The following is a 57,671-nucleotide window of genomic DNA, read 5'->3' on the forward strand; positions in this document are numbered from 1 at the left end:
CGCGGCATGTCTGGGTGCAGATCCGCCCCAAGGACATGATGTCGTCGTGCGGTCCGCCGCTCAGCTTTCTGAGCGAGACGATGGGGCCATTTGAAGTGTTCCGTACCGTGCTGACCGGCACTGGTGACTGCGGCAACATCGATTGGCGTTTTCTGGGCCTGAGCATGCCGATGTGGAGCATGGTCTGGTTTGTCTCGCTTGCGCTGTGGGCGCTGTACGCCGGCTTCAAGGCACGACGCAGCTCGGTTCACCACTGACGCGTGGTGTGCGGTTGAATGTATGGCGACGGCGGCCGGAGCCTCGCGGCGGAGGCCTGCTGCCGACCTGAGGACGCGGTAGCCCGTGGTTGCACCGCGCTTTCGCACAGACGGTATCCAGCTCGGTGATCTGCGGGGCGGTAGCCTCGGCGGCCGAGACGGAGGACAGCAGGATGGAGGCGATGGCAGCGGAGACAGGCCGGGGGCATGGCGGTCGCACGATTGGCTAGTGAGAGGATATGTAACCCCTCAACATTCTGCTCGCGAGCGACGCTGGCGTAGATCGGAGGTCGTATCCGCTGTGGGCGCTTTGCTTGCCGTTCAGTCGCGTTCGCCGTAGCAGTGCAGGTTCTGTCGGCGACGGCGCCCAATGCTGGCAGTAGACTTCGCATCGCTGCTTTGCCTGACGCGCCCGGCTCTGCCACCATCACGGGCTGTCCAGGAGCCTCGTCATGAATCTTTCCGCCCCAACTTCCGTTTCCGATGCCGCTGCCTCGTCGTGGGCGCCCGGCAGCTGGCGCGGCAAACCTGCGCTGCAGCTGCCGGTGTATCCGGACCAGGGCGCGTTGCAGGCGGCCATGGACGAGTTGGGACAGCTGCCGCCGCTGGTGACCTCATGGGAGATCTTCGCGCTCAAGCGCCAGCTGGCCGAAGCCCAGGAAGGCAAGCGCTTCCTGCTGCAGGGCGGCGACTGTGCGGAAAATTTCAGCGATTGCGAATCGGGCACCATTTCCAATCGTCTCAAGGTGCTGCTGCAGATGAGCCTGGTGCTGGTGCACGGCCTGCGCCTGCCGGTGGTAAGGGTGGGCCGCTTTGCCGGGCAATACGCCAAGCCGCGCTCGGCCGATACCGAAACCCGTGATGGTGTGACCTTGCCGAGCTATCGCGGCGATGTGATCAATGCGCCTGCCTTCACCGAGGCGGCACGTGTGCCCGATCCGCGCCGCATGATCACCGCGCATTCGCGCTCGGCGATGACGATGAATTTCGTGCGCGCCTTGATCGACGGCGGCTTCGCCGACCTGCACCATCCCGAGTACTGGAATCTGGACTGGGTGGGCTATTCGCCGCTGGCCGCGGACTACCAGAAGATGGTGGCTTCGATCGGCGATGCGGTGCGCTTCATGGAGGCCTTGTCCGGCTCGGAGGTGTACAACCTCAATCGCATCGATTTCTACACCTCGCACGAAGCACTGCTGCTGCCGTACGAAGAAGGCCTGACCCGGCAGGTGCCGCGCCAGTGGGGCTGGTTCAACCTCAGCACGCACTACCCATGGATCGGCATGCGCACCGCGGCGCTGGATGGCGCGCACGTGGAGTACCTGCGCGGTGTGCGCAATCCGATCGCGATCAAGGTGGGGCCGTCGGTGCAGCCGGACCAACTGCTGCGCCTGATCGATGTGCTCAACCCCGAAGACGAGCCGGGACGTCTGAGCTTCATCCATCGCATGGGTGCTGCACAGATTGCCGAAAAACTGCCGCCGCTGCTGGACGCGGTCAAGCGTGACGGGCGCCGCGTGCTGTGGGTGTGCGATGCGATGCACGGCAATACCGAGAGCACCGGAAATGGCTACAAGACCCGGCGTTTCGACAATATCCGCAGCGAGGTGGAGACCTCGTTCGACCTGCATGCGGCAGCCGGCACGCGGCTGGGTGGCGTGCATCTGGAACTCACCGGCGAAGATGTCACCGAGTGCACCGGTGGCGCGCGCGAGTTGACCGAGCGCGATCTGGAGCGCGCGTACCGCTCCAGCGTGGATCCGCGGCTGAACTACGAACAGTCGCTGGAAATTGCGATGGCAATCGTGCGCAAGCAGCAACAGGTGGCGTCGCAACCGCTGGGCGCATGAGCGGCGTGTGCGCATGACGTGACGCTCATGCCGCTTGCGGCATGCTCTGGCAGCCATCCCTCTCTCCCCCCACAGGAGGAACGGTTTGACTGCCGATTGGAACGTCATCCGCGAATACGCAATCCCGCTTGGCGCCGCGCTGCTGGCCGGTGCTGGCACCTGGGCGCTGATGCTGTGGCTGTTTCGCCGCATGCAGGGCCGCGACTACCGCCGTGCGCGCATCATCCGCGTGATCACGCTGCCGGCGGCGTTCATCCTGCCGCTGTTGTTCCTGGGTGTTGCCACCGAGGCCACGCCGCTGACCGGCAAGGCGCTGGCGGCAGTGCAGCATCTGTTGCATGTCGGCATCGTCGGCTGCGTAACCTGGTTGCTGGTACGCGCGGTGGCGGCCGGCGAAGCGGCGATCCTGCGCAGCAATCCGATCGAAGTCTCCGATAACCTCACCGCCCGACGCATCCAGACCCAGACGCGGGTGCTGAGCCGCGTCGTGATGGGCACGGTGATCCTGCTCGGCATTTCGGTGGTGCTGCTGGGCTTTGAGCAAGTACGCCAGATCGGCAAGACCTTGCTGGCCTCGGCCGGCATCATCGGGCTGGTGGCCGGTATTGCGGCCAAGCCGGTGTTCGGCAACCTGATCGCCGGATTGCAGATTGCGTTGACCCAGCCGATCCGTCTGGACGATGTGGTGATCGTCGAAGGCGAGTGGGGCCGTATCGAAGAGATCGGCAGTTCGTATGTGGTGGTGCGGATCTGGGATGAGCGGCGCATGGTGGTGCCGCTGACCTGGTTCATCGAAAACCCGTTCCAGAACTGGACGCGCGCCAGTGCGGACCTGCTCGGCACCGCGTTCCTGTGGCTGGATTACCGCACGCCGATCGCGGCGGTGCGCGCGGAACTGGAACGCATCTGTCAGAGCGAGCCGCTGTGGGATGGCCGCGTCTGCGTCACCCAGATCACCGATACCAGCGACAACACCATCCAGGTGCGATTGCTGGTAAGCGCGCGCAATTCCGGCGATGCGTTCGATCTGCGCTGCCTGGTGCGCGAACGCATGATCGACTTCCTGACCCGCGAGCACGCCTATGCGCTGCCCAGGATCCGCGCCGAGATTGCGGCACAGGAAAAGCCGGTGTCGCGTGCCGCAGAACCGATCTCGCCAGAGAGCGTGCGTTCGCCGGGTGCGGAAGACGGCGAGCCTGCAGCATCGATCTAGCGTTGCCGGCAGCATGCCTGGTCGCGTCGGTGTGCGTCGGGGGCCAAGCGGTTCGCCAGGCTGCGCATCGGACGGACGACGATGCGCAGCTGCCTGGACGGCGAGCAGCGCGACAGCCGGCTAATGCCGCCTCACTGCGTCGATGTCCGTACCGCCGCCGCGTTGCCTTGCGGTGTAGTCAGTCGGCCGTCTTCGGTTGCGATGCGCCCGGTGCCGCCGGCGGTGCGCTCGGCGCGTAGCCGGGCGCGAACCGCGCGTGGCTGCGTTGCTCGTAGGCATAGGCCAGTTCGATCAGGCGAGGCTCGCTCCAGGCAGTGCCCATGAATAGCAGTCCGAGCGGCAAGCCTTGGGTCTGCCCCATCGGCACGCTCAGGCTTGGATACCCGGCCACTGCCGCGGCGCCGTAGCCGGCACCGGGAAAGGTGTCGCCCTTGCCGAGCGTGGTGACCCAGGCGGCGCCGGTGGTCGGCACGATCAGCGCGTCCAGGCGGTCGGCCTTCAAGGCCGCGTCGATGCCTTGTTCGCCAGCGAGCCGTCTGGCGCTGGCACGCGCGCGCAGATAGCCCGGGTCCTCCAGGCCCGGCGCAGCCTGCGCCTGCTCGAACAACTCCTGGCCGAAGTAAAGCATTTCGCGCTGCGCATTGGCGCGATTGAAGGCAATCAGGGCCTCCAGATCCTTGACCGGCGCGGCATGGCTGCGCAGGTAGGCATTCAAGCCGGCCTTGAATTCGACCAGTAAGACCATCTGCTCAGCAGCATCCCACTTGCCATCCGTGACCAGGGCAGCCTCAACCACCGTGGCACCTGCCGCGCGCAAGGTCTGTACGGCGCGATCCAATGCGGCGGCGATCGCGGGATCCTCGCGCAGTGGATTGCGCAGCAGGCCCAGGCGCGCGCCGCGCAGGCCGTCGGGTTTGAGGTGGGCGAGATAGTCTGGAGTGGACAACGGCGCAGTGCGCGTGGCCAGGTCCTGCGGGTCGGGTGCGACGATGGCCTGAAGCAGCGCGGCCGCGTCGGCCACGCTGCGCGTCATCGGCCCGGCGGTGTCCTGGCTGGCCGAGATTGGAATGATGCCGTCGCGGCTGACCAGGCCAACGGTCGGCTTGAGTCCGACCAGGCCATTGACCGCGGCCGGGCAGGTGATGCTGCCATCGGTTTCGGTGCCGATGCCGAGCGTGGCCAGGCTGGCGGCGATCGCCGCGCCGGTGCCGGCGCTGGAGCCGCACGGGTTACGGTCCAGCGCATACGGATTGCGGGTCAGCCCGCCGCGGGCGCTCCAGCCGGAGCTGGACTGGGTGGAGCGGAAGTTGGCCCACTCGCTCAGGTTGGTCTTGCCCAGGATCACGGCGCCGGCCGCCCGCAGGCGCTGCACCAGGAAGGCGTCGCGTGTCGGGCGGGATCCGGCCAGGGCCAGCGAGCCGGCACTGTTGACCATGGGCAGCGCGTCGATGTTGTCCTTGAGCAGCACCGGAATGCCATGCAGCGGCCCGCGCACGCGGCCGGCGCGGCGCTCTGCATCCAGCGTGCGCGCATCGGCTTCGGCCTGTGGATTGAGTTCGATCACGGCGTTGAGCTGCGGGCCGGCGTGGTCGATGCTGGCGATCCGCTGCAGATAGCCGCGCGTCAGCGCCAGGCTGGTGGTGCTGCCATCACGCATGCGGGCCTGCAGGCCGGCGACATCGGCATCGACCAGATCGAGCGTAGCGGTAGACGGAGCGGCTGCGGTTGCCGGGCGTGCCGGGTCATCGGCATGCGCGCAGCTGCACAAGGCCAGCGACAGCGCAAAGGACAGGACGGTGGATCGCATGGATGATCTTCCCCGGGAACTGTCCGCAGGCTAACGCCGCTGCGTCGGGGTGACAACGGATAAGACGTGCCCGCAGACGGGCAGGGCGGGTCAGCGGCGCCGACGCCGGACCAGATCGCGCGCCAATACGCCGACCACGATCAGATTGATCGCCAGCACGGCCCAGGCGGTCCAGCCGGGATGGCGGACGATGGCGTAGATATCGAAAGGCAGATAGATGGCCGCCGACAGGCAGCCCAGCACCGAGGCCCAGGCCCGGGCACGCCACAGGCCCCACGCTTCGACCACATGCAGCAGGCCATAGGCCAGCATGGCCGCGGCAGCCAGGTGTACGGCATCGGGGTTGATGGTCTTGAGCAACGACGGCAGTGCGCCGTGGTCGGGGTCCAGATTGAAACGGCGGATCAGCGTACTGACCGCATGCTGCAACGGAAGCGGGCCCAGAATTTCCAGGCCCGTCGCCGCCAGCAACGCAAGCGTGCCCTTGACCGCCTCCAGCAAGGCGATCGCGTGGAGGCCCGGATGCGCGCGCGCATCCGGGCTGTAGGGCGTGTTGCTCACGACAGTGGTCGTCAGTGCTTAGCCGGAACGGCCAGCGCGCTTACGGTCGCTTTCAGTCAGGAACTTCTTGCGCAGGCGGATTTCCTTCGGGGTGACTTCCACCAGCTCGTCGTCCTCGATGAAGTCCAGCGCCTGTTCCAGCGTGTACTTGATTGCCGGGGTCAGCTTGATCGCATCGTCCTTGCCCGAAGCGCGCATGTTGGTCAGCGGCTTGGTCTTGATGGCGTTGACGGTCAGATCGTTGTCCTTGGAGTGGATGCCGATCAGCTGGCCTTCGTACACGTTGTCGCCTTCAGCGGCGAACAGGCGGCCACGCTCTTCCAACGGCCCCAGTGCATAGGCCGGCGTTGCGCCCGGTGCATTGGCAATCATCACGCCGTTCTGGCGCTTGGCGATGGCGCCCTGTTCCTTCGGACCGTAATGGTCGAACACGTGGAACAGCAGGCCCGAGCCCTGGGTCAGGGTGCGGAATTCGTTCTGGAAGCCGATCAGGCCGCGCGCCGGGATCATGTAATCCAGACGCACGCGGCCCTTGCCGTCCGGCTCCATGTTCTTCAGCTGGCCCTTGCGGGTGCCCAGCTTTTCCATCACGCCGCCCTGGTGCTGTTCTTCGATGTCCACCACCAGCTGTTCGATCGGCTCCATCAGCTTGCCGTCGATTTCCTTGATGATGACTTCCGGGCGCGACACGGCCAGCTCGTAGCCTTCACGGCGCATGTTTTCGATCAGCACCGACAGGTGCAGTTCGCCACGGCCGGAGACCAGGAACTTGTCGGCGTCGGAACCTTCCTCGACCTTCAGTGCCACGTTGTGCACCTTCTCGCGGTCCAGACGGTCGCGCAGCTGGCGGCTGGTCAGGAACTTGCCGCCGGACAAGTCCTTGTTGCCGGCGAACGGCGAGTTGTTGACCTGGAAGGTCATCGAGATGGTGGGCTCGTCCACGGTCAGCGCCGGCAGCGCTTCGGGGTGATCGAGCGCACACACGGTGTCGGAGATGGTCAGTTCCTGGATGCCGGAGATGGCCACGATGTCGCCAGCCTCGGCGGTGTCCTGCTCGATGCGTTCCAGGCCGAGGAAGCCCAGCACCTGCAGCACCTTGCCTTGACGCTTCTTGCCTTCGCGGTCGATCACGCTGACCGGCATGTTCTTCTTCAGCACGCCGCGCTGGATGCGGCCGATGCCGATCACGCCGACGAAGTTGTTGTAGTCCAGCTGGCTGATGCGCATCTGGAACGGGCCGTCCGGGTCAACGTCCGGGGCCGACACGTGCTGCATGATCGCTTCGTACAGCGGAGTCATGTCGCCGTCGCGCACGTCCGAATCCAGGCTGGCGTAGCCGTTCAGTGCGGAGGTGTAGACGATCGGGAAGTCCAGCTGTTCGTCGGTGGCACCGAGCTTGTCGAACAGGTCGAACACCTGGTCGATCACCCAGTCCGGGCGTGCGCCGGGACGGTCGATCTTGTTGACCACCACGATCGGCTTGAAGCCCATCGCGAAGGCCTTCTGGGTCACGAAGCGGGTCTGCGGCATCGGGCCGTCCATCGCGTCGACCAGGATCAGCACCGAGTCCACCATCGACAGCACGCGCTCGACTTCGCCACCGAAGTCGGCGTGTCCCGGGGTGTCGACGATGTTGATGCGGTTGCCCTGCCAGGTGATGGCGGTGTTCTTGGCCAGGATCGTGATGCCACGTTCCTTTTCCTGGTCGTTGCTGTCCATCACGCGCTCAGCCAAGACGGTGCGTTCGGACAGGGTGCCGGACTGCTTCAGCAGGCAGTCGACGAGGGTGGTCTTGCCATGGTCGACGTGCGCGACGATGGCGATATTGCGGAGTTTTTCAATGGACATGCGGAAAGGGCCCCTGTCTGGCGCCAGTCTTGAGATGAGGTAAGCCCGACATTATAGCGGTTTCGTTGCGCTGCCGTTGCCAATTGACCAAAGTCGATTCAGATCGCCCATTCAGCCAGCGTGACGGACCGGGCGCGGTGGCAGGCAGGAGCGTTGGACCATGGTCGTATCCGCGCGGTCGTCCACGCGCCCGGGTGTATCCTAATGGGCTGTTGATCACCCCAGAACCTGCAAGGATTTCCATGTCCCTGATCGCCACTTTCGACACGTCCCGCGGCCCGATCGTCGTCGAGCTGTACCCGGAGAAGGCGCCGCTGACCGTTGCCAACTTCGTCAACCTGGCCAAGCGCGGCTTCTACAACGGCCTGAGCTTCCACCGCGTCATCGCCGACTTCATGATCCAGGGCGGCTGCCCGGAAGGGTCCGGCCGCGGCGGCCCGGGTTACCGGTTCGAAGACGAGACCAATAACGGCGTCGGCCACGAGCGCGGCGTGCTGTCCATGGCCAATGCCGGCCCCAACACCAACGGCAGCCAGTTCTTCATCACCCACACCGCCACGCCGTGGCTGGACGGCAAGCACACCGTGTTCGGTAAGGTCACCCAGGGCCTGGACGTGGTCGATAGCGTTGCCCAGGGCGACACCATCAACACCCTCACCATCGAAGGCGATACCGACGCCGTGCTGGCCGCCAAGGCCGACCGCGTTGCGGAGTGGAACAAGATCCTCGCCGCCTGATCGCATCCTGTCGAACGGCCGCCCTGTGCGGCCGTTCGCTTGTCAACGCGCGCCGCCAGGCCCTGGGCCCCGCCAGCGCGCCACCCCCACCAACGCTTTTTAGCAGAGGAAACACCCCATGAAAGCACCTGTTCGTGTTGCTGTGACCGGCGCCGCCGGCCAGATCGGCTATGCCCTGCTGTTCCGTATCGCCTCGGGCGAAATGCTGGGCAAGGATCAGCCGGTCATCCTGCAGTTGCTTGAACTGCCGCTCGAGAAGGCGCAGGCCGCCCTCAAGGGCGTGATGATGGAACTGGAAGATTGCGCGTTCCCGCTGCTGGCCGGCATGGTCGGTACCGACGACGCCGAAGTGGCATTCAAGGACGTCGATGTCGCCTTGCTGGTGGGTTCGCGTCCGCGCGGCCCTGGCATGGAGCGCAAGGACCTGCTGCTGGCCAATGCGGAGATCTTCACCGCGCAGGGCGCGGCGTTGAACAAGGTCGCCAAGCGCGACGTCAAGGTGCTGGTGGTCGGCAACCCGGCCAACACCAATGCCTATATCGCGATGAAGTCGGCGCCTGACCTGGACCCGAAGAATTTCACCGCCATGCTGCGCCTGGACCACAACCGCGCGCTGAGCCAGCTCTCGGCCAAGCTCGGCAAGCCGGTCGGCGGCATCGAAAAGCTGGTGGTGTGGGGCAACCACAGCCCGACCATGTACCCGGACTACCGTTTCGCCACCGCTGACGGCGCCTCCATCGGCGATGCGATCAACGACCAGGAATGGAATGCGTCCACCTTCATCCCGACCGTGGGCAAGCGCGGCGCGGCCATCATCGAAGCCCGTGGCCTGTCCTCGGCTGCGTCGGCTGCCAATGCGGCCATCGATCACGTGCGCGACTGGGTGCTGGGCAGCAACGGCAAGTGGGTCACCATGGGCGTGCCGTCGGACGGTTCCTACGGCATTCCGGAGGGCGTGATGTTCGGCTTCCCGGTCACCACCGAAAACGGCAAGTACACCATCGTCAAGGATCTGCCGATCGACGACTTCAGCCAGAAGTACATCGACAAGACCCTGGCCGAGCTGGAAGAAGAGCGCAGCGGCGTGTCGCACCTGCTGGGCTGAGTCATACGTGTGTCGCAAGTAAAAAACGCCGGGCACTGCCCGGCGTTTTTTTGTGGCTGCATGCCGCTGGTTTCGCCAAGCGATGCGATGCACGGCGATGGTGCGCCTGAGGCGGGGTGCCTTGCGACGTGCATCTTCAGCGATGCACATCGCTGGCAGCCACGTCGCGTCACCAGGCAGCGGTGGCGTTTACGCCAGGCCTTCGGCCGACAGCGCAGCCTGCACATCGGCGTCGGCCTGCATGCGCTGGAAGAAGGCATCCAGTGCGCTCAGCCCGCTCAGATCCACGCCTGCCTTGTTGGCCCAACGCACCGTCACGAACAGATAGGCATCGGCTCCGGTATGGCTGTCGCCGGCCAGCCACTGGCGGTCTTGCAGATGTGCATCGACGCGGGTGTAGAGCGTGCGCAACTTGCTGCGTGCGTCGTCTTGGCTGCGCGCAATCAAGGCCTCGTCCTGCAGATAGGCGGTGCTGCCGAAGATGGGCTTGAAGGCCGGATGCACATCGGCATTCGAAAAGGCGATCCAGCGATTGATCTCGGCGCGGCTGCGCGCGCTGCCATCGCCGCCCAGGCCGGTAAGCGGGGCGATGTCGGCGATGTAGTTGAGGATGGCGGCATTCTGGGTCAAGGCCCAGTCGTCGACGACCAGCAGTGGCACCGCACCGGCCGGGTTCAGGCGCAGATACTCGGGCGACTTCATGGTGGCTGCATCGACCACGACCAGGTCGAAGGGCAGCCCGGACCAACGCAACACGATGTGATCTGCCAGCGAACAGGCGCCCGGCTTGGTGTAAAGCTTCATGGTCAATCCAATGAGGAACAGGTGCGCAAGCTTAGAGCAGCCAACAGAACGTAGCGAGCAGTCGTCAGCTAGCTGTGGACAGCGCGCTCGGAACCGGAGTACGCGTGGTACATGCCGATTCCGGGCGCCGACCGCGCCCGCCTGGCGGCTGCACAGTGGTGTTGTCAGCCGCTTCTAGGCGGGTGTATGCCGCTGCCGTGCGGTCGTCCGGCCGGTCGCGCGCGGGGGGCGGGCGGCTGCGTGTGGCCATCGAATGCGCATGCAAGGCGAGCCAGGTGGCGCATGTAGGGCGCCGCCGGCTCGATGCGACGAGAGAAAGAGCTAGACGTCTTTGTTGCGGTGTCCTGCCTGGCGCGTGGGAGGTCGCGTGCGCGATTGAACGACATGCCTCGCCGATGCGGTGCGCGCGCCGATTTAAGTTCCAGCCAGCTACTACGAGGTGATCGGCGTAGCCTTTGCCGCGTCGCATTTTCTGGCGTTTCCCCCTTGAACGACTCTGCTCCCACCACGCAATCACGCGCGGCGATTCCGCTTGTCCCATCGTTGGGCACCGCGCAGGTGCAGGCCCACTTGCCGCAACAATCTCCACCGTTGGAACGTCGCGTAATCTGGATCGCCAGCCTGAGTGTGATGCTGGCGTTCGTGGTGGCCGGCGTGGCGCAGGTGCTCACCGCGTTGATCGGACTGGTGACCAATCTTGCGTACTTCGGGCGCCTGCGCACCGAGATGGTCAGCCCGGCAGGACACGCACTGGGTGCCTTGGCCATTGCAGTGCCGGTGATCGGTGGAGTGATCGTCGGCATCATGGCCCGCTATGGCTCGCGCGCGATTCGCGGGCACGGCATTCCCGAAGCGATGGAACAGGTGTTGCGCAACGACAGCCGCATTCCGCCGATCATGACCTGGCTCAAGCCGACATCGTCTGCGGTGGCGATCGGGACTGGCGGGCCGTTTGGTGCGGAAGGGCCGATCATCGCCACCGGTGGCGCGCTCGGTTCGCTGCTGGGGCAGCGGCTGCATGTCACTGCCGACGAGCGCAAGACCTTGCTTGCCGCAGGTGCAGCCGCGGGCATGGCCGCGATCTTTGCGACACCGATCGCAGCGGTGGTCCTGGCGATCGAATTGCTGCTGTTCGAACGCCGCGCGCGCTCGTTGATTCCGGTGGCATTGGCTGCGATGGTCGGCGCTGCGATGCATGCTGTGTTCGAAGGCAGCGGGCCGGTATTTCCGATGCCGGCATTGCCGCCGGCGATGCTGAGCGCATTGTTCGCCTATGTCGCGATGGGCGCGCTGGTCGGTGCGATCAGCGTTGGGGTGACGCGTCTGACCTACGGCATCGAAGACGCGTTCGAGCGGATTCCGGTGCACTGGATGTGGTGGCCTGCGATTGGTGGCCTGGTCGTCGGCATTGTCGGCTATTGGGTGCCGCGCACGTTGGGTGTGGGCTACGACAACATCATTTTCGTGCTGGGCGGCAGCGCGGGGCTGGGCACGATGCTGGTGCTGTGCGTTGCCAAGCTGGTGTCCTGGTCGGTGGCGCTGGGCAGCGGCACGTCCGGCGGCACGCTCGCACCGTTGTTCACCATCGGCGGCGCATTGGGTGGCGTGCTGGGGATCGCGTTGGCGACGTATGCGCCCGTCCTGGGCGTGGATCCGCGAATGGCGGCACTGGTGTGCATGGCGGCGATGTTTGCAGGCGCATCACGCGCATTTCTGGCGTCGGTGATCTTTGCCTTCGAAGCCACGCAGCAAACGCACGGGTTAGTGCCGTTGTTGGGTGCCTGCGCGGCGGCGTATCTGGTGTCGGGCCTGATGATGCAGCACACGATCATGACTGAAAAAATCGTGCGTCGCGGTGTTCGCGTTCCATCGGACTACAGTGCGGATCACCTGGATCAGATTGCCGTGCGTACCGTGTGCAGCCGCGACGTGGTGAGCCTGCATGAGACGCAAACCCTGCACGAGGTACGCCAGTGGTTGAGCAGTGGCGCAGCAGGCATCACCCATCACGGCTTCCCCGTGATCGGATCCGACGGTGCGCTGCGGGGCGTGCTGACACGCTGCGATCTGCTCGATTCCCGCCACGCAGACGACCTGCCGCTCTGCGCACTCGTGCAACGCGCACCGGTGGTAATCGGTGAAGAGCACTCGTTGCGCGATGCCGCCGATCACATGAGCGATGCCGGGGTGGGGCGGTTGGTGGTCGTCGACGGGGCGCAAACATTGCGCGTGGTCGGCATCGTCACGCGTAGTGATCTACTGGCGGCGCACCGCGGACGCCTGCGTGCATCACGCGATATCACGTGCAGCGCGATGCAGTAGATCGTTATCCGTGGGAACGGCGGCAAACACTGCGTGCATGCGGGCGGCGGTAACGACACGCCGCAGCGCACTGCAAGGCAGGGATGTCGGTCAAGACGCAGTGCGCGGACGCAGCTTCTGCACGCGGTAGAACGTGTGGTCGCCGATGGTGGCAACCTGATAGGCGTTACGCCAGCTCGGGCTGGCGATTGCACTGGCGGCGAAGTGGCTCGCGCCTGGCACGATCTCCTTGCGCTGCCCCACGGGCAACGCCCAGTTGCGTTCCGCAGCCAGGGCCACGCCCAATGCCTTGTTCCAGGCATCGTCATTCTTCAACTGCGTACCCGGAGAGACGATGGTGGGTGCGAACTGCTTGCGCGCGGTCACCACCTGGCACATCGAGTCGCCCCACAGCCCGCTATCCAGCCGACGCAACGCAACTTCTGCAACGGCCTGCTGGCCACGCAAGGTCTGGTCGCGCGCTTCCAGGTAGACGGTGGTACTCAAACACAACGAATCTGCAGCAGGCTGCGGCAATAATTGCGACAGCCAGAGTATCCAAGCCAGTTTCATAGAACTCCTTGCTCCGTATGGGCCGATCCGCAGAGCGCCCAATGTGGGTGCACCAGTGCGAAGGGCTTGGCGTCATGGGGAGGCGACCTGTCACGGGCCGCCCGGTCTCCGGCGAAGAGAGATCTACCGGAGGTGCCCACCAAGTGGGTGGGTCAAAAAGTTGGCGCAAGGTAGGCGCCGATCACACAATCGTGGCTGAATGGGCGGGGTTGACGTGGCGTCAGCGCGGCTGCGCCTACGTTGCGCAGGTGCCGGCTCACGCATCGCAACACGCTGCACGCGTCGCATCGGCAGAGCGACACGCGCGCTTTGCGAAACGGCAGGCAATGCAGCGCAAGCACGATGGCGCGCGCACCTTTTTTAGTTCACACGGCCTGCACGCACTGCGTGTTCGACAGCGAATACGCATGCGCGCTTTTCTGTCACAAGAGACCGTTGCAACGCACGATGTCATTGCGCACGACGCACGACAAAACCACTCACGTCGGCAAGGACGCGTTCCGGCATACAAGCACAAGCCGCATGCGCTTTATCGTCAGATGCACAATGACCGAAGCTGCGCCACGGTATGAAGGCAGCTCTCGGCGCACCGGCGTCGTTCGAGTTGGGTTGTTTACAACGTGGCAGCGAGTCGGCTGGCCTGGTTGATGGCACGCTTGGCATCCAGTTCGGCGGCCACGTCTGCGCCGCCGATCAGATGCGGTTGCTGACCGTTGGCCTGCAGCGCGGCAAGCAATTCGCGCCGCGGCTCCTGACCGGCGCAGACCACCACCGTGCCCACGTCGAGCAGTTGCTCGCTGCCGTCCACGCGGATGCGCAGGCCGGCATCGTCCACCCCCAGGTACTCCACACCACCGAGCATCTTGACGCCTTTGGCCTTGAGCGTTGCGCGGTGGATCCAGCCGGTGGTCTTGCCCAGCCGCGCGCCGGGGCGCCCGGGGCTGCGCTGCAACAGCCAGACCTGGCGGGCAGGGCGCTCAGGCTGCGGTTTGCACAGCGCGCCGCGGGCCTCGAAGGTCGGATCCACGCCCCATTCGGCCATCCAGCGCTGTGGATCCAGCGATACCGACGCACCCTCGTGCACCAGGAATTCGCCGACATCGAAGCCGATTCCACCGGCTCCGATGATCGCCACCTTGCCGGCGGCGACGTGGCGGCCCAGCACCACGTCCAGATAGCTGACCACCATCGGATGATCGGCGCCGGGAAAGTCCACCTTGCGCGGCTCGATACCGGTTGCCAGCACCACCTCGTCGAAGTCCTTCAGGTCGTCTGCCTGCGCGCGCGTCTGCAGTCGCAGCTGCACGCCGGTGGCCTCGATGCGGTGGCTGAAATAGCGCAGCGTTTCAGTGAATTCTTCCTTGCCGGGAATGCGTTTTGCCACGTTGAACTGGCCGCCGATGGCGCTGCTCGCATCGAACAGCGTCACCCGGTGACCGCGTTCTGCCGCCACCGTCGCGCACGCCAGGCCCGCGGGTCCGGCGCCGACCACGGCGATGCGCTTGGGCGTGGCCGTGGGTGCGTAGACCAGCTCGGTTTCGTGCACGGCGCGCGGGTTGACCAGGCAGGTGGCCAGCTTGTTTTCGAATACATGGTCCAGGCACGCCTGATTGCAGGCGATACACGTATTGATGGTGTGCGATTGCCCGGCGCGCGCCTTGTTGGCCCACTGCGGGTCGGCCAGCAACGGCCGTGCCAGCGACACCATGTCCGCCGCGCCGTCGGCGAGGATGCGCTCGGCCACCTCCGGCATGTTGATGCGGTTGCTGGCCACCACCGGAATGCGCAGGTGCGGTTTGAGCTTGGCGGTCACGCTGGCGAATGCGGCGCGCGGAACCGAGGTGGCAATGGTCGGAATGCGCGCCTCGTGCCAGCCGATGCCGGAGTTGATGATGGTCGCGCCGGCCGCTTCGATCGCCTGCGCCTGTGCCAGGATTTCCTGCCACTGGTTGCCGTCCTCGACCAGGTCCACCAACGACAACCGGTAGATGATGATGAAGTCCTCTCCGCAGGCCTCGCGGATGCGGCGCACGATCTCCACGGCAAAGCGCATGCGTTTGGCTGCGTCGCCGCCCCAGGCGTCGCTGCGCTTGTTGGTACGCGCGGCGGTGAACTCGTTGATCAGATAGCCTTCCGATCCCATCACCTCCACGCCGTCGTAGCCGGCCTCGCGTGCCAGCCGCGCTGCGCGGGCATACGCGGCAATCTGCCGATCTACTGCCGATGCCGACAACGCGCGCGGGGTGAAGGGGTTGATCGGCGCCTGCAGTTTGGAAGGCGCCACTGACAACGGATGGTAGGCATAGCGCCCGGCGTGCAGCAGTTGCAGGCAGATCTTGGCGCCGTGCGCGTGCACCGCCCGGGTGACCTGGCGATGCGGGCGTACTTCCCAGGGCCACGACAGCTTGCCGCCGAAAGGTTTGAGCCAGCCCACCACGTTCGGCGAGAAACCGCCGGTCACGATCAGGCCGACACCGCCCTCGGCGCGCTCGGCAAAATACGCGGCCAGCTTGGGGAAATCGCGCGCGCGGTCTTCCAGCCCGGTGTGCATCGAGCCCATCAGGACCCGGTTGCGCAGTTGGGTAAAGCTCAGATCGAGCGGGGTGAACAGGTGCGGGAAGGCGGAAGGGCCGGTGGCGGGCGACATGAGATGGATACGCTGGCGTACGGAGTGCGCACGATGCCGTCAAACGGGCGTGGCGGCAAGCCCCGGTAGCGGATTTCGCTTCGCGACGGCGCCGCAGGCACTTTCGCGCCCTCCGTGCGCGCCACTGCCTTCTTGCGTACCGTCTGCCCATGCAGCCGCAGCGGGGCCAGATCCTGGCGCTCGTCGTCACCGGATGGCAGGCGTCGGCAGCGTGCCGCGCGTCCGCTGCCTCTGCCGTGCAAGCGGTGGCGTAGCCGCCGATGCGGTTACCAGCCGGCCAGCACCAGCTTGCCGATCGTGCTGCCGCTTTCCAGGCGCCGATGCGCCTGGCGCAGATTCTCGGCGTTGATCGGCGACAGCGTCTCGGTGTGCGTCGTGCGTAGCTCGCCGGCATCGATCAGGCTCGCGGCGCGGTTGAGGATGCGGTGCTGTTCCACCATGTCGTCGGTCGCGTGGCGCGCCCGCGCGAACATGTGCTCCCAATGGATGCCGATGCACTTGGACTTGTAGGGGCCGCCAATGGTCAGCGCACCGCGCGGCTCCACGATCAGGCCGACATGTCCTTGCGGTGCCAGGACTTCGCCCAACTGCTGCCAGTAGCGGTCGGTATCGGCCAGATTCAGCGCCGCGTCCACGGTCTGCAGGCCCAGTGCCTGTAACTGCGCGTGCAGCGGCCGATGGTGGTCGATCACATGATGAGCGCCCATTTGCCGAACCCATTCGATGCTCTCCGGGCGCGATGCAGTCGCGATCACCGTGAAGCCGGCATGCCGTGCCAACTGGATCGCGATCGACCCAACGCCACCAGCGCCACCGATGATCAACAGATGCCTGCCGCGTTGACGCGCGCCGTCGAAGGCGAAGGGCATGCGCTGGAACAGCAGCTCCCAGGCCGTCAGGGTGGTCAGCGGCAATGCCGCTGCCTGCGCAAAGCTGAGCGAGGTCGGCTTGCAGCCGGCAATGCGTGCATCCACCCACTGGAACTGCGCGTTGCTGCCCGGCCGGCCGACATCGCCGGCGTAATACACCTCATCGCCTACCGCAAACGCGGTGACCTCCGGACCAACCGCTTCGATCACTCCGGCCGCGTCGTAGCCCAGGATCATCGGCTCGGGCAAGGCCTGCGGCGTGGACGCGCGTACCTTGGTGTCGACCGGATTCACGGAGATCGCCTCCACCCGTACCAATAAGTCATACCCCGAGGGCGCTCCGGGGCTTGGTAGCTCAATGTCAAGCAGCGATGCGGGGTCGTCGATCGGCAAGTATCTAGTGAGGGCGACGGCTTTCATCGGGACGCTCCTGATGGGAAGTTCAGGGTGCGTTGTGAAGTCAGTGCGCTGCAACCACGCACCCCACAATTCAGCTCGCACGGGGCCTGGCGTTCACCTATGTGGTTTTCCTGCCACGCTGGGGCACCGGAAAGTGCCTTGCATGGAACCGTCTTCAATCGCCTCGATTCGGCTGATGTTCATGTGCTTCGATAAGCGAAAGTGAGCGCCGGGCCCTTTTCTTCATGAAACTGTATACGTAATATCGAGTGGGCTCGGCGGCCCTGGCGATTGCTTTCACATGTTATATGACCGTTAACGCGATCTTCACCGAGGCCGGCTTAATCTGCGCCCCGATGGCTCTGGATGTGACGAGCATCTTTACCAAGAACACCGCCTCTATCGGTTTTATCTCCCAAAGAAGGAGCTGTATAAATGAACAAGAAAATTCTCACTGCCGCGTTGCTCGGCGGTCTGGCAGTGGCCCAGGCTGCTTCCGCGCAGGAGTTCGATGACCGTTGGTACCTGACCGGTAGCGCTGGCTTCAACTTCCAGGACAGCGATCGCCTGACCAATGATGCTCCGTTCGTCACCCTGGGCCTGGGCAAGTTTGTCAGCCCGAACTGGTCGATCGACGGTGAACTGAACTACCAGAACCCGAACTTCGACGCCAACCAGGACCAGAACTGGAGCCAGTACGGCATCTCGTTCGACCTGCGTCGCCACTTCATCCAGGAAGGCCGCGGCTGGAACCCCTACCTGCTGTTCGGTCTGGGCTACCAGCGTTCGGAAGAAGAATTCGACGCGACCCCGAACCCGGTGTCGCCGGGCCAGCAGAAGGACGGCAACTTTGCCGCCAAGGCTGGTGTCGGTCTGCAGACCACCTTCGACAAGCGCGTCGCCGTGCGTGCTGAACTGGCCTATCGCGCCGACTTCAACGACCAGAGCGTTGCTGCTCCGCAGGAAGACTGGTTCGGCGACGTGCTGGCTTCGGTCGGCGTCGTGATCCCGCTGGGACCGGCTCCGTCGACCGCTCCGCCGCCGGCTCCGGCTCCGGTTGCTCCGAGCTGCGCCGATCTGGATGACGACGGTGACGGCGTCAACAACTGCGACGACAAGTGCCCGAACTCGCAGCCTGGCCAGACCATCGGTCCGGACGGTTGCCCGGTTCCTGTCTCGATCGACCTGAAGGGCGTGAACTTCGACTTCAACAAGTCGACCCTGCGTCCGGATGCCGTGTCGATCCTGAGCGAAGCGACCGAGATCCTGAAGCGTTACCCCGACCTGAAGGTCGAGGTTGCCGGTCACACCGACTCGAAGGGTACCGACGCGTACAACCAGAAGCTGTCCGAGCGTCGTGCGACCACCGTGTACGACTACCTGACCAAGAACGGCGTCGATGCGTCGCGTCTGGTCGGCCCGATCGGCTACGGCGAGAGCCGTCCGATTGCTCCGAACGCCAACCCGGATGGTTCCGACAATCCGGAAGGCCGTGCGAAGAACCGTCGTACCGAGCTGAACGTCCAGAACTAATCTGGCCGCTGGCTTGCTTCATACAAAACCCGGCCTCGCGCCGGGTTTTGTCTATGTGTGATCCGAAAACTCCCGAATTCAGCGGCAGCCGGACCGCCATGCTGTCTGCGTTGCCATCGATATGCGGTTCCTGTTGAAACAGCGTTCATCGCTGCCTACACTCGCCGCGTCGACACCACACTCTTACTGGAAGAACCACGATGCTGCGTACCGCTTCGGCAGGATTGCTCTGTCTCGCCTTGATTCCCGCCGCCTACGCCGCACCGAACTGCGCCGGCAACACGGTCTCCCAGCCGCTGCCGTTGCCCGCCACCGTCATCGCGCCGGCCGCTGCCGAGTTCTATGCCCGCAGCGTGCAGCTGGGCATGCCCACCGGCGTGCTGGCACAGCCGTACAGCAGTGATCAATCGGTCGACCGCGTACTGCTGCGCCTGCGCGTGGAAGGCTGCCAGGACCTGGCCAAGGTCATTCCACCGGGCGGCACCGTCAACCCGAACGATCCGGCGGCCTACAAGGCCACGACCGCCTTCGACAACACGCCGTGGCGCTTTGACATGAGCCAGAACGGCAAGCGCATGACCGCCGAAGAATTCGACGCCTGGATGAAGGCGCGCGGCGTGCGCGTGGTCAAGGCGCGTCCGGTGGCCGCACCGGCGCCGGCTGCGCCTGCTGCCGACGTCAAGCCGGTCGAAACCAAGTAAGCCGCACGGTCGGGACGGCATGACCCGGCGACCACCGCCGGCGACGTCCCGGCCTCGTCAGCGCGCCTCGGCTGCACCGGTGCGCGGCGTGCGTGCATCGGCTGCAGGTGCCAATCACTCTGCGCCACGCCACGGGCTGGCGCGGGTGTTGTCCAAGCTGGGTGTGTGTTCGCGCACCGAAGCGGCGCGCTGGATCGTCGATGGGCGGGTCAGCGTCGCCATGCGGGTGATCCGCGACCCAGAGTTTCCGATCCGCACCGACCAGCAGGTATCCATCACCGTCGATGGTCAGCCGCTGGCCGGGCCTGCGCGCCTGTACCTGATGCTCAACAAACCGCGCGGTGTGGTGACCACGGCCCGCGACGAGCAGGGCAGGGACACCGTTTACCGCTGCTTCGATGGCGCTGGTCTGCCGTGGATCGCGCCGGTGGGGCGGCTGGACAAGGCCAGCGAGGGGCTGCTGCTCTTCAGCAATGACCCGCATTGGGCCGCGGCAGTGACCGACCCGGGTAGCGGGCCGGACAAGACCTATCACGTGCAGATCGATTGCCGCCCGAGCGCCGAGCGGCTGGCGCAACTGCAGGCCGGGGTGGTCGACCCCGACCCGGACGGCGACGGTGCGTTGCTGCGCGCCAAACAGGTGCGGTTGTTGCGCGAAGGCGAGCGCAATGCCTGGCTGGAGATCGTGCTGGACGAAGGCCGCAACCGGCAGATCCGCCGGCTGCTGGCGGCCGTGGATATCGGTGTGCTGCGGCTGGTGCGCGTGGCGATCGGTTCGCTGGCAATGGGGGCGCTGGGCAAGGGCGCCTGGCGCGAGCTCAGTGCGGCGGAAGTCCGGGCGCTGATGTCGGCTCCCGCCAGCGCGCCAGGCGCGCGCTGAGCAAGGCGCCGACCACTTCGACAGCGCGCGCATCGCCAGCACCGTTGGCGTCATGGCGCCGCCCCTTGGCGTGGTTGCAGCTGGCACAGGCCAGCGCGAGATTGCGTGCGTCATTGGGGGCGTCGCCGACCAGCGCGCAGAGCGCGGCGGCGGCGCGCCGGCCGAACCAGGCCTGCGGCACCACGTGTTCCAGGGTGGTGTGGCCGAGCGGCTCGCCGTCGGCACGGACCTGCAGGCGCCGCCGGCAATGCAGGCAGCGGGTTTCCCAGCGATCGGCAAGCAGCTGCGCCTGGGCATCGGTCTGCGCCGCGAGCAGGAGCCGTTGGCGCAGGACCGTGCGCATGCTCAGGACTTGATGACGTCCAGTTCGCGGCCGATCTTGATGAAGGCCTCGATGGCCTGATCCAGGTGCTCGCGGGTGTGTGCGGCGCTGATCTGGGTGCGGATGCGCGCCTGCCCCTTGGGCACCACCGGGAAGAAGAAGCCGATGGCGTAGATGCCTTCTTCGAGCAGGCGCTCGGCAAACTTCTGCGCCAATGGCGCGTCGTAGAGCATCACCGGGCTGATCGGGTGCACGCCGGGCTTGAGATCGAAGCCGGCCGCGGTCATGCGCTCACGGAAGTAGCGGGTGTTCTCCACCAGCTGCGTGCGCAGCTCGCCGGCCGCGTCCAGCATCTCGAACGCCTTGATGCCGGCGGCCACCACGTGCGGCGGCAGCGAGTTGGAAAACAGGTAGGGTCGCGAACGCTGGCGCAGCAGCTCGATCACTTCGCGCCTTGCGGTGGTGAAGCCGCCCAGTGCGCCGCCCATGGCCTTGCCCAGGGTGCCGGTGAAGATGTCGATCTGGTCCAGCACGCCCTTGACCTCGGCCGAGCCACGACCGCTGGCGCCCAGGAAGCCGGTGGCGTGGCATTCGTCGATGTGCACAAGCGCGTTGTACTTGCGGGCCAGGGCAGTGATCTCGTCCAGCGGGGCGATGAAGCCGTCCATCGAGAACACGCCGTCGCTGGTGATCAGCTTGGTCTTGCAGCCGGCCGCGTCGGCGGCCTGCAGTTGCGCTTCCAGGTCGGCCATGTCGCAGTTGGCGTAACGGAAACGCTTGGCCTTGCACAGGCGCACGCCGTCGATGATGGAGGCATGGTTGAGCGCGTCGGAAATGATCGCATCCGCTTCGCCGAGCAATGGTTCGAACAGGCCGCCGTTGGCGTCGAAGCAGGCCGCGTAAAGGATGGTGTCTTCGGTGCCGAAAAACTCGGCGATGGTGCGTTCCAGTTGCTTGTGCAGGTCCTGGGTGCCGCAGATGAAACGCACCGACGCCATGCCGAAGCCATGCGTGTCCAGCGCGTCCTTGGCGGCCTGGATGATGTCCGGGTGGTCGGCCAGGCCCAGGTAGTTGTTGGCGCAGAAGTTCAGCACGCTGCGGCCGTCTGCCAGGGTGATCCGGGCCGACTGCGGGCCGGTGATGATGCGCTCGGACTTGAACAGGCCCTGGGACTGGAGGGTCTCCAGTTCGGCGGCGTAGTGGGCGGTGAGCGCGGCAGGCGGACGGGTCATGGCGGTCGCTGTGGCAAAGAAAGAAGCGCAATGTTAACGATCACAATGGCATACCACTACGTCATGCAAAATCGGCATAAGCGGCGGCGTGGATGTCATTTCACCGCCCGCGTGCCGCTGCGCAGCATGGCATGCTTGCTGTTCAGCTGCGCCCACCGGCCAGGAGATCGTTGTGACACACCCCCGTATCCGTCTTGCTTCCCTGTTCTGCACGCTGCTGGCGCTGGCCGGCCCGGCCGGCGCGCGCGATATCGGGCTGCTCAACGTGAGCTACGACCCCACCCGCGAGTTCTACCGCGACTACAACACCGCCTTCGCAGCCCAGTGGAAGCAGCAGCATCCGCAGGACACGGTGACCGTGGAAACCTCGCATGGCGGGTCGGGCAAACAGGCGCGGGCGGTCATCGACGGCATCGAAGCCGATGTGGTCACCCTGGCGCTGGCCTACGACGTGGACGCGATTGCCGAAAAGGCCAAGCTGATCGACAGCGATTGGGAAAAGCGGCTGCCGGACAACAGCGCCCCTTACACGTCGACGATCGTGTTCCTGGTGCGCAAGGGCAACCCAAAAAATATCCACGACTGGCCGGACCTGCTGCGCTCGGGCGTGGCGGTGGTGACGCCGAACCCGAAGACCTCCGGCGGTGCGCGCTGGAACTATCTGGCCGCCTGGGCCTATGCCGACCACATCTTCAAGGGCGACCGCGAGCGCATCCTGCGCTACATGCAGGCCCTGTTCCGTAACGTGCCGGTGCTCGATACCGGTGCACGCGGCGCCACCACCACCTTCGTCCAGCGCGGGATCGGCGATGTACTGCTGGCCTGGGAAAACGAGGCGCTGCTGGCGCGCGAGGAACTGGGCAAGGACAAGTTCGAGATCGTGGTACCGAAGCTGTCGATCCTGGCCGAGCCGTCGGTGGCGCTGGTGGACAAGAACGTGGACAAGCACGGCACCCGTGATGTGGCCGAGGCCTATCTCCGTTACCTGTATGCACCGGAAGGCCAGAAGCTGGCTGCCAAGCACTTCTATCGCCCGCGGCATCCGGAGTTCGCCGATCCGGCGGATGTGGCCCGCTTTCCCGACATCAAGCTGGTGACCATCCAGCAGGCCTTCGGCTCGTGGGACAAGGCACAGCAGGAACACTTTGCCGACGGCGGTCTGTTCGACCAGATCCAGGCCAAGAAGTAGCCATGCAGACATCGGTTGCATCCGGCACGGTGTCGCCATCGCGCCGGCGCGTGATGCCGGGGCTGGGCCTGAGTCTGGGCATCACCCTGACCTGGCTGGGCCTGATCGTGCTGATCCCGCTGCTGGGGATTTTCATCAAGACCAGTGGGCTGGGCTGGGAGGGGTTGTGGAAGGTCTGGAGCGAGCCGCGCGTGCTGTCGGCATTGCAGGTGAGCTTCGGCACCGCGTTTGCGGCCGGTGCCTTCAATGCGGTGATGGGCACCTGGGTGGCATGGGTGTTCGTGCGCTACAGCTTTCCGGGCAAGCGCTTGTTCGATGCGGTGATCGATCTGCCGTTCGCGTTGCCCACGGCAGTGGCCGGTATTGCGTTGACCGCGTTGTATGGCGGCAACGGCTGGGTCGGGCGTTGGCTGGAGGCGATCGGCATCAAGGTGGCCTACACTCAGCTGGGCATCGTGCTGGCGCTGGTATTCGTGGGCCTGCCGTTCGTGGTGCGGGTGGTGCAGCCGGTGCTGGCCGAAAGCGAGCGGGAGCTGGAAGCGGCTGCCGCCACGCTGGGCGCCTCGCGCTGGCAGACGGTGTGGCGGGTAGTGCTGCCGGGGCTGTGGCCTGCGGTGCTGACCGGCTTTGCGCTGGCGTTTGCGCGCGGGGTGGGTGAGTACGGCTCGGTGATCTTCATTGCCGGCAACCTGCCCAATGCCACCGAGATCGCGCCGCTGCTGATCACCATCCGGCTGGAAGAATTCGACTACGCCGGCGCCACCGCGATTGCGGCGGCCATGTTGCTGCTGTCGTTCGTGATCCTGCTGCTGGTCAATACGTTGCAGGCACGCCTGCTGCGCTATCAACGGAGGCCCGCATGAGCGATGCTGTCTCATCGTTGCCCTCCCTGTTGCAGACACGCACGATGACCGAGCAGGCGCGCCGCATCACCGACTCGGCCACCAACGAGCCGCGCTGGGTGCAGTGGTTGATGATCCTGGGCGCGTTGGCCTTCCTGCTGGCGTTCCTGCTGCTGCCGCTGGTGCTGGTGTTCGCCGAGGCGTTGCGTGGCGGCTGGGATACCTTCCTGCGCGCAGTGGTCGACCCGGATGCGTTGTCGGCGATCAAGCTGACGCTGATGGTGACCGCGATCGTGTTGCCGCTGAACCTGGTCTTTGGCGTCGCTGCGGCATGGGCCATCAGCAAGCATCAGTTCCGGGGCAAACGCCTGCTGGTCAGTTTGATCGACCTGCCGTTCTCGGTGTCGCCGGTGGTGGCGGGCCTGATCTTCGTGCTGATCTTCGGGCGCAGTGGCTGGGCCTGGCCGCTGATCGACGAAGGGTGGCGGGTGCAGCTGCCGGCGCTGGGCGAATTCGTGATCCAGCTGCCGCGGATCGTGTTCGCGTTGCCGGGCATCGTGTTGGCAACGACGTTTGTCACTTTCCCGTTCATCGCGCGCGAGCTGATGCCGCTGATGGAGCAGCAGGGCAGCGACGAAGAGCTGGCTGCACTGAGCCTGGGTGCGAGCGGCTGGCAGATGTTCTGGCGGGTGACCCTGCCCAATATCCGCTGGGGCCTGCTGTACGGCGTGCTGTTGTGCGCGGCGCGCGCGATGGGCGAGTTCGGTGCGGTATCGGTGGTGTCCGGGCATATTCGCGGGCGCACCAACACGCTGCCGCTGCACGTGGAAATTCTCTATAACGAATACGCCTACAGCGCCGCATTTGCCTGCGCCTCGCTGCTGGCCTTGACCGCGCTGCTGACGCTGGCGTTGAAGACATATCTGGAATGGCGGCACGGCGATGCGCTGGCCGCCAACCACCGCCACTGAGGTGACCATGGGTATCCGCATCCACCGCCTGCGCAAGCAGTTCGACACCTTCACCGCGCTGGACGACATCACCCTGGACGTGCGCCAGGGCGAGTTGCTGGCCCTGCTCGGTCCCTCAGGTTCGGGCAAGACCACCTTGCTGCGGATCATGGCCGGGCTGGAGCATGCCGATGGAGGGCAGGTGCTGTTTGGCGACGAAGACGCCACCCGCATGAGCGTGCAATCGCGCCGGGTCGGCTTCGTGTTCCAGCACTATGCGCTGTTCAAGCACATGGACGTGTTCGAGAACATCGCCTTCGGGCTGCGCGTGCGGCGTGGCAACGAGCGCTGGGCCGAAGCGCGCATCCGTGCACGCGTGGAAGAGCTGTTGGCGCTGGTGCAGTTGCAGGGCCTGGAGCAGCGCTATCCCACCCAGCTCTCCGGCGGCCAACGGCAGCGCGTGGCATTGGCGCGCGCGCTGGCGATCGAGCCGCGCGTGCTGCTGCTGGACGAGCCGTTCGGTGCGCTGGATGCGCAGGTGCGTCGCGACCTGCGGCGCTGGCTGCGCGAGCTGCACGAGCGCACCGGCCTGACCACGGTGTTCGTGACCCACGATCAGGAAGAAGCGCTGGAACTGGCCGACCGCGTGGCCATCCTCAACCGCGGCCGCATCGAGCAGCTCGACACGCCGGCGATGATCTACGACAAGCCGGCCTCGCCATTCGTGTACTCGTTCGTGGGGGCGGTGAACCGCATTCCCGGGGTGCTGGCGCAGGGGCAGATCCAGGTGGCCGGGCATGCGCTGCCCGCGGCCAATGCGGCCCTGGCCGCAGGTCCGGTCGAGGTATACGTGCGTCCGGAGGACCTGGTCCCCGACGAGGCGGGCTGGCCGGCCACGGTGGCCTGGTCGCAGCGTAGCGGGGCGCGTCTGCGCCTGCGCGCGACGCTGGAGCCGGCAGGCAACGAGGTAGAGGTGGAGCTGCCGGCGTCGGCCGGAAGTTTTCAGCCAGGGCAGCAACTACGCCTGGCAGCGCGCCACTACGGGGTGTTTCCGGCCTGACCTGGCCGGCTGGTACCAGCCGGGAATCGGGATGGGTGATAGGGATTAGGGCACCGCAGGGATTCTCTTCGCTGTGGCCAATCCCCAATCTCCACTCCCGTCCCATCAAGATTCGGCTCTGCCGGTCGATGAGACGAAGGCCTGATCGGCGTCATCGGCTTCTGCAGGATGTGCGCTGGATCCAGCGAGCGCGACGTTCATGTTGCGCTGCAATGACAGTTCGACTAAGAAGTCAGTGCAGCTCGCTTCGCGCCATCCGCCCGCCCATCGCTCCAGGAGATGCCCCATGAAGCAGACCCCGCTCGCCTGTTGTCTGTCGTTGCTGTTGTTGTCTGTCGTGCCGCTGGCACAGGCGCAGGAGGAAGACGCGCCTGCCCCGCCACTCAGCGGGACCTTTGCGGTGACCAGCGACTACCTGTTCCGCGGTATCTCGCAGACCAACGAAGACCCGGCGTTCCAGGCCGGGCTGACCTACAAATTGCCGTATGGCTTTTATGTCGGCACCTGGGGTTCCAATGTCGACTACGGCGCTGGCGATCCGGATTGGGAAGTGGACGGCTTCGTCGGCTACAACACCGACCTGAGCGCCAACTTCAACCTGGATGTGATGGTGAACCGCTATCAGTACCTGGGCGCGGGCGCATCCAACTACGCCGAGCTGATCACCAAGACCACATTCCTGAAAATCTACAGCCTGACCCTTGCCTACACCAACGATCTGTACGGCACCGACACGGACGGCTATTACTACGCGCTGGATGCCAATTGGGCATTGCCGCACAACTTCACCATCGGCGCCCATGCCGGGCACAGCATTTATACCGCCGCACTCAGCAAGGTGGACCACGACTACAACGATTTCGGCGTCAACGTGGGCAAGACCTTCGGCCCGCTGGGCCTGACCGTGGGTTATTACGACACCAGCGAAGCAGCCGAATTCGGTTTTGGCCGGCAGAATTCACAAAACCATCTGGTGGCGACGGCGACGGTCACCTGGCCGTGATGGCGATGAACTAAACAGCGGCTCTGACGAGTCGGCTGTGAAGGGGTGAGGCGGCAAGAGTGGCTACGTGTATTCTTCGCCGCCTGTTTAAACGACGCTTTGCTTCAATCGTGGTTTGTTTTGGCGTGATTGCATCGTGCGGATCGATCACTTGTATAGCGGTTGATCTGTGTCTTGGCTGCAGGGCCCTTGCCCGCCCACCATCGCGGGACACGCTGCAAGTACGTCCATGTAGCTCCGTGGCGGCATCCATGCCGCCAAGGGTCCCGCGACGGTGGGCGGGCAAGGACCAGTTGAGACGGTCCTTGCGTCGCGTTTTCAAAAAGCACCAGTAAACCGTCTGACGCGGTGTTTTGTTCTCGATCAAGCAGCTGGAAAACTGGCGCGTGCGGTTTTTCGTTCTTTATGTGCAATCAGCCAACTGTCTGGTGCGGTGTCCTCGCCGATTGCGGGACCGTTGGCGGCATGGATGCCGCCATCGAGCCTCCACGGACGGATTCACGGCGTGTCCCGCGAGCGGTGAGGGCACCGCGCCCTCGACGCTGAGGCTTGGCTGCAGGGCCCTTGCCCGCCCACCGCCGCGGGACACGCTGCAAGTACGTCCATGTAGCTCCGTGGCGGCATCCATGCCGCCAAGGGTCCCGCGACGGTGGGCGGGCAAGGACCAGTGGAGATGGTCGGTACGTTGCGTTTTCAAAAAAGCACCAGTAAACCGTCTGACGCGGTGTTTTGTTCTCGATCAAGCAGCTGGAAAAACTGGCGAGTGCGGTTTTTTTGTTCTTTATGAGCAATTAGCGAACGGTCTGGTGCGGTGTCCTCGCTCACTCAACCGACTGAGCTTTGTCTGCATCCTCGCCGACGTCGCGTATCTTGAAGCGCTCGTCTGCACCCAAGGATCACTCGCTGCGTTTAAGCACTTCCGAAGACCGAAATACAAAAGGCGCCTCGCGGCGCCTTTTGCGTATCTGCACCATTAGACGATCAATTCCAGCTCAACACAACCTTGCCGGCCTTGCCTTCTTCCATCAGGTCGAAGCCTTTCTGGAAATCGTCGATCGGCAACTGATGGGTCAGCACCTTGTGCAGCGGGAAACCCGACAGCACCAGCTGCGTCATCTTGTACCAGGTCTCGTACATCTTGCGGCCGTAGATGCCCTGCACGGTGAGACCCTTGAAGATGATCTTGTCCCAGTCGCAACCGGCGCCGCGCGGCATGATGCCGAGCATGGCGATCTTGCCGCCGTGGTACATGCAGTCGAGCATGTCGTTGAACGCGCGCGGGTTGCCGCTCATTTCCAGGCCCACGTCGAAGCCTTCCATGTGCAGGTCGGCCATGACGTCCTTGAGCGAGGTCTTGGAGACGTTGACCACGCGCGTGGCGCCCATGTCGGCGGCCAGCTTGAGGCGGAAATCGTTGACGTCAGTGACCACCACGTTGCGCGCACCGATGTGCTTGCAGATGCCGGCGGCAATGATGCCGATCGGGCCGGCGCCGGTGATCAGCACGTCTTCGCCGATGACATCGAATTCCAGCGCGCAATGCGCGGCATTGCCGTACGGGTCGAAGAACGCGGCCAGCTCGGACGGGATCTGGTCCGGAATCGGCCACAGGTTGGACGCCGGCATCACCATGTATTCGGCGAAGGCGCCGTTGACGTTGACGCCGATGCCGACCGTGTTGGGGCACAGGTGCGGGCGCCCGCCGCGGCAGTTGCGGCAGTGGCCGCAGACGATGTGGCCTTCGGCCGAGACGCGCTGGCCCACCTGGTAACCGGTGACCGCCGAACCGAGCTCGGCCACGCGGCCGACGAACTCATGGCCGATGGTCAGGCCGGGGGTGATGGTGCGCTGGCTCCACTCGTCCCACAGGTAGATATGCAGATCGGTACCGCAAATGGCGGTCTTTTCCAGCTTGATCAATACCTCGTTGGGGCCTGGCGTCGGCACGGGAACCTGTTCCAGCCAGATGCCTTTGTTCGCTTCGCGCTTGACCAGCGCCTTCATCGTCTGCGCCATCTGGCGGGGCCTGCTGAGTGAAAGATAAGCCGCCGATTATATGCGGGGGCCAGGCGGATGCATGTGGCGGTGCAAGAGCAATGGTTCCGGCGCAGTCCGGGTCGGGACGTGGTGGTGATGGGTGGGTTGGCAGACAGGATGCGTCTGTTGCCGGGCGGTTGCCCCCATCCGCCCTTCGGGCACCTTCCCCCCTAGGCGGGGGAAGGGCAGGGAAGTCGAGCTACAGAGAAGTCGAGGTACAAGGGAGTCGAGCGACAGAGAAGTAGAGCTACAAGGAAGTCGAGCGACAGGGAAGTCGGCAAGCAGGGACGTCGACAAGGAGGGGGGCCGCTGCGCAAGACCGGCCACCGCTCGGGGAAGGCAGAAAGGAAAAGCGGAGAAGGCAAAAAGTAGATGAGGCCGAGAACGGCAGGGAAGACAGAAAGCAGGTGAGGCGAGATACGGATAAGCCGAGCAAGCGTGAAGGTATGGGAACGGGCGCTGCGGACGGGCTTGAGGCGTCAAGACGCCGCCGGCCTGCCTTCTCCCGCGCGCGGGAGAAGGTGGCGCGTAGCGCCGGATGAGGGCGCTTCAGGCGCTGCAGCGCTACTTAGAACTTCACATCCAGGCTCATGAAGTATTGCCGTGGCGCACCCACCACCATGGTCTGGTTATAGCCGTCCGGATCGGAGGCAACGTAGCCGTTGGTGCCGGTGCTGGCGAAGTAGCGCTTGTCGGTGAGGTTGGTGATGTTGAGGGCGAGCGCGACATTCTCGACCGGGCCGACGCGGCCGAAGTCGTAGCGTGCGCCGGCATTGAACAGCCAGTACGACGGCACCTGTGAGTCGTTGAGGAAGGTGATGTAGCGCTTGTCGACATACTTGCCGTCCAGGTCCAGACGCAGGTTGCCGAGCTGGTAGCTGGCGCTGGAGGAGAACATCAGCGCCGGAATGCCGACCACGTCCTTGCCGGAGGTGGCGACCACGCCGTTGTTGAGGTAATCGTCCTGATAGCGCGAGCGGTTCCAAGACAGCGAGTTCAACCAGCTCAGGCCTTCGACCGGGCGCCACATCAGGGCCAGATCCGCACCGGTGCTGTGTACCGCACCGACATTGCTCAGGATCGAGGCGCAGGTCTGCACCGCGGTGCACGGCGAGGTGGTCAACAGGCGGTTGGAGAACTTGGTGAAGTAGGCATCAGCCGAAAGCTGGAACTGCTCGTCCTGCAGGCGGTAACCCATCTGCACGGTTTGCGATTCTTCCGGCTCCAACGTGGAGCGGCTGCGGTCAAAGGCGGCCTGCGAGGTGGCGAACGGAGTGAAACCGAAGGCGGCGATGTTCTTGCTGTAGGACGCGTAGATGTCCTGGCGCTCGTCGAGTTTGTAGTTCACGCCCACCTGCGGCAGGAAGTTGTCTTCGGCACGGATGCGGCCCTGCGCCAGTGCGGTGGTCGGCACCAGCGATTGCGCGCGTGTGGTGGTGTCCAGCGCCTTTGCGCCGTAGTTCAGCGTCAGCCGGTCATCGAGCAGGCGCACGGTGTCCTGCAGGTACAGCATGCGGGTCTGGGTGGTGTAGCGTTGTTGGAAATCGCGGCGGAACGGGGTCTGTGCCTCAAGGACGTTGTACAGCGAGGTATAGCCCTCGTTGCCGAGCGCGAAGTAATTGCGGCCCTGCGTGGTGCGCGCGTTTTCCGCCCATGCACCGACTTCCAGATCGTGATTGCCCCACGACCACTTCAAGGCGCTGGTGCCGCCAAAACGGTCCAGGCCATAATCGGTGGTACGCATCGACACCGGAACCTGCGCCGAGGTGGCCACGTACGGCGTCACCCATTGCCCTTCGCCACGATTGGCGTGGTAGTAGCCGGTGGCATCGAGCGTTGCGCCACCGAACACGAAGGTGCCGGACAGGCCGGCAAGATTGTCGCGACGCAGGCCGCCGCCGGCGTAGTAGCTGGCATCGAGCCAGCTGTAATCGCTCGGCAGCCCGGCCAGCGATTGCGGGTAACCGTTGGCCACGCCGCTGGTGGCGCCGGTGTTTTGATACGCACGCGCCATCTGCACGGCGGTGGCCCAGTCCGGCTGCAGATAGTCGTAGTCCCAGCCCAGTGCGCGCTGGCTGGTCAACGACAGATCCATGTAGTCGTATTCCTTGCGCCGCGAGGTATCCACGAACAGGCTCAGGCGGTTGCCGTCGCCCCACTGGTACACGGTCTTGAGGTTAGCCTGTTCGGAGGTCTGGTCGCCGAAGCCCTTCCACTTGTCGGTGCTGGCATTGGCATAGGACAGGTACGCCGACAAGCCGTTGCGGTCGCCGGTGTCGGCGCGCACGAAGGTGCGGCGCGTCGCGTCGCTGCCCACCGTCTGCACCAACCGCGCGCCGGGCGTGGTCTGCGGATCGGCCGAATAGAACTGCATGGTGCCGCCGAGATTGGTATTGGAGGCGGTGCCGAGCGCGCCGGCACCTTGCGCGATTTCCACCGAGCCAAGGTTTTCCGAAATGATGGCGCGGGTGATGTGCAGGCCGTTGGTGACGCCGTAACTCATGTTGCCCAGCGGGATGCCGTCGAGCGTGTAGCCCAGGCGGCTCTGATCGAAGCCGTGCAGGGTCACCTGCGTGGACCACTCGTAGGTGCCGAACGGGTCGGCGGACTGGAACTGCACGCCGGGCAGTTTCTCGACGGCCTTGAAGGCGCTGCTACCCGGTGTGAGTTGTTCGATGTCCTGGCGGCTGATGCGCTGCACCTGCCGCGTGCTGCCCTGCGAGACCACGTTGATGGCGTCCAGCTGCGTTGCATTGCCTGTGGCATCGGCCGGTGTTGCCGGTGCGTCGGCCACGCTGGTCACCGGGTCGGCGGCCTGCGCCATGACGGGAAGCAGCGCGGCCAGGGCGAGCGCCAGCGGAGTGACATCAAAACGACGAGCGGAAGTCATGGGGGAATCCTGTTCGAGCACGGCTGAGGGCGGACGCGCGGTGCAACACCGGCGTTTCGCGACGCAGGGTGTCAACGGCTCATGAAACATTGATGACGGTGGCTGTCGCAAAACTGTCGTGCTCGCCCGCTATACACGTGTTCTGCAGCCGCATCGCGTGCTGCATTGCACGGGCTTCGTTAGGATTTTGGTCATGACGTCATCTGCTTCGCGCCGCGATTTCCTCAAGCGGGTTGCTGCACTCACTGCGGCCGGAGCGCTGCCTTCGTCGATCGGGCGCGCGCTGGCGCTGCCGGCCGATTCGCGCACCGGCACGCTGCGCGACGTCGAGCATGTGGTGATCCTGATGCAGGAAAATCGCTCGTTCGATCATTACTTCGGCGCACTGCGTGGCGTGCGCGGATTCGGCGACCCGCATGCGTTGCAACTGCGCGACGGCAACCCGGTCTGGAGCCAGCCTGCGGCCGATGGACGGCGCCTGTTGCCGTTCGCGTTCGATTCGCAAACCACCTGCGCGCCGCTGATCAAGAGCCTGGACCACTCCTGGAAAGCCGGCCACGGGCAGGACCCGGTACGCTGGGCCGAATACGACGCCTGGGTGCCGTACAAGGGCGAGCTGACGATGGGGTATTTCCAGCGTCAGGACATCCCGTACTACCACGCGCTGGCCGACGCCTTCACCATCTGCGATGGCTATTTCTGCTCGATGCACGGGCCGACCAATCCCAACCGCATGTACCTGTTCACCGGCACCAGCGGCCTGAGCGTGGGCGACCTGCGCGCACAGGTCGCCGACAACGCCGACGATGGCAACTGGACTGCCGACATGGCGCGCGACAAACCCGGTTACGCGGCGATGGGCTGGACCACGTATGCGCAGCGGCTGCAGGCCGCCGGCATCGATTGGCGCGTGTATCAGGAATACGACAACTTCGGCTGCAACTCGCTGGCGTATTTTGCGCACTACCGCGGGCTCGATCGCGCCGACGAGCGCTATCGGCGCGCACGTGCCTGCGTGCCCGGGTCCACCGCAGAAAACGCGCCCCACACCCAGGCCGATCACCTGATTGCGGCCATTGCAGCCGATGTGCAGGCCAATCGCCTGCCGCAGGTGTCGTGGATCATTCCGCCCACCGCGTATTGCGAACATCCCGAAGCACCGCCGGCCTATGGCGAATCGTTGGTGGCGCGTCTGATCGACGCGCTGACCTCCAATCCGGAGGTCTGGGCCAAGACTGCATTGATCATCAACTACGACGAGAACGACGGCTTCTTCGATCATGTGCCGGCACCGCTGCCGGCGCTGGATGCACGCATGGGGCGCAGCAATGTCGATGTGCGCGGCGAGTCGTATAACGGTGTGCCGGTCGGCCTGGGCATCCGCGTGCCGATGTTGGTGATCTCGCCTTGGACGCGGGGCGGCTGGGTCAATTCGCAGGTGTTCGACCACACCTCGGTGCTGCGCCTGCTGGAGCGTCGCTTCGGTGTGGCCGAGCCGAATATCAGCCCATGGCGTCGTGCGGTCAGCGGCGATCTCACCAGCGTGTTCGACTTCCGCAAGCCGGACGATTCGGCGCTGAGCGCCTTGCCCTCCATCGACGACTACCGTGCGCGCACGGCTGCGGTCCGCAACAGGCCGCAGCCGGCGCCACCGGCCACGGCGCGCATGCCGCGCCAGGAGCCGGGCCAACGTCCGGCACGCGCGTTGCCCTACGCCCTGCAGGTGCATGCGCGCGAACACGCGCGCGAAGCGCTGCAGCTGCAGTTCGTCAACACCGGCACCGCGGCGGCGGCCTTCAATGTCTACAGTGGCGTCGCCAGCGGCGGGCCCTGGTATTACACCGTGTTGCCGGGTACGCAGCTCGACGATGTGCCGGTGGGCGCTGCACTCGATGGCGCGTATGCGTTGCGCGTGCACGGGCCTAATGGATTCCTGCGCGAGTTTGCAGGCGTCGTGCGGCCCGCATCGGCGCAGCAGGCGGCGCCGTGGCTGGAAGCGCGGCAGGAGGGCGATGCGCTGGTGCTGGAGATCGGCAATGCCGGGCAGCAGGCCTGCACGCTGCAACTGCGCGCGCTGGACCACGGCGACCCCCGTCCACGCTCGCTGCAGCTGGCCGGTGGTCAACGCCAGACCATCCGGCTGGCGCTGGCGGCAAGCGATCACTGGTACGACGTGATGGTGGAGCAACCGGGTTCGGCATTTCGCCGCCGGCTGGCCGGTCATCTGGAAACCGGTCGGCCAAGTCGCAGCGATCCGGCGTTGGGACGCGCCTGAGCGGAGGCCTGCCGCTGCGTGCGTCAGCGGGCGTGGCGTGGCTTCCACGCTGGATGGCATGGCCGCCAAGGACACCCGCGCCGCCTCGTTCAACGCGCTCAAGCCGTTGCCGGCGGCGGTCAGGGCCAAGCGCTGCCGGGTTCGAAGACAAGCGCCCGGGCTCGGTGCCGGTCAACCTCGTGTCGGAGCTGGACATCAGTGGCGGCAGCGCCGGCGTGCCGGTAATGGATGCGCAGGGCAGTTGGTCGGTCTGGGGTTCGACGGCAACCGGGAGTCGGTGAGCAGCGACTGGACCTTCGACCCGGCGATGACCCGCTCGACCGCTGCACAAAGCGATCTGCGCTGGATCATGACTGTGGTGGCGCCCGCATTGCAGGTCCCGAAGGCGCTGGGTGTGCGCTGGGTTGGCCGGGCAGGGGGCGGGGAGCGGTTATGATGCGGTCCGGTTTCGCCGCAGCGAGCCGGCCCCTCCCCCAAGGAACTCTCAGCGCATGCGCATCCTGCTTGCTCGTCACGGCGAGACGCCGTGGAACGCCGAAGGCCGTTACCAGGGCCAGATCGATATTCCGCTGTCGCCGGTGGGCGAAGGGCAGGCACGTGCGCTGGGCGAACGGCTGCACACGTTGCAGATCGACCGCGCAGTGGCCTCGCCGCTGTCGCGCGCGCAGGCCACCGCCAAGGCTGCGTTGGGTGCATCGCGCGAAAGCCTGCTGCAGACCGATGCCGACCTTCAGGAAATCGCCCACGGCGAGTGGGAAGGCCTGCTGGCCAGCGAAATCAACGACAAGGATCCCGCCCGCCTGCGTGCCTGGCGCGAAGAACCGGACACCGTGCTGATGCCGGGCGGCGAATCGCTGCGTCAGGTGCTGGACCGCAGCTGGCGCGGCCTGGCGCGTGCCGCCGACGGGCTGGGCGCCGACGACACCTTGCTGGTGGTCGCGCACGACGCGGTCAATCGCGTGATCCTGTGCAAGATCCTCGGCCTGCCGCTGTCCAAGCTGTGGAGCTTCCGCCAGGCGCCCACCACGCTCAACCTGCTCGAAGGCGACGATGTCGACCACCTCGAAGTGGTCCGTTTGAACGACTGCGCCCATCACACACCGTTTTTCGGTGAGGCCAAGCATCGGGCGTTGTAACGTCTCGCAACGCAGCGTAGGTCTACCAGTACGGAGACGTATCATCATAGACAGCGCGACATATCAGTAATTTGGTAATGATGCGCCGTCCTGCCGGATGGCGTTATCTCGCTGCTTAAGCGATGGCGCAAACTCAAGATGGAAAATGGTCAGGTAGGCGATGAATCATTTGCGTTCAGAAGTAGCTCCGCGAACATCCAAGTTATTCGCCTGGAGCAAGGTCATATTGCTTTGTGCACCGATAGCTCTGGTGCCGCTGAGTCTGTTCGTCGATTTTGCACCCGCTCCATTTTTACGGTCTGACCTTTGGTTCTGGCCGATGACGGCCCTAGGTGCTGTGCTGTGCTGTGCGTGCTATTGCAGAGGAATGCGCGTCGGCATGGGCGCGAGGGAATTTTCAATCAAAACAGCCGGTTGTTTTCGGTATTCATGATATGCGGCGCACCGATATTGTTGGGCTGTGTATGCTTGTTACTGTTGTGCAAGCTGTTGCCGTGGTTATTCACCCTGGCGGTGGGCGAATCATTCGAACACACATATGTGATGCAGACGCATTACCAACATGATCGAAAGCTTTGCGAGTACCGGTTAACTGGCGCGCCGATGGAGGGTGCCGTGCCCAGCTATCTCTGTATCAACGCGTCTTCTTATCGGCGTCATCCGGAGCAACCGGTGCAGGTGCTGTTGACCGGTCAGCGGTCTGTGTTGGGTCTGCGGATCGAAAGGTTCTACGAAAAATAGCCACGCAAGCGAGGATTGCAGCGGGGATAGCCTGTGGCGGAGTTGTCTTCCGTGTGGGAATACTGCCGTAGTTTCTTCATCGCGGCCAAACCATCGCTTCCCTGATCAACTGTGCGCTGCATTGGCGATAATGCCCTCCAATGCGCATGACATCAGGTAAATTCAGTGACTACCCCCACAGTACTCTCCGACTGGCTCGCCTACATCGAGCAGCAGCATCCCAGCGCCATCGACATGGGCCTGGAGCGCGTGCGCGAGGTTGCGGCGCGCCTGCAGATCGAAGCGCCCGCCAGGCACGTCATCGTCGTGGGCGGTACCAACGGCAAGGGCTCGACGGTGGCCTTCATCGAGGCGATCGGGCGCGCGGCCGGCTGGAAGGTGGGTGCCTACACCTCGCCGCATCTGCTGCGCTACAACGAACGCGTGCGCATCGACGGCAACGAGGCCAGCGACGCACAGCTGGTCGAAGCGTTTGCTGCGGTCGAGGCGGTGCGCGGTGATACCACGCTGACCTATTTCGAATACGGCACGCTCGCCGCGCTGTGGCTGTTTCAGCAGTCCGCGCTGGAGTTGGCGGTGCTGGAAATCGGCCTGGGTGGGCGCCTGGATGCGGTCAACATCGTCGATTCGGACGTGGCGGTGATCACCACCGTGGATATCGACCACACCGACTGGCTGGGCGAGGATCGCGAAGCGATCGGCACCGAGAAGGCCGGCATCATCCGCGCCTGGAAACCGGTGGTGCTGGGCGAAATCGACCCGCCTTCCAGCGTGCTGCGGCGCGCTTACCAACTGGGTGCCAACGCCATCCGCGCCGGCAGCGATTACTTCTTCGAGCCGATCGACGCCCGGCAATGGCGTTGGCGCGATGTGGCCGTGACCCTGGAGCTGCCGATGCCGGCCCTGCTGGCGCCGGTGCAGCTGGCCAATGCCGCGGCCGCCATCGCGGCGCTGCAGGCGCTGCCGGTGGACGTGCCCGCAGCGGCCTGGGCGCAGGGCATGACCGATGCGCAGGTGGTGGGGCGCCTGCAGCGCATGGACGTCGCCGGCGTGGAGGTGCTGCTGGATGTGGGGCACAACCCGCAGGCTGCACGCGCGCTGGGTCAGGCACTGGCTGCGCAGCCGATCGCCGGCGTCACCCATGCCGTCTATGCCGCGCTGGCGGACAAGGATGCGGTGGGCGTAGTGGAGGCAGTGGCGGGGCAGGTGGATCACTGGACGCTGGCGGGACTGCAAGGTGCCCGCGCCCAATCGGCGCAGGCCCTGCAGCAGCGTCTGCAGGGCACGGCCGCGGCCCAGGCGGCGTGTCATGCCGATGTTGCGCATGCGCTACGCGCGGTGCTGGCCGCCGCCCGGCCCGGCGACCGTGCATTGGTCTTTGGCTCCTTTCTTACCGTTGCCGACGCGCTAACCGCACTTCGTTCAGCCCACTAGGGTCGGCGGGGTGGCGCCGGCCTTATAATCGCCGCGGCACCCCGCCACGCCGCCTTTAGCTCTCTTCTGTGGACACTGCTCTGAAACAGCGACTGATTGGCGCCATCGTTCTGGTGGCACTTGCCGTGATTTTCCTTCCGATGCTGGTCAAGGGCCCCGCGCCATCCAGCGGCGTGGCCGACGTCCCGCTCGAAGCGCCTGCCGCGCCCGGCAATGGCGAATTCGAAACCCGTGAATTGCCGCTGGTCACCCCGGGCAATGCACCGGCTGGTGGCGCCTTGGGTATGGCGGGTGCCCCCAGCGCGCCTGCAGCGGTGCAGGACAACCCGGATGCCGCCGATCTGGCCAACCCCTCCAGCGCGCCGTCGGCGCCAGAAGTGGCGGCCGGCAACTACGCGGTGAATTTTGGCGCGTATGCCACCAGCGCCGATGCCGATGCGGTGATTGCGCGGCTCAAGCAGGCGAACTTGCCTGGCTTCAGCGAGAAGACCCAGATCGGTGGCCGCCCCGCCTGGCGCGTGCGCGTGGGGCCGTATGCCGATCAGGCCCAGGCCGAATCGGCCCGCCTGCAGGCAGTGAAGGTGCGCAGCGACGTCAATGCGCAGGTGGTGACGCTGGACGCGAATGCCGCCGCACCGGCACCGGTCGCGACGCCGACGCCCGCGCCGACTGCAAAACCGAGCAGCAGCGTGGCCGCTGCCAGCGCGCCGGCTGCGCCAAAGACCGAGAGCCTTCCGCCGGAACCGGCCAAGCCGGTCGCAGCGGCACCCAAGCCGGCCGAAGCGCCCAAGCCGACACCCGCCCAGCCAGATGTTGCCAAGGCAGCGCCGGCCAAGCCAGAACCTGCCAAGCCCGAAGTTGCCAAGCCGGTTGCCGCTGCGCCGACCGCGCCGCCAGCACCTGCCGCGAGCGGCGTCGGGTTTGCCGTGCAGCTGGGCGCATTCGGGCGCGCCGAAGATGCCGACGCCCTGCGCGACCGCGTGCGCGCCGCCGGCTTCAGCGCCTTCGTCGAACAGGTTCGTACCGACAAGGGCGCGCTCAACCGCGTGCGTGTCGGGCCAGTGGCCAATCGCGGCGATGCCGAGCAGTTGCGTGCGCAGGTCGCCGCCAAGGTCGGCATTTCCGGCATGGTGCGCCCGCATCCATAAACGCCTGCGCCGGCCGCAAGCAAGCGCGGCCGCTGCGTGTGTGGCAGCCGCTCGTACACTGCACGGCTGGCGCACCGCCATGTGTCCGCTAGCTGCCCGCATTGCGCTGCCGGCTGCGGCTGGATTTTTGAACGCCTCGCACCCACGGAGGGGAGGGCAATGACGACCGAGCCAGAATGCAGTAACGGCGCGCGCGCCGCGCGGAGACCTCGCCAATGATCGACATGGTGCTGGGCGTCATCATTGTGGTGTCGGCGTTGCTGGGCCTGCTGCGCGGCTTCGTCGCCATCGTGGTCGGCACCTTGTCGTGGCTGCTGGCCGGCTGGGCCACCTTTCTGTTCGGCGGCGCGGCGGCGCGCTGGCTGGCCGATGGCAAGCATCCCTCGGCCACCGAGTCGTTCGGTGGCTACGCCATGGTGTTTGTCGGCGTGCTGATCAGCGTGGCGGTGATCGGCATGCTGATCCGCGCCGGCGTGGACGCGGTCAAGCTTGGCGGCACCGACCGCATGCTCGGCTTCGGCCTGGGCGTGGTGCGCGGCGCGTTCTTGGCCAGCGTGCTGGTGCTGCTGATGGGCTTCACCCCGCTGCCGCGGGAGCCGTCCTGGCGCCAGTCGGTGCTGCTGCCCATGCTCCAGCCCGGTGCGGGCTGGATGCGCGCGCAGCTGCCGGCCTGGCGGATGCCATCGATGGAGATGCCATCGATGGAACTCGGCAACTTGCCAACGGAGTTGGGGAAGTTGCCCTCGGCAGGCGATAATACGGACCTGGGCAAGGCACTTGGCGGTTCCGGCCTGGGCGACACCATCACGCGTGCGCTTGGCAAACCCGGCAAAGCTGCCAGCGACGGACGTGATCCGACGCAGGCGATGCCGGCCAATATCGATCCGGCGCAGGTTCGCGGCGGAGAAAGCGACCCGGCTCGGGTCGAATCCCAAGGCCAGGCACGGCCACCTTCACAGTAACGGCGCAAGCCGAAGCGGAGAACGCGCACCATGTGTGGCATCGTCGGTATTGTCGGCAACCAGAACGTCGCCGGGCAGCTGTATGACGGCCTGACCGTCCTGCAGCATCGTGGGCAGGACGCCGCAGGCATCGCCACCGCAGACGGCACGCGCCTGCGCGTGCAAAAAGCCAATGGCCTGGTGCGCGACGTCTTCGACGAAAAGAAGATGGCGGTGCTCGAAGGCCGCGTCGGCATCGCGCACTGCCGCTACCCGACCGCCGGTTCGGAAGGCATGGACGAGGCGCAGCCGTTCTACGTCAACTCGCCCTACGGCATCGCGTTGGCGCACAACGGCAACCTGATCAACACCGAGGCCTTGCGCCAGCAGGTGTTCGAAGCCGACCGCCGCAACATCAACACCGATTCGGACAGCGAAGTGCTGCTGAACGTGTTCGCCTACGAGCTGGACGCGCAGCGCATGCTCACCCCCGAAGCGGCAATCCGCGCGGTGGCCGGTGTGCACCGCCGCTGCAAGGGCGGCTACGCGGTAGTCAGCGTGGTACTGGGCCTGGGCCTGGTGGCGTTCCGCGACCCGCACGGCATCCGTCCGCTGGTGCTGGGCAAGCGCGAGCACGCCGAGGGCACCGAATACATCGTGTCCTCCGAATCGGCCGCGCTGGACATCCTGGGCTATCAGCGCGTGCGCGACGTGCGCCCGGGCGAGGCGCTGGTGATCACCGCGCGTGGCGAACTGTTCTCGGAAGTGTGCGCGTCGCCGACCAACAACGCGCCGTGCATTTTCGAATACGTGTATTTCGCGCGTCCCGATTCAATGATCGACAACATCTCGGTGCACAAGGCGCGCATGCGCATGGGCCTGAAGCTGGGCGAAAAGATCCTGCGCCTGCGTCCGGACCACGACATCGACACCATCATTCCGATCCCGGATACCTCGCGCGATGTGGCGCTGGAAATGTCCAACGTGCTCGGCGTGAAATACCGCGAGGGCTTCGTCAAGAACCGTTACGTGGGCCGCACCTTCATCATGCCGGGGCAGGGCGAACGGCAGAAGTCGGTGCGTCGCAAGCTCAATCCGATCCATCTGGAATTCCGCAACCGCGTTGTGCTGCTGGTGGACGATTCCATCGTGCGCGGCACCACCAGCCGGCAGATCGTGCAGATGGCGCGCGACGCTGGCGCACGCAAGGTGTACCTGGCCTCGGCCGCGCCGCCGGTGCGTTACCCCAACATCTACGGCATCGACATGCCGGCGGCAGAAGAGCTCATTGCGCATGGCCGCAGCGAGCTGGAAATCCAGGAATTCCTCGGCTGCGATTGGCTGATCTACCAGGATCTGGAAGACCTGGAAGTGGCCGTGCGCGAAGGCAATCCGGAGATCAAGCAGTTCGATTCCTCGTGCTTCAACGGCGAGTACATCACCGGCATCGAGCCGGGCTATTTCGAACGCATCCAGCAGCTGCGCTCGGACGATGCCAAGAAGCGTCGTCGCGCCTGAGTCACCGCGGTGGCGCGGCCGACTGGTCGCGCTGATGTTGCCGGCAAGCTGTGCAAGGCAGGACGCCTGCGGGCGCTTGCGGGCGTACTGCGTGTCTGCTGCAAGCGGTCACTCGTGGCCGACGGCATGAGCATCGGTTCGTTCGAACGCACCGATCTGTTCGCTGCTGCGCGCCTGTGCCTGGACCAGGCCGACCCGCTGCAGAAAGTTGCACTGACCCAGCAGTACGCCGCGGCCTTTCGCGCAGGCCATCTCATGATCGATTCGGCGGCGCCTGCGCCCGAACCGATCCGCATGCCGGGGCGGCCGCCAACACCAATCCTGGTACATCCACGCGATCTGCCGCGACGCGGATTGGGAACACCGGAAGGACGCGCCGCGTTCATCCATGCCATCGCCCATATCGAGCTCAATGCCATCGATCTGGCCTGGGATGCGGTGTATCGCTTTCGCGGGCTACCGGAGGGGTTCTATGCCGACTGGGTGGCAGTTGCCGACGACGAATCGCGCCACTTCATGCTGCTGCGCGCGCGCCTGCAGGCGCATGCCCACGACTATGGCGACTTTGCCGCGCATAACGGCTTGTGGGAAATGTGCGAGAAAACCGCGCACGACGGCCTGGCACGCATGGCCCTGGTGCCACGCGTGCTCGAAGCGCGTGGCCTGGACGTGACACCGGCGATGATCGTCAAGCTGCGCTCGCTCGGCGATGCGGCAACCGCCGACGTGCTGGACATCATCCTGCGCGAAGAAGTGGCCCATGTCGCGGCCGGCTCGCGGTGGTACCGCTGGTATTGCGAACAGGCCGGCGTCGAGCCGCGTGCGCGCTTCAAGGCCTTGTTGCGCGAGTACGCCGGCGGCTACCTGCATGGGCCGTTCAATATCCAGGCGCGGTTGCTCGCCGGGTTCGATGAGGATGAACTGACCGATCTGGTGGAGCAGGCCGGCTGATCGCTGCGCCGATGCGCGCACGAGACGGTGTGGCATGCGTGCCGACACCGCCCCGCCGAACGCGTGCACCGATCAGCCAGTGTCGCTGTCATTTGGTTTGACCGAACGCCAAGCGGTGCGCCGACCGTACCGGTCTGCCGTTGTCCCGCACTGCGCATGGCCCAACGCAATGCCCCCCCGCATGCAGCGGGGCAGCGTGCTGCCCAGATTCTGCACGTGTCCTCGCCGCTGCGTTTCCCCGGTGCCGAGACTGACACACCGGACTGTGCGCTGGTTCCTCCCATGTCGCCGCCGGAATCGCATCCAGTCATCGGCAAACATCACAAAACTGTAATTTTCCTTTGTAACAACTTGCAATCTGTCCTTTGTGGCGCGCCCTAATGACGTCCCGGGGACAGGGGCCCGGTGTTTCGCATCCGTTACTTCCATGTCTTAGGAGAGAGAGACGATGAAGTCGAAGTCGATGTGCACCACGCTGGGCCTGGTGGCCATGTGCCTGGCCGGGTCGGCCGCCGCTGCCGGCAAGCCGCTGTACCAGACCGGCCCGGCGCTCAGCCGCAGCGCCACTGCCACCGCTGCAACCGAACCTGCGCTGCAACGCCTGATGACCGCCCCGTCCACTGCCAACGCACAGGTGGTCCAGCTCGACGCCGGCGCGGTGACCGCGACGGAAAGGCTGCTGGAACTGCAGCTGGACGGCCAGACCATCACCGCCACCCAAGCCAAGGTGGATGCGCTGGAAGGCGGCGACAGCGTCTGGTACGGCAACCTCGGCCCGCGTGCCGGCACCCGCGCGCGCACGTTGTCGGGTGTGGACCCGTTGAACTCGGCCATCCTGGTGCGTAGCGGCGACACCGTCACCGGCACCATCCGCTACGCCGGCAAGCTGTATCGCCTGCGTCCGCTCGCCGATGGCCGCCACGTGCTGGTGCAGGTGGACGAGCAGCGCATGCCGCAGGAGCATCCGGCCGAATACAGCCTGCTGCCGCGCTTCGACATGCCCGGCGATGGCCGCGTCACCGCCGCTGCCGCATCGTCCGGCAGCCCAGCCACCATCCGCGTGCTGGTGGTGGCCACCAACAAGGCGGTCACCGCCTATGGCGGCAACATGCAATCGCTGGTGCAGCTGGCGGTGGCCGAGGCCAACCAGGGCTACATCAACAGCAACGTGGGCATCACCTTGCAACTGGCGCGCTACGAGACCACCAGCTACACCGAAACCGGCAACTTCACCACCGACCTGCAGCGCTTCCGGGTCACCAACGACGGCTACATGGACAGCATCCACACCAGCCGCAACACCTACACCGCCGATGTGGGCGTGATCGTGCTGGACAACAGCAGTTACTGCGGTCTGGCGTCGGGGATCGGCTCGACCGCCGCAAGCGCCTTCGCCTCGGTGTACTGGGATTGCGCCACCGGCTACTACAGCTTTGCGCATGAAATCGGGCATCTGCAGAGTGCGCGCCACGATGCCACCAACGACCCGAGCACCTCGCCCTATGCGTACGGCCATGGCTACCGCTACGGCAACAGCTGGCGCACCATCATGGCCTACGACTGCACCAGCGGCTGCCCGCGGTTGAACTACTGGTCCAACCCCAACATCAGCTACAACGGCGTGCCGATGGGCAATGCCAGCACCGCCGACAATCAGCGCGTGCTGGTCAACACCAAGGCCACGATCGCCGGCTTCCGCTGATCCTGCTGCGCGTTCCACGCGGTCCGGCACCGGCAGGTGCCGGGCCAATGCGCTACACCCGGGCACGGCGATCGCGCAGACTAGACGCACCGCCGGCCGCTGCCGGCCACGTCCTGTCGAGCGGAGCCCTCATGTCCACCTTCCTGCGTTATGCGCTGCTGTGTCTGGTCGCACTAGCCGCTGCCGGCTGCCGCCAGCAACCGGCCGAGCCCGCCGCCACCGCACCCACGCCTACCGTAGAAGCCCCGGCGCCGGCGACCGCCAACGATGCCCGGGCCCGCGCCCTGCATGTGCTCGAAGCGCGGCTGCAGAGCGACCACGCCTACCCGGACAACTGCATCAGCATCATCGACGAAGACGGCGATGTGCCGTCCACGGACGCCTTCGACTTCGCGGTGCGCGAGCGCCACGGCGACGGCTGCCCGGGCGACCCGCAGACCAGCCCGGTGCGTGACCGCTTCCGCGTCCAGGCCGATGGCACATTGCTCTGGTACGACGTGGTCAATGCCGATTTCGTCGACTACGCCGAGCGTGCACGTAGCACGCAATGATGTCGTGCGCTCAAGTGGCTCGCGGCTCCATCGCCGAGGCTGGCTGGTTGAACAGCGTATAGCGCGCCGAACGCCCGATGCCTGCGCGCGCTGTCGCCGCGCCGCGTGGACTACAGCGCCAGCTGCTCCAGCGACACGCCATCGGCATCCACGCGCAGCACCGAGCCTTGTTCGTACCAGTCGCCCAGCACGATGCGCGTGCAGGTCTGCCCGCCGGCCTGCAGCGTGTGGATCGCGGGACGGTGGGTGTGCCCGTGAATCATTCGATCCAGTCCGTAGCGGACAAAGGTGGCCTCCACCTCGGCCGGCGACACGTCGGTGACCGTCTCAAAGCGCGACTGGTCGCCTTGTTTGAGTTCGGCATGGCGTGCCTGGCTGGCTGCACGTGCCTGCTGCGCGAATGCTACGCGCGCGGCCAATGGCTGGGCCAGGAACTGCGACTGGAACACCGGGTCGCGCGTCTGCGCGCGGAACGCCTGGTAGGCGGTGTCGTCGGTGCACAACAGGTCGCCATGCATCAGCAGCGTCGTATGGCCGTACAGATCGATCACGGTGGGGTCGGGCAGGATGCGGAAGCTCGCGCGCCGCGCGTAGGTGTCGCCGACCAGGAAATCGCGATTGCCCGCCATGAAGAACACCGGCACGCCGGCGTCGGCCACCGCATGCAGTGCCACCGCGACCGCATCGGCAGCGGTGGAGGGCGTGTCATCGCCGATCCAGGCCTCGAACAGATCGCCCAGGATGTACAGCGCGTCGCTGCCGGGCACCTGCGTGCGCAGAAAGTCCAAAAACAGCTCGGTGATTGCCGGCCGGGCCGGGTCCAGATGCAGGTCGGAAATGAACAGGGTCGTCATTGCGCCATTGTACGGCGGCAGGGCGGAGCGGGAATGGGGAATGGGGAATGGGGAATCGGGAATCGGGAATCGGGAAGTGGAGAAGCGGAGAAGCGGAGAAGCGGAGAAGCGGAGAAGCGGAGAAGCGGAGAAGCGGAGAAGCGGAGAAGCGGAGAAGCGTTTCGGCTGCGCAGCGATTGGTGTGCGAACCGAACGATTCTTGCAACTTCGCCGGAGGCTGGCGACCGCCTTTAGACATCCTGCAGCTCGCACGCCATGGAGCGTGTACGTGGGTGGGCAGCTTTCTGTCAGCTCACCGCATACCTTCAGCGCAAGATCCCCTCTCCCTGCGGGAGAGGGGTAGGGGTGAGGGTACGGGGCGAAGCCACGCGCTGAAGTCGCAATTGCTGCGTCGCGGCCTTTTCGACTTGTGCGAAACACCAATCGACGGCAAATGAATGAGGCTTCGCACGAACCCTCATCCGCCCCTGCGAGAGCACCTTCTCCCCCACAAAGGAGGACATGTCCCGGCGGGAGAAGGCCGCGGCGAAGAGGCCTTGCTGCTTACTTGGCGCCGTCCTGGTGACTGTCCGTTTGCCCTGACGCTTACCTGTCAGCAAGCCGCCCTCACGCAAACCGCCAGCGCTTACCCCAACACCGCCGGCAGCCCCCACAACGACAGACTTGCCAGCAGCACGCCGATCGCCGTGGCCGCGAGCACATCGCTGGGGTAGTGCAGGCCGAGCACCACCCGCGACAGCGCCACGCCGGCCGAAAACGGCACCAGCAGCGGGGCAAGCCACGGGTAGTACGCCAGTGCCACGATGCTGAAGGACACCGCGTGCAAGGTATGGCCGGACGGAAAACTGAACTCGTCCAGCGGCGCCACCCACGCGCGGATGCGCACATCGGCCGCGTAGGGGCGCGGGCGTCGGGTCCAGCGCTTGAGCGCCTTGTACAGCGTCAATGCCAGCACGCCGGTGGCGGCCATATGCGCCGAGGCGCGAACCCCGTCCATGCCGTCGAGCACCACCAGCAGGCCCATCAGGCTGTACCAGAACACGCCATCGCCCAGCCGGCTGATGGTGGCGAAGGCGCGCCGTACCGGGTGACGTCGGCACCAGTGATTGGCGCGCCGGCACCAGCGCGCTTCGTGGCCGCGCAAGACCTCAAGCTGCGTTGACGACATAACGCCCCCGTGCCGCGGTGATGCCCAGCAACAAGGCTTCGAAATCGGACACCACGTTGTCCGGATGCAGGCGTTTCATTGCCTGTGCTGCGGCCATACCCAGGCGTTGGCGCAGTGCGTCGTCCTGGGTCAGCGCAACCGCGGCCTGGATGAATGCATCGTCGGAGTCCACCGCTGCGCCGTTCTGGCCGCTGCGCAGATATTCGCGTGCGGCACCGTAGTCGAAGGCGACCGTCGCCACGCCGCTGGCCATCGCTTCCAGCGTCACGTTGCCGAAGGTCTCGCTGCGGCTGGGAAACAGAAACAGGTCGCCGCTGGCGAAGTGGCGCGCCAGTGCCTCGCCGCGCTGGATGCCGCAGAAGATGAAGTCGGGGTGCTCCTGCGCGATCTTATCGCGCGCCGGGCCATCGCCCACCCAGACGAAGCGCGCCTTGGGGCGGGTCCGTTGCAGCGTGCGAAATGCCAGGATCGCCAACGGCAGATTCTTTTCGTTGGCGATGCGCCCGACATAGATCGCCGCAAAGCCGTCGCTATCGATGCCCCATTCGGTGCGCAGCGCGGGATCGCGACGGCGCGGATCGAACTGCTGGCTGTCCACGGCGCGCGCCAGCAGCTGCACGCGTGCAAAGCCGTCGTTGCGCAGAAACTGCAGCAGCTCGCGAGTGGGCACCAGCGTGGCATCGGCCTGGTTGTGGAACCGCCGCATCCAGCGCAATGCGGTGCCCTGCAGCCAGGCCGCGCCGTAGTCGGGCAGGTATTCGTCAAAGCGGGTGTGGAAGCCCGAAGCGACCGGAATGCCCAGCCGGCGTGCCGCACGCATCGCCGACCAGCCCAACGGGCCTTCCGTGGCCACGTAGATCGCATCCGGTTGCGTCGTGCGCCAATGGCGAATGAGGCGATGCGTGGCCGGCAGGCCGAATTTCAATCCCGGGTAGCGCGGCAGCGACGCGCCCCGCACCAGCAGCGCTGCGCTCGGTACGGTGTCGGCGCTCTGGCGTGGACGTACCACATCCACCTGGTGTCCGCGTGCGCGCAGACCGGTTTCTAGTCCGTGCACGGTCAGTGCAACACCGTTGACCTCGGGGGGATAGGTTTCGGTAACGATCGCATAGCGCATGCCGTTCTCCCGTTTTCGCTAGCTTCGGGCAAGGCGATGGCATTGGTGTTGCGCCGATAAGACGTGGCGGTGACAAGCGCGACGGGAGTGGGAATTCGGGATTGGGGATTCGCAGGAGCGGGCTGTGCAAATGTCAGAAAGCCCGCAACACATGGTCTGCCGGGATCAACAAATCCCCAATCCCGAATCCCCAAATCCCGCCTGAGGCCGAAGGCCTCAGGTCACAAACGGTTTGAACGCAATCCCCAGGCCGGCCATGCTTTCGACTTCGCCGATCAGGTCGGCACGCAGCAGCGGGCGCGAGTCGATCCAGCTTTGCGACAGGATCAACGACAGCCGCGTGTCGTCGGCGGTGAGTTCCAGGGTCGGAATCGGGTCCGACTCGTGCGCGCGGTGCAGCAACACCGCCAGCCGCAGCAGCGCGGCCTTGCGGCGGGTGGGCAGCAGCAGGCGGTCGGGCAGGGCCTCGAACGCGGTCTTGGGCACGTTGCGTCGATGCGTGCGCACCAGCGACGCCAGCACCTGCTGCTCCTGCCGGGAAAACCCGGCGATATCCGAGTGTTCCAGAATGTAGCTGCCGTGCACGTGGTACTGGCTGTGCGCAATGATCAGCCCCAGCTCGTGCAGGCGTGCGGCGCGGCGCAGCACCTGCGCATCGTCGCCGTCCAGTTGCCAGGATTCGCAGACCTGGTCGAACAGCCGGCAGGCAGTGGCTTCCACGCGCTGCGCCTGGACTTCATCGATGCCATAGCGCTGCACCAGCGAGGCCACCGAGCTGTCGCGCGGGTCGTTTTCGCCGCCGCGGCCGAGCATGTCGTACAGGATGCCTTCGCGCATCGCTGCCTTGCTGACCATCAGCTTCTCCAGCCCCAAAGCCTGAAACGCGGCTTCCAGCACCAGGATGCCGCCGGCGATGATGGGGCGGCGCTCGGCGGCAAGGCCGGGCAACTGGATGTCTTCGATGCGTTTGGCCTTGAGCAGTTCATCGCGCAGCGCCGGCAACGCCTGCGCCGTGATCGCGCCCTTGGTCAGCTTCATCGCCGCGCAGATCTCGCCGATGGCCTTGTGCGTGCCGGACGAGCCGATCGCTTCATGCCAGCCCAGCGCCTTGTACTGGCCGGCAAACTGCTGGAACTCGGCGCCGATCTCGGTCAGCGCATCCTTCCATTTCTTCTTCGACAATTTGCCGCCGGGGAAAAACCGCCGCGTACTGGCAATGCAACCGGCCTGCAGGCTTTCGCGCTCCAGCGTCTGGAAGCCGCGGCCGATGATGAACTCGGTCGAGCCGCCGCCGATGTCGATCACCAACCGGCGTTGGTCGGGCTTGGGCGGCTGCGCATGCGCCACGCCCAGGTAGATCAGGCGCGCTTCCTCGCGCCCGCTGACCACTTCGATCGCATGACCCAGTGCGGTCTCCGCCGGCATCAGGAAGGCCTGCGGCGAGCGCAGCTGACGCACCGTGTTGGTCGCCAGCGCACGCACGCGCAGCGAAGGAACTTCGCGGATGCGTTGACCGAAACGTGCCAGGCATTCGAGCGCGCGCTGGCGCGCCTCGTTGGACAGGCCACCCTTGCCATCCAGGCCGTCGGCCATGCGCACGGTCTCGCGCAGGCGGTCGACGACGCGCAGCTGACCCATCAGGTAGCGCGCAATGACCATGTGGAAACTGTTGGAGCCTAGGTCGATGGCGGCGAGAAAATCGCCATCGCGCAGGGGCGGAATCGTGGGGGAGGGCATTGGCATGGCCGCATGGTAGCCGATGGGCCGTTGGCCACGTGAGAGGCCACGGCCGCGGCCTCTCAGATCCGGTCGAGCAAGGTCATCTGCGCCGAATGTGCCGGCTCGCCCGGTGCCGGCGTGCGCTTGTGGTACACGCCCTCGGCATCCAGTTCCCACGCACTGACGTTGTCGTCCAGGTAGTTCTGCAGCACTTCGCGGTAGACACGCTTGGCCAGGTCCGGGTCCAGGATCGGGAAGCAGGTTTCCACGCGGCGCAGCAGGTTGCGTTCCAGCCAGTCGGCACTGGCGCAGTACAACTCGGCCGCACCGTCATTGCCGAACCAGTACACCCGGCTATGTTCCAGGAACCGCCCCACGATCGAGCGCACGCGGATGTTGTCCGACACGCCCGGGACGCCGGGCCGCAGCGTGCAGGCGCCGCGCACGATCAGGTCGATCTGCACGCCGGCCTGCGAGGCGGCATAGAGCGCACGCACCACCTGCGGTTCGTTGAGCGCGTTCATCTTGGCGATGATGCGGCCGGGGCGGCCATTGTGGGCCAAGCGCGTCTCCCGTTCGATCCGCTTCAGCACGCCGGCATGCAGCGTAAACGGCGATTGCAGCAGCTGATCCAGCTTCATGCGCGGCGCAAGCCCGGACAACTGCTGGAACAGCATGTGCACGTCGTTGCCGATCTCCGCATCAGCGGTGATCAGGCTGATGTCGGTGTACACGCGTGCCGTGCCGCTGTGGTAGTTGCCGGTGCCCAGGTGCACGTAGCGTTTGAGCTTGCGTCCCTCACGGCGCACGATCAGCAGCATCTTGGCGTGGGTCTTGAAACCGACCACGCCGTAGACCACCTGCACGCCGGCTTCCTGCAACTTGTCTGCCAGGCCCAGGTTGGCCTCTTCATCGAAGCGCGCGCGCAGCTCCACCACCACGGTGACGTCCTTGCCGTTGCGCGCGGCCAGAATCAATGCATCGACAATCAGCGAGTCCTTGCCGGTGCGGTACAGCGTTTGCTTGATCGCCAGCACGTTCGGGTCGACGGCGGCCTGACGGATCACATCCAGCACCGCGGTGAACGCATCGAAGGGGTGATGCAGCAACACATCGCCCTTGCTGACGATCTGGAAGATGCCCTCGCTGTCGCGCAAGGTGCGCGGATTGAACGCGGGGTACTTCAGCTCCGGGCGCTGCACCAGGTCGTAGACCTGGGTGACGCGGCTCAGGTTGACCGGCCCGACGATGCGGTACACCGCGTTCTCGTTCAAACCGAAGTTCTGCAGCAGGGTACGCATGATCGGCGCCGGGCAATCGTGCGCGATCTCCAGCCGCACGGCCGGCCGGTAGCCGCGCGTAACCAGCTCGTCACGCAGCGCAAGCGCGAGATTTTCGACTTCTTCCTCGTCCACCACCAGTTCGGAGTTGCGGGTGACGCGGAACTGGTACGAGCCCTTGACCTGCATGCCCGGGAACAGCTCGTCCACGAACTCGGACAGCACCGAGGACAGGAACACAAAGCTCTGCGCGCCTTCCGGCGACAGGCTGGCCGGCAACTGGATGATGCGCGGCAACGAGCGCGGCGCACGCACGATGGCCAGATGGCCGGCGCGCCCGAATGCGTCCTGGCCTTCCAGCACCACCACGATGTTCAAGGTCTTGTTGAGGATCTTCGGAAACGGGTGCGCCGGGTCCAGCCCCAACGGCGACAGCACCGGCATGATCTCGTTGCGGAAGTAGGCGCGCAGCCAGCGCTTCTGGCGGGAATTCCACGTCGAGCGACCGAGCACGGCCACCCCGGCATCTTCCATCGCCGGGCGCAGCACTTCATTCCATGCGTGGTACTGCTGCTCGACCAGCTTGGCCGCGCGGTCATGCACCGCGTTGAGGATGGCGGTCGGGCTCAGCCCGTCCGGGGCCGGCGGCAGGCCGAACTCCTGCGCATGCCGCACGGTGGCCGCGCGGATCTCGAAGAACTCGTCCAGATTGGTGCACGAGATGCACAAAAAGCGCAACCGTTCCAGCAGCGGAACCTGCTCGTCCAGTGCCTGCGCCAGCACCCGGAAATTGAAATCCAGTTGCGACAGTTCCCGGTTGATGTACAGCGCCGGATCACGCAACGGATCGGTGGCGATGTCCTCGGACGGCGTGATGTCGTGCAGTTGTTTGGCGTGGCCCATGGAGTCGGTCATCAAGACGGAAGTGGTGTGCGTGGTCGCCGCAAGCGCATCGCCCTGCGGCGCGGACACGCTGTGTGCGCAGCTGCAGCGCGGCCGGTGGCGACGCGCGCTCCCTACATATCACGCCGAGCGTGACAGTGGCAGGGAGTGCTCGCGCTGCACGATGCGTGCAGCGACGAAATGACACGAGAATTCGCTGCCGCGTCCCACTTCGCTTTCGATCTCCAGGCGCGCCTGGTGCAGGCCCAGGATGTGCTTGACGATCGACAGCCCCAGCCCGGTGCCGCCACTCTCGCGCGAGCGGCTGCTGGACACGCGATAGAAGCGCTCGGTGATGCGCGGCAGATGCGAGGCGGGGATGCCGTAACCGGTATCGCGCACCGCCAGCGCCGCGCCGTCGCCTTCGCGCACGAAGCGGATCGTCACCGTGCCGCCGCCGGGCGTGTAGCGCACCGCGTTGGTCACCAGGTTGGAAAACGCGCTGTGCAGTTCCTTGTTGGAGCCGAGCAGATCCACCCCGGCCTCGTCGATCACTTCCACCGTGTGCCGGCCCTGGCTGTGCGCCTCGGCCTCGCGGCGCAGGGTGGAGAGCATCGGCGCCATCGCCACGTGTTCTTCGCCGAGCTCTTCCTGCGATTCCAGTCGCGACAGGGTCAGCAGGTCTTCCACCAGCTGCGCCATGCGCTGCGATTGCTTGCGCATCTCCGCCAGCATCGGGCCGGAGTCCGGGAAGTCTTCCGGGTCGAGCATGTCCAGGTAGCCGTGCACCACCGTCAACGGCGTGCGCAGCTCGTGCGAGACATTGGCGACGAAGTCGCGGCGCACCTGTTCCAGCCGCAGCAGCTTGCTGACATCGCGTGCCACCAGCAGCCAGTAATCGTCCGAATACGGGATCAGGCGTAGGTTCAGGCGCAGGTCCGGGTCAACCGGCGAGGCCGCATCCAGCATCGGCTCGGCGTTGCGCCCGGCCGCCAGCCAGTGGGCCAGCGGCAGCGGCTGCAGCCGTTCCACCACCGACACGCCCATGTCGCCGGGATGATGCAGCCCAAGCAGGCCGCCCGCGGCCTTGTTGAACCACTGCACGCGCTGGCTGTTGCGGTCCACCACCACCACCGCATCCGGCAACGCCTGCGCGGCGGCGCGGTAGGTGCGCAGCATGTCGATCAGGCGACGCTTGCGTCCGCGCATTTCGGCCTGGCTGCGATACAGCAGCCGGTCCAGCTCGTTCCAGGCGCCGACGCCGGCAGCAGGCTCGGCACGCTGGCGTGCGGTGAGCCGGCGCAGCACCTGACGCAGCCGCCAGTAATGCCAGGCCAGGACGCCCAATGCAGTGAGCGTCAGCGCCATCCATACATGCCCGATCAGCACGCCGGCCGCGACGGCAGCGCCCAACAACAGCGCAAGGGTGCCGAGCGTCTTGAGCCAGGCGGAACGGATATGTTGGGGCATGGAAGGCGTGATCACGAAGCGTCAGGTGGGCAGCCGCCCCGGCCAGAGTGCGGCCGGGCGGCCTGGCGGCACGTCAGGTCGCCGAAGAAAAACGATAGCCCGAGCCACGCACGGTCTGCACCATGTTCTCCAGGCCGAACGGCTCCAGCGTCTTGCGCAGGCGGCGGATGTGCACGTCGATGGTGCGCTCTTCCACATACACGCTGCCGCCCCAGACATGGTCCAGCAGCTGGGTCCGCGTGTATACGCGCTCGGGGTGGGTCATGAAGAAATGCAGCAAACGATATTCGGTCGGGCCGATCGGCACCGGCGCATCGCCGGCGAACACGCGGTGCGCGGCGCCATCGATGCGCAGCCGGCCCACGGCCACGCTGCCGTCCTCGTCGTCCTCGCGGGTGCGCCGCATCACCGCACGGATCCGTGCCAGCAGCTCGCGTGCCGAAAACGGCTTGACCACGTAATCGTCGACGCCGGCTTCCAGGCCGCCGACGCGGTCGTTCTCTTCGCCGCGCGCGGTGAGCATGATGATCGGAATCTCGCGGGTCAGCTGCTCCTTGCGCCAGCGGCGGGCAAGATCCAGGCCGCTGGTGCCGGGCAGCATCCAGTCCAGCAGGATCAGGTCGGGCACGCGGTCGGCGATGGCGGTCTGCGCCTCGCGGGCGTCGCCGGCGTGGATGGGCTCGAACTCGCCCTTGCGCAGCGCGAACGCCACCATGTCGCGGATCGCGGGTTCGTCATCGACGATCAGAATGCGTTTCTGCACGCGGGGCTTACCGTCTGGCTTTGGTGATCGCCAGTAGACTACGGTTTTGTGACTCTAATGTGACATGCCGGACGCAGGCTGCAGCCAGACTGCGGTTCTGTGAAGCGGGCTGGGCTGGTAGCGCGGTGCCGGTGTCGACGGTGGCAGGATGTGGCGGTCGGGCCGGCTCGTCGCACCCCGGCGACATCAGCGCGTGGACAGGTCCGGGTCGCGGATGCCCTGACGGCGCAGCTCCAGCACCGTTGGCGTGATCGCGGCGATGCGGGCATCCACGCGCGCCCGTGTCACATAGTCCAGGTCCTTCTTCTTCAGCGCTTCCAGCTGGATCAGCGCCTGCTCCGGGCGACCATTCAAGTAAGCAGACTCGGCATAGGCTTCGCTGGCGCGCAGATGGTCGCCGGCCAGCTCGCAGGCACGCGCATAGGTCTGCTGCAGCAGGGGGTCCTCGCCACTGCGGTACAGCAACGGTTCCAGCACCTGCCGCGCGCGCTGGCCGGACGCCTTGCTGGCCTGCTCGTTGAGCGCGCCGGCATAGGTCAGTGCCACCGCCCGGTTGCTCGGCAGTTGCTTGAGCAGCGCATCGAAGCGCGCATTGGCCGCTTCGCGCTGCCCCACGCGCGCCTGCGCCTCGCTCAGGCCCAGCGCCAGCCACAGGTTGTCCGGGTGCGTCTCGAGCAGGCTGGTCAGCTCGGCCACCGGCTCGCTGGGCCGGCCGCCGCTGTTGCGCAGCCGCGCCAGCGCCAGCCCGTAGCGCTGCGCATCGCTCAGCCCCTGCTTGGCGCTGCGGCGCAGGTTTTCGTACTCGCGAATGGCTGCGTCCGGGGTGCTTGCACTGAGCACGCGCAGGCGTTCCTTGGCCCAGTCGAAACCCTGCTGGTCGCCGCCGCGGCTGAGTGCATCCACCGGCAGCCGCAGCGTATAGGGAAGCAGTGCGTTGCCGTTGCGACTCAACGGCTCCGACAGGCTCGGGTCCGCCGGGTCCACGCGTTCCTGGCGCGTTCCGCCCGGCACCGAGGTGGTCAGCACCACGGTGTTCTTCTTCATCTGCTCGGCACGCGCCTTGGCCTCGCTGATGCGGGTGGTGGTGACCGGGTGGGTCTGCAGGAAGTCCGGCGCGCTATAGCCGCCCTCGTTGGCGCGCATCGCCACCGACATGCGCTCGAAGAAGCCGGCCATCGCGTCCACATCGTAGCCGCTGCGCACCAGCGTGCGGATGCCCAGTCGGTCGGCCTCGGATTCGTTGGAGCGGGTGTAGTCGATCTGGCGTTGCTGCATCAGCCCCATCGCACTGGTGATGGTGGCCATGGTGGCATCGCCCTTGGAGTTGCCCCCGGCCTGCTGCGCAGCGACCACCGCGGCCAGCATGCCGAGCAGGATCGGGATCTGGTCGCGTTGCGCGCGTTCCACCCCGCGCAGCACGTGCTGCTGGGTGACGTGGGCGATTTCGTGCGACAGCACCGCCGCCACCTCGTCCTCGCGCTCGGCGGTCAGCACCAGCCCGGCGTTGACCGCGATATAGCCGCCCAGGGTGGCGAACGCATTGATCTGGCGGTCGCGCAACATGAAAAACGTAAACGGCTGCTGTGGTTGATCGCTGTTGGCGCCCAGCCGGGTGCCCATGGTCTGCAGCCAGTCGCCGATCAGCGGGTCGTCCAGCACGTAGTCGTAATTGCGCAGCTCGGCCAGCATCATCTTGCCGTACTCGGCCTGACGCGCCGGGGTCAGCAGCTCGCCGGCCGAGGAGCCGATATCGGGCAGGCGGCTTTCCTGCGCGGGTGCCATACCCACGGCGACGGCCAGCGTAAGGGCGGTGGCGAGCGGAAGCAGGCGCAAGTGGAACTCCCAGGTGATGCGCGGAGCATGCGGGCAGCGCAGCGCAGCGGCGTGAATCGGCAATTAATCCACAGTGTTGCGGTGACGACATGGAAATTCCAGTCGCCCGCTACCATGTGTCAGACCTCAGACCAACCACGGAGTTTCCCGTGAGCCAAGACCATACCGTGCAGGACGCCGCCGGCGGACCACATATCACCCTGTATTCCACCGCCATCTGCCCGTATTGCGTGGCCGCCAAGAACTTCCTCAAGAGCAAGGGGCAGACCTGGACCGAGGTGCGCATCGACCTGGACCCGGCCGAGCGCAACAAGATGGTCGCCCTGGCCAAGCGCACCAGCGTGCCGCAGATCTTCGTCGGCGACGTCCATGTGGGCGGCTACGACGACATGATGGCCCTGCATCGCGCCGGCAAGCTCGAGCCGCTGCTGGCCGGCAGCACGGGCGGGCAGGCATGAGTGGTTCCGACGACGGCAGCGCCGACCGCCTGCGCGAGTTCACCGAATTCCGCCAACGCATGAATCAGCGCATCCTGGCCGAGCCCAACCAGGTGGTGCGGCGTTTCTTTGCGCTGGATACCCAGACCTACCAGGCCGGTGCGCTGGACGTGAAAACCAAGGAGCTGCTCGGGCTGGTGGCCTCGATGGTGCTGCGCTGTGACGACTGCATCAGCTACCACGTCGCACAGTGCAAAGAGGCTGGCGTGAGTCGCGAAGAGTTCTTCGAAACCTTCTCGGTCGGGCTGGTGGTCGGCGGCTCCATCGTGATCCCGCATCTGCGCCGCGCAGTGGATTTCCTCGACCAGCTCGAAGGCGGCGCGCAGGCGCCGGTGCAGCACGCCCACGAGTGAGGGGCCGAGCCGGGCGGCTGCATGCCGCTCGGGATTGGCGACTGAAGACCGGGAATTGGGAATTCGTCAAAGGTACGTCGCGCGCCGCTGTCAGGGCGGCGCGTTGCGTTTGGGTGCTCGGCCGCCCCACGTCGACAGCATGCGTGGCCAGCGTGCCCGCGGCGGCGTACGCATTGGTTGGGGTCCGCTGTGCTGTCGAAGTACCGCGCAGGGTGGTCGGGTGCTCGGGGCGGGCAGGGGTTTGGCGGCAGGTTGACGCGTTGATGTCGGGGTCTCGGTAGGCGACAGTCTTCGCACAGCGGCCGGCACCTGTGGTTTGCGTCGTCGCGCATGCGCCCGCCAGGCAGCCTGGCCTGGCAAGGGTCGGAGGCGTCCGCATCCGTCGGCCGCGCAGCGACTGCCGCGCCCTGCCTGCGCCGTGCCTGCCGCTCTTAGACCAAGGTCGGTTTGGGCGCCTTCACCGGCATCGGGCATAATTGCCCGTGAAACCTCCTTGCGCCGATCTGCCGGGTTCGACGGCTGGCGCTCCCCCCTTCAAGTTCGGAAACCCAACGATATGACGCAGACAATCACGGTCATCCGCGGCGACGGTATTGGCCCGGAGATCATGGATGCCACGCTGTTCGTGCTCGATGCGCTGCAAGCTGGCCTGACCTACGAGTACGCCGACGCTGGCCTGGTCGCGCTGGAAAAGCACGGCGATCTGCTGCCCGAGTCCACCCTGGCGTCGATCACCAAGAACAAGGTGGCGCTGAAAAGCCCGCTGACCACGCCGGTCGGCGAAGGTTTCAGCTCGATCAACGTCGCCATGCGTCGCAAGTTCGACCTGTACGCCAACGTGCGTCCTGCCAAGTCGTTCCCGAACACCAAGTCGCGTTTCGCCGATGGCGTGGACCTGATCACCGTCCGCGAGAACACCGAAGGCGCTTACCTGAGCGAAGGCCAGACCGTGTCCGAGGATGGCGAGACCGCGTTCTCCGGCACCCGGATCACTCGCAAGGGCTCCGAGCGCATCGTGCGCTACGCCTTCGACCTGGCGCGCGCCACCGGCCGCAAGAAGGTCACCGCGGTGCACAAGGCCAACATCATCAAGTCGACCTCGGGCCTGTTCCTGAAGGTGGCACGTGACGTGGCAGCGCAGTACCCGGAAATCGAATTCCAGGAAATGATCGTCGACAACACCTGCATGCAGCTGGTGATGCGTCCGGAGCAGTTCGACATCATCGTGACCACCAACCTGTTCGGCGACATCATCTCCGACCTGTGTGCCGGTCTGGTCGGCGGCCTGGGTCTGGCCCCGGGCGCCAACATCGGTCTGGACGCGGCGATTTTCGAAGCCGTGCACGGCTCGGCGCCGGATATTGCAGGGCAGGGCAAGGCCAACCCGTGCGCGTTGCTGCTGGGTGCCGCGCAGATGCTGGACCACATCGGTCAGCCGCAGAACGCCGAGCGCCTGCGCGAAGCCATCGTGGCCACCCTGGAAGCCAAGGACTCGCTGACCCCCGACCTGGGCGGCACCGGCAACACCATGGGCTTTGCCAAGGCCATCGCCAGCCGCCTCTGAGCGCACTGGCAACGCCGCACAAAAAGAAAGGGCGCCCACGGCGCCCTTTCTTTTGCTTGGAAATGTCTGAAGCCACTCCATGTCATCGATCGCAGGGAAACGCTCTTGCGATTCCCCAATCCCGATTCCCGGCTTAGTTCCGCGACTGCAGCTTCGACAGCAAG

45 protein-coding genes, 1 other RNA gene and 2 pseudogenes (2 of these 48 cut by a window edge) are annotated in these 57,671 nt (G+C 65.7%); 27 read left to right on the forward strand and 21 right to left on the reverse strand.

What is annotated here, in order from left to right:
• From RZV17_RS05150 to RZV17_RS05160, 3 genes are all read left to right on the forward strand, one after another.
• On the forward strand, window positions 1-257 hold the 3' end of the coding sequence (locus RZV17_RS05150) for a disulfide bond formation protein B (RefSeq protein WP_039413213.1). Its footprint begins 262 nt before the window's first position; only the last 257 of its 519 coding nucleotides appear in the window; its start codon lies beyond the left edge, outside the window; the stop codon is at window positions 255-257.
• Window positions 258-709: 452 nt separating this feature from the next.
• The gene (locus tag RZV17_RS05155; protein WP_355607699.1) at window positions 710-2,107 is read left to right on the forward strand and encodes a class II 3-deoxy-7-phosphoheptulonate synthase; all 1,398 of its coding nucleotides are present in this window, start codon (window positions 710-712) and stop codon (window positions 2,105-2,107) included.
• A gap of 85 nt (window positions 2,108-2,192) precedes the next feature.
• Entirely contained in the window at window positions 2,193-3,320 is a 1,128-nt protein-coding gene (locus RZV17_RS05160) for a mechanosensitive ion channel family protein (protein WP_104581681.1), read from the forward strand.
• Between the two features lie 178 nt (window positions 3,321-3,498).
• Here RZV17_RS05160 and RZV17_RS05165 read toward each other — a convergent pair whose 3' ends face one another.
• The 3 genes from RZV17_RS05165 to typA form a co-directional block, all read right to left on the reverse strand.
• Window positions 3,499-5,112, reverse strand: a complete 1,614-nt coding sequence (locus RZV17_RS05165) for an amidase (RefSeq protein WP_355609187.1) — start codon at window positions 5,110-5,112, stop codon at window positions 3,499-3,501.
• A gap of 105 nt (window positions 5,113-5,217) precedes the next feature.
• Complete coding sequence (locus RZV17_RS05170) at window positions 5,218-5,688, reverse strand: DUF2127 domain-containing protein (protein ID WP_047695379.1); 471 nt, start codon at window positions 5,686-5,688, stop codon at window positions 5,218-5,220.
• Window positions 5,689-5,706: 18 nt separating this feature from the next.
• Complete coding sequence (typA, locus tag RZV17_RS05175; RefSeq protein ID WP_039413200.1) at window positions 5,707-7,536, reverse strand: translational GTPase TypA; 1,830 nt, start codon at window positions 7,534-7,536, stop codon at window positions 5,707-5,709.
• A gap of 242 nt (window positions 7,537-7,778) precedes the next feature.
• Between typA and RZV17_RS05180 the strand changes: the two genes are divergently transcribed.
• Window positions 7,779-8,273: a peptidylprolyl isomerase gene (locus tag RZV17_RS05180; RefSeq protein ID WP_039413197.1), complete on the forward strand. Its 495-nt coding sequence runs from the start codon at window positions 7,779-7,781 to the stop codon at window positions 8,271-8,273.
• Between the two features lie 118 nt (window positions 8,274-8,391).
• Window positions 8,392-9,378 carry a malate dehydrogenase gene (locus RZV17_RS05185; protein WP_039413194.1) on the forward strand — a complete coding sequence of 329 codons (987 nt, stop codon included), beginning with the start codon at window positions 8,392-8,394 and terminating at the stop codon, window positions 9,376-9,378.
• Window positions 9,379-9,567: 189 nt separating this feature from the next.
• Here RZV17_RS05185 and RZV17_RS05190 read toward each other — a convergent pair whose 3' ends face one another.
• Together RZV17_RS05190 and RZV17_RS05195 are read right to left on the reverse strand one after the other, a co-directional pair.
• Window positions 9,568-10,182 carry a glutathione binding-like protein gene (locus RZV17_RS05190; protein WP_039413192.1) on the reverse strand — a complete coding sequence of 205 codons (615 nt, stop codon included), beginning with the start codon at window positions 10,180-10,182 and terminating at the stop codon, window positions 9,568-9,570.
• 38 nt (window positions 10,183-10,220) lie between these two features.
• Window positions 10,221-10,295, reverse strand: a non-coding RNA gene (locus RZV17_RS05195) — sX9 sRNA.
• Window positions 10,296-10,566: 271 nt separating this feature from the next.
• Between RZV17_RS05195 and RZV17_RS05200 the strand changes: the two genes are divergently transcribed.
• Window positions 10,567-12,504, forward strand: coding sequence for a chloride channel protein (locus RZV17_RS05200; RefSeq protein ID WP_355609190.1), 1,938 nt, complete (start codon window positions 10,567-10,569; stop codon window positions 12,502-12,504).
• A gap of 90 nt (window positions 12,505-12,594) precedes the next feature.
• On the opposite strand, the gene RZV17_RS05205 is transcribed toward RZV17_RS05200, so the two are convergent.
• The 3 genes from RZV17_RS05205 to RZV17_RS05215 form a co-directional block, all read right to left on the reverse strand.
• On the reverse strand, window positions 12,595-13,056 hold the full coding sequence (locus RZV17_RS05205; protein WP_039413190.1) for a cell wall hydrolase: 462 nt from the start codon (window positions 13,054-13,056) through the stop codon (window positions 12,595-12,597).
• Window positions 13,057-13,669: 613 nt separating this feature from the next.
• Window positions 13,670-15,703, reverse strand: coding sequence for an NADPH-dependent 2,4-dienoyl-CoA reductase (locus tag RZV17_RS05210; protein WP_355607704.1), 2,034 nt, complete (start codon window positions 15,701-15,703; stop codon window positions 13,670-13,672).
• A 266-nt stretch (window positions 15,704-15,969) separates the two neighbouring features.
• The gene (locus RZV17_RS05215; RefSeq protein WP_355607707.1) at window positions 15,970-16,992 is read right to left on the reverse strand and encodes a zinc-binding alcohol dehydrogenase family protein; all 1,023 of its coding nucleotides are present in this window, start codon (window positions 16,990-16,992) and stop codon (window positions 15,970-15,972) included.
• Window positions 16,993-17,406: 414 nt separating this feature from the next.
• Here RZV17_RS05215 and RZV17_RS05220 point away from each other — a divergent pair, with 414 nt between their 5' ends.
• From RZV17_RS05220 to RZV17_RS05230, 3 genes are all read left to right on the forward strand, one after another.
• Window positions 17,407-18,504, forward strand: a complete 1,098-nt coding sequence (locus RZV17_RS05220; RefSeq protein ID WP_029219243.1) for an OmpA family protein — start codon at window positions 17,407-17,409, stop codon at window positions 18,502-18,504.
• Window positions 18,505-18,704: 200 nt separating this feature from the next.
• Window positions 18,705-19,205 carry a hypothetical protein gene (locus RZV17_RS05225; protein ID WP_039413182.1) on the forward strand — a complete coding sequence of 167 codons (501 nt, stop codon included), beginning with the start codon at window positions 18,705-18,707 and terminating at the stop codon, window positions 19,203-19,205.
• A 19-nt stretch (window positions 19,206-19,224) separates the two neighbouring features.
• A complete protein-coding gene (locus RZV17_RS05230) occupies window positions 19,225-20,085 on the forward strand; it encodes a pseudouridine synthase (RefSeq protein WP_355607711.1) in 861 nt (286 codons plus the stop codon).
• Here the strand turns inward: RZV17_RS05230 and RZV17_RS05235 are convergent.
• On the reverse strand, window positions 20,024-20,428 hold the full coding sequence (locus tag RZV17_RS05235) for an HNH endonuclease (protein WP_166750197.1): 405 nt from the start codon (window positions 20,426-20,428) through the stop codon (window positions 20,024-20,026). The genes RZV17_RS05230 and RZV17_RS05235 overlap by 62 nt on opposite strands.
• Before the next feature lie 2 nt (window positions 20,429-20,430).
• Complete coding sequence (gene kbl, locus RZV17_RS05240; protein WP_047695385.1) at window positions 20,431-21,639, reverse strand: glycine C-acetyltransferase; 1,209 nt, start codon at window positions 21,637-21,639, stop codon at window positions 20,431-20,433.
• Between the two features lie 92 nt (window positions 21,640-21,731).
• On the opposite strand from kbl, the pseudogene RZV17_RS05245 reads away from it, so the two are divergent.
• The 5 genes and pseudogenes from RZV17_RS05245 (at window position 21,732) to RZV17_RS05265 (ending at window position 26,683) form a co-directional block, all read left to right on the forward strand.
• Window positions 21,732-22,828 (forward strand): annotated as a pseudogene (locus RZV17_RS05245) (sulfate ABC transporter substrate-binding protein).
• Window positions 22,829-22,830: 2 nt separating this feature from the next.
• Window positions 22,831-23,691, forward strand: a complete 861-nt coding sequence (gene cysT / locus RZV17_RS05250) for a sulfate ABC transporter permease subunit CysT (protein ID WP_104581671.1) — start codon at window positions 22,831-22,833, stop codon at window positions 23,689-23,691.
• Window positions 23,688-24,641, forward strand: coding sequence for a sulfate ABC transporter permease subunit CysW (cysW, locus tag RZV17_RS05255; protein ID WP_047695388.1), 954 nt, complete (start codon window positions 23,688-23,690; stop codon window positions 24,639-24,641). The genes cysT and cysW overlap by 4 nt, the downstream gene beginning before the upstream one ends.
• Before the next feature lie 7 nt (window positions 24,642-24,648).
• Complete coding sequence (locus tag RZV17_RS05260; RefSeq protein WP_166750350.1) at window positions 24,649-25,680, forward strand: sulfate/molybdate ABC transporter ATP-binding protein; 1,032 nt, start codon at window positions 24,649-24,651, stop codon at window positions 25,678-25,680.
• A gap of 286 nt (window positions 25,681-25,966) precedes the next feature.
• The gene (locus tag RZV17_RS05265) at window positions 25,967-26,683 is read left to right on the forward strand and encodes a TorF family putative porin (protein WP_166750195.1); all 717 of its coding nucleotides are present in this window, start codon (window positions 25,967-25,969) and stop codon (window positions 26,681-26,683) included.
• A gap of 981 nt (window positions 26,684-27,664) precedes the next feature.
• Here RZV17_RS05265 and tdh read toward each other — a convergent pair.
• Both tdh and RZV17_RS05275 read right to left on the reverse strand, forming a co-directional pair.
• Entirely contained in the window at window positions 27,665-28,699 is a 1,035-nt protein-coding gene (gene tdh / locus RZV17_RS05270; RefSeq protein ID WP_179455019.1) for an L-threonine 3-dehydrogenase, read from the reverse strand.
• A 589-nt stretch (window positions 28,700-29,288) separates the two neighbouring features.
• Window positions 29,289-31,700, reverse strand: coding sequence for a TonB-dependent receptor (locus tag RZV17_RS05275; RefSeq protein ID WP_082002661.1), 2,412 nt, complete (start codon window positions 31,698-31,700; stop codon window positions 29,289-29,291).
• Window positions 31,701-31,803: 103 nt separating this feature from the next.
• On the opposite strand from RZV17_RS05275, the gene RZV17_RS05280 reads away from it, so the two are divergent.
• The 10 genes and pseudogenes from RZV17_RS05280 to RZV17_RS05325 all read left to right on the forward strand — a co-directional run bounded on the left by RZV17_RS05280 (window position 31,804) and on the right by RZV17_RS05325 (window position 44,007).
• Entirely contained in the window at window positions 31,804-33,885 is a 2,082-nt protein-coding gene (locus tag RZV17_RS05280) for a phosphocholine-specific phospholipase C (protein WP_355607719.1), read from the forward strand.
• A gap of 43 nt (window positions 33,886-33,928) precedes the next feature.
• Window positions 33,929-34,321 (forward strand): annotated as a pseudogene (locus tag RZV17_RS05285) (S46 family peptidase); the annotation flags it as partial.
• Window positions 34,322-34,376: 55 nt separating this feature from the next.
• The gene (locus tag RZV17_RS05290; RefSeq protein WP_039412210.1) at window positions 34,377-35,021 is read left to right on the forward strand and encodes a histidine phosphatase family protein; all 645 of its coding nucleotides are present in this window, start codon (window positions 34,377-34,379) and stop codon (window positions 35,019-35,021) included.
• Between the two features lie 975 nt (window positions 35,022-35,996).
• Window positions 35,997-37,196 carry a bifunctional tetrahydrofolate synthase/dihydrofolate synthase gene (gene folC, locus RZV17_RS05295; RefSeq protein WP_355609193.1) on the forward strand — a complete coding sequence of 400 codons (1,200 nt, stop codon included), beginning with the start codon at window positions 35,997-35,999 and terminating at the stop codon, window positions 37,194-37,196.
• Between the two features lie 68 nt (window positions 37,197-37,264).
• Window positions 37,265-38,344, forward strand: coding sequence for an SPOR domain-containing protein (locus RZV17_RS05300; RefSeq protein ID WP_184552637.1), 1,080 nt, complete (start codon window positions 37,265-37,267; stop codon window positions 38,342-38,344).
• A gap of 215 nt (window positions 38,345-38,559) precedes the next feature.
• On the forward strand, window positions 38,560-39,306 hold the full coding sequence (locus tag RZV17_RS05305; RefSeq protein WP_184552635.1) for a CvpA family protein: 747 nt from the start codon (window positions 38,560-38,562) through the stop codon (window positions 39,304-39,306).
• 30 nt (window positions 39,307-39,336) lie between these two features.
• Window positions 39,337-40,803, forward strand: coding sequence for an amidophosphoribosyltransferase (purF, locus tag RZV17_RS05310; protein ID WP_039412221.1), 1,467 nt, complete (start codon window positions 39,337-39,339; stop codon window positions 40,801-40,803).
• A gap of 126 nt (window positions 40,804-40,929) precedes the next feature.
• Window positions 40,930-41,754 carry a ferritin-like domain-containing protein gene (locus RZV17_RS05315; RefSeq protein WP_355607724.1) on the forward strand — a complete coding sequence of 275 codons (825 nt, stop codon included), beginning with the start codon at window positions 40,930-40,932 and terminating at the stop codon, window positions 41,752-41,754.
• Between the two features lie 448 nt (window positions 41,755-42,202).
• Window positions 42,203-43,456, forward strand: a complete 1,254-nt coding sequence (locus RZV17_RS05320; protein WP_355607727.1) for a zinc-dependent metalloprotease — start codon at window positions 42,203-42,205, stop codon at window positions 43,454-43,456.
• A gap of 131 nt (window positions 43,457-43,587) precedes the next feature.
• The gene (locus RZV17_RS05325; protein ID WP_355607730.1) at window positions 43,588-44,007 is read left to right on the forward strand and encodes a hypothetical protein; all 420 of its coding nucleotides are present in this window, start codon (window positions 43,588-43,590) and stop codon (window positions 44,005-44,007) included.
• Between the two features lie 110 nt (window positions 44,008-44,117).
• Here the strand turns inward: RZV17_RS05325 and lpxH are convergent, their stop codons facing one another.
• The 8 genes from lpxH to RZV17_RS05365 all read right to left on the reverse strand — a co-directional run bounded on the left by lpxH (window position 44,118) and on the right by RZV17_RS05365 (window position 55,093).
• Window positions 44,118-44,861 carry a UDP-2,3-diacylglucosamine diphosphatase gene (gene lpxH / locus RZV17_RS05330; protein WP_355607733.1) on the reverse strand — a complete coding sequence of 248 codons (744 nt, stop codon included), beginning with the start codon at window positions 44,859-44,861 and terminating at the stop codon, window positions 44,118-44,120.
• Between the two features lie 625 nt (window positions 44,862-45,486).
• On the reverse strand, window positions 45,487-46,029 hold the full coding sequence (locus tag RZV17_RS05335) for a phosphatase PAP2 family protein (protein ID WP_355607736.1): 543 nt from the start codon (window positions 46,027-46,029) through the stop codon (window positions 45,487-45,489).
• Complete coding sequence (locus RZV17_RS05340; protein WP_349775822.1) at window positions 46,010-47,146, reverse strand: glycosyltransferase family 1 protein; 1,137 nt, start codon at window positions 47,144-47,146, stop codon at window positions 46,010-46,012. Before RZV17_RS05340 ends, RZV17_RS05335 begins: the two co-directional genes overlap by 20 nt.
• A 216-nt stretch (window positions 47,147-47,362) precedes the next feature.
• Complete coding sequence (gene ppx, locus RZV17_RS05345) at window positions 47,363-48,883, reverse strand: exopolyphosphatase (RefSeq protein ID WP_179455073.1); 1,521 nt, start codon at window positions 48,881-48,883, stop codon at window positions 47,363-47,365.
• Between the two features lie 62 nt (window positions 48,884-48,945).
• Window positions 48,946-51,048: a polyphosphate kinase 1 gene (gene ppk1 / locus RZV17_RS05350; protein ID WP_039412246.1), complete on the reverse strand. Its 2,103-nt coding sequence runs from the start codon at window positions 51,046-51,048 to the stop codon at window positions 48,946-48,948.
• A gap of 120 nt (window positions 51,049-51,168) precedes the next feature.
• Window positions 51,169-52,497: a phosphate regulon sensor histidine kinase PhoR gene (phoR, locus tag RZV17_RS05355; protein WP_184552626.1), complete on the reverse strand. Its 1,329-nt coding sequence runs from the start codon at window positions 52,495-52,497 to the stop codon at window positions 51,169-51,171.
• A 73-nt stretch (window positions 52,498-52,570) separates the two neighbouring features.
• Window positions 52,571-53,260: a phosphate regulon transcriptional regulator PhoB gene (gene phoB, locus RZV17_RS05360; RefSeq protein WP_002806631.1), complete on the reverse strand. Its 690-nt coding sequence runs from the start codon at window positions 53,258-53,260 to the stop codon at window positions 52,571-52,573.
• 186 nt (window positions 53,261-53,446) lie between these two features.
• Window positions 53,447-55,093 (reverse strand): M48 family metalloprotease, encoded by a 1,647-nt coding sequence (locus RZV17_RS05365; protein ID WP_039563910.1) that lies wholly within the window; start codon window positions 55,091-55,093, stop codon window positions 53,447-53,449.
• A gap of 149 nt (window positions 55,094-55,242) precedes the next feature.
• Between RZV17_RS05365 and grxC the strand changes: the two genes are divergently transcribed.
• The 3 genes from grxC to RZV17_RS05380 all read left to right on the forward strand — a co-directional run bounded on the left by grxC (window position 55,243) and on the right by RZV17_RS05380 (window position 57,507).
• The gene (grxC, locus tag RZV17_RS05370; protein WP_039412239.1) at window positions 55,243-55,551 is read left to right on the forward strand and encodes a glutaredoxin 3; all 309 of its coding nucleotides are present in this window, start codon (window positions 55,243-55,245) and stop codon (window positions 55,549-55,551) included.
• A complete protein-coding gene (locus RZV17_RS05375; RefSeq protein ID WP_104581078.1) occupies window positions 55,548-55,943 on the forward strand; it encodes a carboxymuconolactone decarboxylase family protein in 396 nt (131 codons plus the stop codon). The genes grxC and RZV17_RS05375 overlap by 4 nt, the downstream gene beginning before the upstream one ends.
• Before the next feature lie 556 nt (window positions 55,944-56,499).
• Entirely contained in the window at window positions 56,500-57,507 is a 1,008-nt protein-coding gene (locus RZV17_RS05380; protein ID WP_010368534.1) for an isocitrate dehydrogenase, read from the forward strand.
• A gap of 133 nt (window positions 57,508-57,640) precedes the next feature.
• Here RZV17_RS05380 and RZV17_RS05385 read toward each other — a convergent pair whose 3' ends face one another.
• On the reverse strand, window positions 57,641-57,671 hold the final stretch of the coding sequence (locus tag RZV17_RS05385) for a Bax inhibitor-1/YccA family protein (RefSeq protein WP_039403972.1). The gene runs 731 nt beyond the window's last position; the window shows 31 of its 762 coding nt (coding positions 732-762); its start codon lies off the right edge, out of view — the gene reads right to left on this strand; its stop codon occupies window positions 57,641-57,643.

The organism is Xanthomonas cannabis (assembly GCF_040616535.1).
GTDB lineage: Bacteria > Pseudomonadota > Gammaproteobacteria > Xanthomonadales > Xanthomonadaceae > Xanthomonas > Xanthomonas cannabis.

Bases quoted from the DNA above. Each gene is read 5' to 3' on its own strand.
- folC (WP_355609193.1), top strand. From the start codon at position 35,997: ATGGGCCTGGAGCGCGTGCGCGAGGTTGCGGCGCGCCTGCAGATCGAA.
- tdh (WP_179455019.1), bottom strand. From the start codon at position 28,699: ATGGCGCAGACGATGAAGGCGCTGGTCAAGCGCGAAGCGAACAAAGGC.
- RZV17_RS05320 (WP_355607727.1), top strand. From the start codon at position 42,203: ATGAAGTCGAAGTCGATGTGCACCACGCTGGGCCTGGTGGCCATGTGC.
- RZV17_RS05210 (WP_355607704.1), bottom strand. From the start codon at position 15,703: ATGTCGCCCGCCACCGGCCCTTCCGCCTTCCCGCACCTGTTCACCCCG.
- cysT (WP_104581671.1), top strand. From the start codon at position 22,831: ATGCAGACATCGGTTGCATCCGGCACGGTGTCGCCATCGCGCCGGCGC.
- RZV17_RS05335 (WP_355607736.1), bottom strand. From the start codon at position 46,029: ATGTCGTCAACGCAGCTTGAGGTCTTGCGCGGCCACGAAGCGCGCTGG.
- ppk1 (WP_039412246.1), bottom strand. From the start codon at position 51,048: ATGGGCCACGCCAAACAACTGCACGACATCACGCCGTCCGAGGACATC.
- ppx (WP_179455073.1), bottom strand. From the start codon at position 48,883: ATGCCCTCCCCCACGATTCCGCCCCTGCGCGATGGCGATTTTCTCGCC.
- RZV17_RS05200 (WP_355609190.1), top strand. From the start codon at position 10,567: ATGCCTCGCCGATGCGGTGCGCGCGCCGATTTAAGTTCCAGCCAGCTA.
- RZV17_RS05190 (WP_039413192.1), bottom strand. From the start codon at position 10,182: ATGAAGCTTTACACCAAGCCGGGCGCCTGTTCGCTGGCAGATCACATC.
- phoR (WP_184552626.1), bottom strand. From the start codon at position 52,497: ATGCCCCAACATATCCGTTCCGCCTGGCTCAAGACGCTCGGCACCCTT.
- cysW (WP_047695388.1), top strand. From the start codon at position 23,688: ATGAGCGATGCTGTCTCATCGTTGCCCTCCCTGTTGCAGACACGCACG.
- RZV17_RS05340 (WP_349775822.1), bottom strand. From the start codon at position 47,146: ATGCGCTATGCGATCGTTACCGAAACCTATCCCCCCGAGGTCAACGGT.
- kbl (WP_047695385.1), bottom strand. From the start codon at position 21,639: ATGACCCGTCCGCCTGCCGCGCTCACCGCCCACTACGCCGCCGAACTG.
- RZV17_RS05185 (WP_039413194.1), top strand. From the start codon at position 8,392: ATGAAAGCACCTGTTCGTGTTGCTGTGACCGGCGCCGCCGGCCAGATC.
- RZV17_RS05225 (WP_039413182.1), top strand. From the start codon at position 18,705: ATGCTGCGTACCGCTTCGGCAGGATTGCTCTGTCTCGCCTTGATTCCC.
- RZV17_RS05305 (WP_184552635.1), top strand. From the start codon at position 38,560: ATGATCGACATGGTGCTGGGCGTCATCATTGTGGTGTCGGCGTTGCTG.
- RZV17_RS05230 (WP_355607711.1), top strand. From the start codon at position 19,225: ATGACCCGGCGACCACCGCCGGCGACGTCCCGGCCTCGTCAGCGCGCC.
- RZV17_RS05380 (WP_010368534.1), top strand. From the start codon at position 56,500: ATGACGCAGACAATCACGGTCATCCGCGGCGACGGTATTGGCCCGGAG.
- RZV17_RS05155 (WP_355607699.1), top strand. From the start codon at position 710: ATGAATCTTTCCGCCCCAACTTCCGTTTCCGATGCCGCTGCCTCGTCG.
- RZV17_RS05220 (WP_029219243.1), top strand. From the start codon at position 17,407: ATGAACAAGAAAATTCTCACTGCCGCGTTGCTCGGCGGTCTGGCAGTG.
- RZV17_RS05265 (WP_166750195.1), top strand. From the start codon at position 25,967: ATGAAGCAGACCCCGCTCGCCTGTTGTCTGTCGTTGCTGTTGTTGTCT.
- lpxH (WP_355607733.1), bottom strand. From the start codon at position 44,861: ATGACGACCCTGTTCATTTCCGACCTGCATCTGGACCCGGCCCGGCCG.
- RZV17_RS05280 (WP_355607719.1), top strand. From the start codon at position 31,804: ATGACGTCATCTGCTTCGCGCCGCGATTTCCTCAAGCGGGTTGCTGCA.
- RZV17_RS05260 (WP_166750350.1), top strand. From the start codon at position 24,649: ATGGGTATCCGCATCCACCGCCTGCGCAAGCAGTTCGACACCTTCACC.
- purF (WP_039412221.1), top strand. From the start codon at position 39,337: ATGTGTGGCATCGTCGGTATTGTCGGCAACCAGAACGTCGCCGGGCAG.
- RZV17_RS05215 (WP_355607707.1), bottom strand. From the start codon at position 16,992: ATGAAAGCCGTCGCCCTCACTAGATACTTGCCGATCGACGACCCCGCA.
- RZV17_RS05275 (WP_082002661.1), bottom strand. From the start codon at position 31,700: ATGTTTCATGAGCCGTTGACACCCTGCGTCGCGAAACGCCGGTGTTGC.
- RZV17_RS05235 (WP_166750197.1), bottom strand. From the start codon at position 20,428: ATGCGCACGGTCCTGCGCCAACGGCTCCTGCTCGCGGCGCAGACCGAT.
- RZV17_RS05315 (WP_355607724.1), top strand. From the start codon at position 40,930: ATGAGCATCGGTTCGTTCGAACGCACCGATCTGTTCGCTGCTGCGCGC.
- RZV17_RS05375 (WP_104581078.1), top strand. From the start codon at position 55,548: ATGAGTGGTTCCGACGACGGCAGCGCCGACCGCCTGCGCGAGTTCACC.
- RZV17_RS05205 (WP_039413190.1), bottom strand. From the start codon at position 13,056: ATGAAACTGGCTTGGATACTCTGGCTGTCGCAATTATTGCCGCAGCCT.
- RZV17_RS05325 (WP_355607730.1), top strand. From the start codon at position 43,588: ATGTCCACCTTCCTGCGTTATGCGCTGCTGTGTCTGGTCGCACTAGCC.
- RZV17_RS05290 (WP_039412210.1), top strand. From the start codon at position 34,377: ATGCGCATCCTGCTTGCTCGTCACGGCGAGACGCCGTGGAACGCCGAA.
- RZV17_RS05180 (WP_039413197.1), top strand. From the start codon at position 7,779: ATGTCCCTGATCGCCACTTTCGACACGTCCCGCGGCCCGATCGTCGTC.
- typA (WP_039413200.1), bottom strand. From the start codon at position 7,536: ATGTCCATTGAAAAACTCCGCAATATCGCCATCGTCGCGCACGTCGAC.